We start from the raw sequence: 53,766 nt of genomic DNA, 5'->3' as shown, positions 1-53,766 counted from the left end.
AACATCACCACTGAATTTGGATCCTTGGCCCAGAGTGTTAGGCTCCCACTGAACCCGACCCTCTGAAAAGGAAGGCTCTATGTTGAAGGTCTTTGCCCTGTTGACCCTCTTGGCGTCCACGGCCGTCCACGCGCAAACCACACTGCAATCCGATCTGCCACTCAAGTACATCGAACAGGTTCACCCCGACGCCGGGCCGCGTCCGCTGGTGATTTTCCTGCACGGCTACGGCAGCAACGAAGCCGATCTGATCGGTATGAAATTTCAGCTGCCGGCGCAGTACAACTACCTTTCGGTGCAGGCACCGTTGGCGTTGGGCGAAGGACGCTACCAATGGTTTCGCAAAAAGGGCGAAGGTGCCTACAACGGCGAGACCGATGATCTGAAGGTCAGTGGCCAGAAGCTGCGCGAATTTATCGCCCAAGCCGCGCAGAAATATCACGCCAGCCCGGACAAGGTGTACCTGATCGGCTTCAGCCAGGGCGCGATGATGACCTACGAGGTGGGACTGCGACCGCCGGTGGCCGTTGGCGGCATCGCGGCGTTGAGCGGGCGTTTATTGCCGGTGTTGAAAGGTCAGCTCAAGGCTGAACAGCAACCGCTGCCGCTGAACATCTTCATTGGCCACGGCACCGCCGATGATCGCGTGCCGTATAAGGACGGCACCGAAGCCAAGGCATTGCTGGAAAAGCTCGATTACCAGCCGCGATTCCATGCCTATCCCGGCGTCGGCCACAGCATCAGTGCAGCCGAACTGCGGGATTTGAATGGCTGGTTGCAGCAGCTCAATCCTTGAGGATGGTTTTCACCAAGGCATCGTGACCCTTCTTGTCGCTGGCGCGGGAGATCACCTGAACCAGCGCCATTTTCGTTCCGGAGCCGGCCATCAACGTGGTGTTGAGCGTCTGGCCGCCGCCCTGGGTGGCGGTGCTGTCGACCTGACGCAGGCCAAGGCCGGTGCCTTTCTGGGTCAGACTTTTCTCAGTGAGCTTGTTGAAGTCCGGCAAGGCTTTGCCTTGGTCTTCGATAAAACTCGAGACGCTGCCGTCGAGGAATTCACCGTCGTTATCCTTGACGTGCTGGCCTTGAGGGATCTGGTTTTCGGCGGCGATGACCACGGTTTTCGTGGCCTCGTTGGTGTACATCGTGCCGGTGGCGCCACCCGGGCTGGCTGGCAATGGATTAGCCACAAAGCCTTTAGGCAGCGCGAATGTGAACTTGCCGCCGAGCAGCGAGACTTGCTCGTTGGTGGCTTTTTCCTTGGCCTTGGCAGCCTGAGCGTTGATGGCACCGAAACCGGCGACGGCCGCCAGCAACACGATGACGGCTTTCTTGCTCAACAATGACATTCGAATCTCCAAAAGGGTGGACGCGCTAGGCGGGCGATCATCCCATGCAGCGCGCGATCACTCCAGCGCGGTTCGTCAGGGTCAGTGGGCTTGCGGCTGTTTCGCCACCGGACGGGCCAGCAACTGGCGGGTCACCCCGAGCATGGCCACTGAAACGGCGACGCCCACTGCAAATCCGCTGAGTCCCATGGTCGGCAGGGTCAATGCCGAGACCAGGCAGAACGCCGAAAACGAATACATCCCCGTCGCGGTGGCCCGTAACAGTACGGCAGTAAATGCCGGGCCACGGGTCTGTTGAGAAAACACCGCCATCACGCTGCCGAGCACCGGGAACACCGCGAGCAGACCGCTCCAGCGTTCGCCGACGGTACTGGCGAGCATCGTTACCATCAGCGTCAGCGCGGCACCGGCGATCATTCGCCAGATCAGTTTGTCCGACTTCGGTGCCGGGCCGTTGAGCACCGGTTGCACCTTGGGAAACAGGTACGGCGAGGACAGCAGAGCAATCGCTGCAGCCGCGACCGAGAACGGCAATGACGGCGGAATCAACGACAGCACCAGCGCCAGCGCCGCCCACACCGCCATGGAGATCGTCAACGCCCACGGCCAGTTCGCTCGCTGCGCGACCTGCGCATAGGTGATGCAGAAGGCAATCATCGCGAACATCGCTGACAACGCCGCCACTGCCGACTGTGCGGCAAACGCCGGCCCCTGTTCGATCGCGAGGAAAAACAGAATCGGCCCGACCACCACCGGCAAGCCCGACAGCCACCCTGCCACGCTCGGCCCCCAGCGTTTGCCCGCGAGGGAAATCAGCAGCAGAAAACCGGGAATCAACAGCAATTTGAGGATCAGCACGCACAGGTCTCCGTCGAGTGGTGACGGCCACGTTAGCACTGTCGACCGTCGATTGCTGCGGATGCGTGCAAATATTGTATACAAAGTGCTTGCCGCGATAGCCGGCTATGCTCTGACTATCAGGGCTTGCCGGAGTCGATATCGCCATGAACAGAGCGCCAAAAGTGTTGCGAGGCTGTTGCGGCATTGGCCTGTGGGCGCTGCTGCTGACACCGACCTGGGCCAGTTGGCAGGACGCGGTGCCCGGCGCGCAGATCATCGGCGCCGGCGATTTCAGCGTGTTTGGCTTTGATGTGTACAACGCGCGGTTATGGAGCGCCGCCCGCCCGTTGGCCCAGGATCAGCCGTTCGCGCTGGAACTCATCTACCGCCGCAGCATCTCCCGCGAAGATCTGGTCGAGGCCAGCGTCGACGAAATCAAGCGCTTGCGCGGCGCCACGGTCAGCCCCGCGCAACTGGCGGGTTGGCAGACTCAGATGCAGCAATCGTTCGTCGATGTCCAGGCCGGGACGCGCATCACCGGGGTGTATCTGCCGGGGCAGGGCGCCCGGTTTTTTGTCGGGCAGCAGTTGCAGCACGAGATCGATGATCCGCAGTTTGCCCGGGCGTTTTTCGATATCTGGCTGGATCCGCGTACGCGCAGTCCCGAGTTGCGTGAGCAATTGTTGGGTGTGGGTCGATAGATTTTTTTGCTCTTCAACGCTCTGGCTGAAACCTCTAAGCTGCGTCTTTCCGACTTGTTTCTGGATGTGTGCGTGAAATTCAGTTTGCCCAAAATCGCCACCGCGCCGTTTTGTCCGCCGGAAGTGGCCGGCAGTGTCGCGGTTGATCCGAGTGCCCCGTTCTTCAAACGCGTGTTGCGATTCGCCGGCCCCGGTTTGCTGGTGTCGATCGGCTACATGGATCCGGGCAACTGGGCGACTGCCATCGAGGCCGGATCGCGTTTTGGCTACAGCCTGTTGTTCGTGGTGTTGCTGGCCAGTCTGGCCGGCATGGTCGTGCAGTGTTTGTGTTCGCGGCTGGGCATCGCCACGGGGCGCGATCTGGCGCAGTTGTCCCGCGAGCGCTACAGCACGCCGACTGCGCGCCTGCAGTGGGTGCTGGCGGAGATTTCGATCATCGCCACCGACCTTGCGGAAGTGCTCGGTTGTGCGCTGGCGTTTCACTTGCTGCTTGGTTGTTCGCTGACCTTCGGCATCGCCCTGACGGCGTTCGACACGCTGCTGGTGCTGGCGCTGCAGAATCGCGGGTTTCGCCGTCTCGAAGCGATCATGCTGGTGCTGGTCGCGACCATCGGCGTGTGCTTCTTCGTTGAGTTGGTGCTGATCAAACCTTATTGGCCGGACGTGTTCAGCGGTTTCAAACCCTCGCTGTCGGCGATCAGCGATGCCGCGCCGTTGTACCTGGCCATCGGCATACTGGGTGCGACGGTGATGCCGCATAACCTCTATCTGCACACCTCGATCGTGCAGACGCGGATGATCGGCAAGGATCTGGCGAGCAAGCAGGACGCGGTGAAACTGGCGCGCATCGACACCATCGGTTCGCTGGCGCTGGCGTTGCTGGTCAACGCGGCGATCCTGATTCTCGCGGCAGCGGCGTTTCATCAGTCCGGACACACCGACGTGGTCGACATTCAGGACGCCTATCACTTGCTCGATCCATTGGTCGGCGGCGCGTTGGCCAGTGTGTTGTTCGGCGTGGCGTTGCTCGCGTCGGGGCAGAGCTCAACGTTCACCGGGACCATTGCCGGGCAAGTCATCATGGAGGGCTATCTGAACTTGCGGATTCCATGTTGGCAGCGGCGCTTGATTACGCGCGGGCTGGCGCTGATTCCGGCGTTTATCGGCGTGTGGTTGATGGGCGATAACGCGGTGGGCAAATTGCTGGTGATGAGTCAGGTGGTGTTGAGTTTGCAGTTGCCGTTTGCGCTGTATCCGCTGATTCGCATGACCAATGACCACAAGCTGATGGGGCCGTTTGTGAATCGCTGGCCGACGCGGGTGTTGGCGTGGGGGTTGTTTGTGGTGATCAGTGGGGCGAATGCCTGGTTGATTTTGCAATTGGCTGGCTGACTGAAAAATTTGTGCTGGATGGACTGGCCCTTTCGCGAGCTTGCTCGCGAAGGGGCCTTCAAGACCAGCCTATAAAATCCAGACAAAAAAACACCCGGTGCAACGCAAGTCGCACCGGGTTTTTTGTTGCCAGCAATCAGCGGATGTCGTGGATCCGCCGCCTGCCGTGAACGCTTGTTTAGGCGCGTTCGAGCGCCAGCGCCACACCCTGACCGCCGCCGATGCACAGTGTCGCCAGACCTTTTTTCGCATCACGCTTGATCATTTCATGCAGCAGCGTGACCAGCACGCGGCAGCCCGATGCGCCGATCGGGTGGCCCAGGGCGATGGCGCCGCCGTTGACGTTGACCTTGGTCAGATCCCATTGCAGATCCTTGGCCACTGCCAGCGATTGCGCGGCGAAGGCTTCGTTGGCTTCGATCAGGTCGAGCTGGTCGATGTTCCAGCCGGCCTTGTCGAGGCAGCGACGAGTCGCCGAAACCGGGCCGATGCCCATGATCGCCGGGTCAACGCCCGCATTGGCGTAAGCGGCGATTTTTGCCAGCACCGGCAGGCCCAGGGCTTTGGCTTTTTCCGCGCTCATCAGAATCACAGCGGCGGCGCCATCGTTCAGGGACGAAGCATTGCCAGCGGTGACGCTGCCGTCCTTTTTGAACGCCGGACGCAGTTTCGCCAGCGATTCGGCGGTGGTGTCGCCGCGTGGCTGCTCGTCAACCTTGAACGCCACCGGATCGCCTTTGCGCTGCGGGATCAGGATCGGGGTGATCTCATCGACAAAGCGGCCTGCTTCAATCGCGGCGGCGGCTTTCTGCTGCGAGGCGGCGGCGAAGGCGTCTTGCTGTTCGCGGCTGATCTGGTATTTGTCGACGAGGTTCTCGGCAGTGATGCCCATGTGGTAATCGTTGAACGCATCCCACAGACCATCGCTGATCATGGTGTCGACGATTTGCGCGTGACCCATGCGCAGCCCAGTGCGGGCGCCCGGCATTACGTAGTTGGACAGGCTCATGTTTTCCTGGCCGCCGGCGATGATCACGTCAGCGTCGCCGCAACGGATCGCTTGCGCGCCGAGGTGCAGGGCTTTGAGGCCCGAACCACAGACCTTGTTCAGGGTCAGCGCTGGAACCGCGTGGGGGAGGCCGGCCTTGATTGCCGACTGCCGCGCCGGGTTCTGGCCAGCGCCGGCGGTCAACACTTGGCCCATGATCACTTCATCGACTTGCGCACCGTCCAGGCCGGTTTGTTCGAGTAACTGGCGGATCACCGCTGCGCCCAGATCGACGGCGGACACGCTGGCCAGAGAGCCCTGGAAACTGCCGATCGCGGTACGCGTGGCGGCAACAATTACGACGTCTTGCATTTTCGAATTCCTCACTGGGCAGCGAACTGCATTTCCGGTACGTGATCCGGGACGATCAGTTTACCAGCGGTTTTGGCGACGATTTCCTCAACGCTGACGCCAGGTGCGCGTTCCTTGAGGACAAAAGCGCCATTTTCGATTTCCAGATAGGCGAGGTCGGTCAGTACGCGCTTGATGCAGCCGGCGCCGGTCAGTGGCAGGCTGCATTTGGACAGCAGCTTGGACTCACCGTCCTTGGAGGCGTGGGTCATGATGACGATGATGTTGTCGGCGCCCGCCACCAAATCCATCGCGCCGCCCATGCCCTTGACCAGTTTGCCAGGGATCATCCACGACGCGATGTTGCCTTCGACGTCGACTTCGAACGCGCCAAGCACGGTCAGGTCGACGTGGCCGCCACGAATCATCGCGAAGGATTCGGCGGAGTTGAAAATCGACGCGCCGATGCGCGCGGTCACAGTCTGTTTGCCGGCGTTGATCATGTCGGCGTCTATGGTTTCTTCAGTCGGAAACGGGCCCATGCCGAGCAGGCCGTTTTCCGATTGCAGCATGACTTCCATGCCTTCGGGAATGTAGTTGGCGACCAGGGTCGGAATGCCGATGCCGAGGTTCACGTAAAAGCCGTCCTGCATTTCGCGGGCGACGCGCTGAGCCATTTGTTCGCGGGAAAGTGCCATGTTTTTATTCTCCGTCAGCCTGAATTATTTGCGGATGGTGCGCTGTTCGATGCGTTTTTCGAACGTGCCGCAAATGACCCGATCGACGTAGATGCCCGGGGTGTGGATCTGCGAGGGGTCGAGTTCGCCGGGTTCGACGATTTCTTCGACTTCAACCACGGTGATCTTGCCGGCCGTGGCGGCCAACGGGTTGAAGTTCTGTGCGGTGTGGCGGTAGATGACGTTGCCGAAGTGGTCGGCTTTCCAGCCTTTGACGATCGCGAAGTCACCGGTGATGGATTCTTCCATCAGGTACTTGCGACCCTTGAACTCACGCACTTCCTTGCCTTCGGCGACGGGAGTGCCGACTCCGGTGGCGGTGAAGAAGGCCGGAATGCCGGCGCCGCCCGCGCGCATTTTCTCGGCGAGAGTGCCTTGCGGGGTCAGGATGACTTCAATGTCGCCCTTGAGCAGTTGCTCTTCGAACAGCTTGTTTTCGCCGACGTAGGAGGCGATGACTTTGCTGATCTGACGATCGGTGAGCAGCACGCCAAGGCCAAAGCCATCGACGCCGCAGTTGTTGGAGACGACGGTGAGGTCGCGGGTGCCTTTGCGCTTGATCTCGGCGATCAGGTTTTCCGGAATGCCACACAGACCGAAGCCGCCGGCGATAACGGTCATGCCGTCCTCAAGCCCGGCCAGGGCTTCCTCGTAGGAATTCACGCGCTTGTCGAAACCTGCCATATGCACCTCTTTTATTATTTGCGGGCGGCTGGCTAGCCGAATGGTTGGAGTGTCGCGCTGAAGAATATATTTGTTAAGTTGATTTTTAAGGTTGATTGATAGATAAAACTCAATAGTTGCGTTATGGCGTGTTGATCGTTCCCACGCTCCGCGTGGTAATGCCTCTAGGGACGCTCCGCGTCCAGTGACGCGGAGCGTCACGGGCTGCATTCCCACGCAGAGCGTGGGAACGATCATCAGGCTTGCCGCTTAACGCTTGTAGCTTACAACTGGAGCGAAGCGACCATGACCATCAAACAGATTCGTGCTTTTCTCGCCGTCGCGCAAAGCTTGAGCTTCGCCGTGGCCTGCGAGCGGCTGCACCTGTCGCAGTCGGCGCTTAGCTTAACGATCAAGGCGTTGGAGGAGGGCTTGGGCGGGCGCCTGTTCAGCCGCAACACGCGCAACGTCGCACTGACCCCGGAAGGCGAATCGCTGTTGCCGCTGGCCCGACGCCTGATTGCTGACTGGGACAACGCCGAAGATGAAATGCGCCAGCGCTTCAGCCTGCAACGGGGGCGCGTGACGCTGGCGGCGATGCCGTCGTTTGCGGGTAATCTGCTGCCGCCGATCCTCAAGTCCTTTCGCGCGCGCTATCCGAACGTCAGCGTCACGGTCAACGACGTGATCAACGAACAAGTGCTGGAGATGGTCCGCGACCGTCAGGTGGAATTGGGTGTGGCGTTCGAGCCGATGCAAAGCACCTCGATGACATTTACGCCGTTGTACGTGGATCGCTTCGTCGCGGTGGTGCCCAAGGATTCACCGCTGGCAGTGCGCAACGAGATCGACTGGCTGACGTTGCTGCGCGAGCCCTTCATTACCTTGCAGCGTCCGTCGACGGTGCGGGTCATGCTTGAGGAACACTTGCAGGCGCGCGGGATGAAATTAGCCGTGGAGTTTGAAAGTCATCAACTGGCAACGGTGGGCAAGATGGTTGCCAGTGGCTTGGGGGTCAGCGCCGTGCCGGCGCTGTGTGCCGAGCAGATGCAGGAGTTGGGCGCCCATTGCCTGACCTTGAGCGATTCGGTGGAGCGGGCGATTGGCGTGCTGACTGAACCTGGCAATGAACTGTCGGCGGCGGCGCAGGCGTTGTTCGATATTCTCCAGCAGGAAAACCTTGCGGCTCGACTGTCTCCCTGACCTCAACACAATCGCCTGTGGGAGCGAGGCTGCTCGCGAAAGCGTTCTGCCAACGGGACATCTTCGTTGCAGATAAACCGCCTTCGCGAGCAGGCTCGCTCCCACGGGGTAGAGGTGTGTTCAGGATTGAAGGCGTTGTGTCAGCAAGGGCAGCAATTGCTCGCAGGACGCTTCAATCTTCAAATCCAGCAAGTCATCCGCCCGCGTCTTGCCGAGGTTGATCGCGATCAACGGCTTGCCACGATCCGCGATCACCCGGCACAAACGAAACGCCGAATACGCCATCAACGATGACCCCACTACTAGCATCCCAGCGGCGTTCGCCGCCGCGTGCATAGCCCGGGCGGCAGTCGGTGGTGCGACGTTCTCACCGAAAAACACCACATCGGGTTTCATCCGCTCGCCCGCGCAATACGGGCAGTGCGGCACCTGAAAGCGTGCCTCGAAGGCCGGGTCGAGGAGGGTATCGCCATCCGGTGCCTGCACCGCGTCGACCCCGGCCAGATACGGATTGTGCTGCTCCATCAGGCGCTGGATCGCATCGCGCTCACTGCGCTGACCGCAATCCAGACACAGCACCCGATGCAGGCTGCCGTGCAATTCGATCACGTCTTGGCTGCCGGCCTGGTCGTGGAGGGTGTCGACGTTTTGCGTGATCAAATGGCTGATCAGCCCATGGTTCTGCAAACTGGCCAGCGCCTCGTGCGCCGCGTTCGGTTGCGCCTGACGCACCCGCGGCCAGCCGAGCATGGCCCGCGCCCAGTAACGACGGCGCGACTCTGGAGCCGCGAGGAATTCCTGATACATCATCGGCTGCCGACCACGGCGGACACCGTCGCTGTCGCGGTAATCCGGGATGCCTGAGGGCGTGCTGATGCCAGCGCCGGTCAGTACCAGAAAATCGCCATTGGCCATCGCCTGATGCAGGGTGTCGAGGTGTGCGCGGGTCGGGCTGTCGAGCATGGTCGGCGCTCCGCAAGGGTCGGAGCCAGCAGGTTAGCACGCGGCCCGCGGCCGTTACTTGCGCGCCTCCAGAATCAGGTTGAACGGCGTTTGCGTGGCGCGGCGAAAGTGTTTGAAGCCCGCTTCCGTGAACACTTTGCGCAGGCGCAACTCACCGGCCTGCGCACCGAGGCCGAGGCCGACTTCCTGAGACAGCGAGTTCGGCGTGCAAATAAACGTCGATGCCGCGTAAAACAACCGTCCCACCGGGTTGATGTTGTCGTCGAGCGTGTCGTTGGCGAACGGTTCGACCAGCAACACTGTGCCGTCATCCTTCAGCGAGTCGTAGGCATGCCGCGCGGCGCCGACCGGGTCACCCATGTCGTGCAGACAGTCGAAATAGCAGATCAGATCGTAGTCATCGCCGGGATAGTTTTTCGCCGTGCCCTGAAAGAATGTCGCCCGTTTGTTAACGCCACCTTCTTCGGCGCGCTGGGTCGCCACGGTGATCGACGGCGCGTGGTAATCGAAGCCGATGAAGCTCGATCTGGGAAACGCCTGAGCCATGATCACCGTTGACGCACCATGGCCGCAGCCGACGTCGGCAACCTTGGCCCCGGCTTCCAGTTTTGCAACGACGCCGTCCAGCGCCGGCAGCCATTCGGCGATCAGGTGACCTTTGTAACCGGGGCGGAAAAACCGTTCGGTGCCAGTGAACATGCATGGATGGTGATCGCCCCAGGGCAGGGCGCCGTTGCCGCGCATGGCTTTGACCAGTTTGTCCTTGTCGTGGAAAAACGATGCCACCACCCCAAGACCACCAGCGACGTAGACCGGGGAATCTTCCACGGCCAGCGCGAGGGCCTGTTCCTCGGGCAAGCGGAACTCGCCGTCGCGGTGTTCCATGTAGCCGGACGCCGCATGGGCGCTGAGCCATTCGCGGACCAAACGGGGGTTGCAGGTGGTTTTCGCGGCGAGGGCTTCGGGGCTGATCGGTTGGCTGTCGGCCATGGCTCGATAGAGTCCGAGTTCTTCGCCGACGATGACATTGGCCAGCATCGCCGCGCCGCCCATGTCGTTGACCAGTTTGCCCATGAATTCGTTGAGTCGGGCCTCATCCATCACGTGTGCTCCTGAAACAGGATCACCGTCCGGCGGCGTTGAGGGTCGAGGCAGGCGCCACCGGCGGTGGTCACGGATATGGGCAGGGCACAGCAGGAGTCCTGCGTCCCCCTCGACTGGGTAATGACTGAGTTTAGCCCGACTCTGGCGGGCTGCAGGCTTTAACACTCTCCCCTGTGGGAGCGAGCCTGCTCGCGAAACCGGTGTGTCAGTGAAGCGAATGTTGCTGCCGGGACGCCTTCGCGACAGGCTCGCTCCCACAGGGAAATTGTTGTGATTCAGAAATGAAGGGGCAACTTGAGTTCAGCACACAACCCGCCACCTTCGCGGTTGCTGAGGGTCAGCGAGCCGCCAAGGGCCAAGGCCAGTTGCTGGGCGATTGCCAGGCCCAGTCCGGTTCCGCCGGTACTGCGGTTGCGCGAGTTTTCCACGCGGTAAAACGGTTCGATGACGCGGGCTAACTCTTCTTCGGCAATGCCCGGGCCGCGATCCATGACTTTTACGGACAGGCTGGCATCGTGGGCTTCAACCTCAAGATGCGCGGCGCCAGCGAACTTCAAGGCGTTGTCGGTCAGGTTCACCAGCACCCGACGCAAGGCCTGCGGACGGGTATGGATCACGGCGCGGCTTTTACCGCTGAGCAGCACGTTCTTGTCCATGTCCTGATAGTCAAACACCAGGCTGTCGAGAAATGCATCCATGTCGATGCGCCGACTCTCCTCGGTGGCCCCGTGGATGCTGCGCGCATAAGCCACGCCCTCGCGCACCAGATGCTCGATCTCGCCGAGGTCATTGCACAGTTTGTCCTTCTCCGCCGATTCATCCATGAATTCCGCGCGCAGTTTCATCCGCGTGATCGGCGTTTGCAGGTCGTGGGAAATCGCCGCCAGCAACTGCATGCGTTCCTTCAGGTACGCGGCAATGCGCGCCTGCATCGCATTGAACGCCCGCGCCGCGTAGGCCACTTCGCGCGGGCCTTGCTCGTCGAGATGGATCGGATGGGCGTTGGGATCGAGGGTTTCCACGGCGTTGGCGAGACGGCTCAGCGGACGCAGGGCGATGCGCACGGCCAGCCAGGTGCAGGCGATCAACAGCGCCAATTGCCCAAGCAGCACCACGGGCAACCACGGTGACAGCGGTGCCATCGCCGGGCGCACGTCGATGGTCACCGGGCTGCCGTCGCTCAAGCGCAGATGCCCCTGAAAGTGTCGCTTTGGCCCGGGAATGTCGCTGAAGGTCAGCGAGTAACGGTCGCCGAGCGCATCATTGATCGAGGTCACCGTCACCGGTGCATCGCTGAGGTTGATCGGTGTGCCGGTGTCACCCTCGTTCAGCAGATAGCCGTAATTGGTTCGGGCCAGACGCTTGAGCCAGTCGGGACGCTCGACGGCGGGCAAGCGATCGAGGATCGCGATGGACGTCGAAACATCGGTTTCGAGGGTGCCAAGCATGGTGTTTCTGGCGCTTTGGTAACGCTCGTAATACTGCGCGCCGAACGACAGCGCCTGGGCGAGGATCAGCCCGATCAGAAAAATCAGCGACAAGCGTGATGCCAGCGTTCGCGGCCACTGCAACCTGAAGCTCATGCCGACGCCTCAATGATCTCCACCGGCAGCGAAAACACGTAGCCTTCGCTGCGTACGGTCTTGATGCAGGCCGGTTCGCGGGCATCGTCGAGCAAGCGCTGGCGCAAGCGGCTGACCAGCAGATCAATCGACCGGTCGAACAGATCAGCCTCGCGGCCCTGGGTCAGATTGAGCAATTGATCGCGACTGAGCACCCGCTGCGGATGATCGAGAAATACCCGCAGCAGGCGATATTCGGCGCCGCTGAGCGCAACCAAAGTGCCGTCGCTGTCGAGCAGATGACGTGCTGAAGTGTCCAGTTGCCAGCGACCGAAGGCCAGCAACCGACCGGCCTCGGTGACCACCAGGTTGGGCGGCAACATGCGTGTACGGCGCAGCACGGCGTTGATCCGCGCGAGCAATTCACGGGCGGCAAAGGGCTTGGTCAGGTAATCGTCAGCGCCCATTTCCAGACCGATGATGCGGTCGGTTTCATCATTGCGCGCGGTGAGCATCAGCACCGGCGTGGCCTTGTGTTTGCCCACGCGCAATTCGCGACACAGCTGCAGGCCATCGTCGCCGGGCATCATGATGTCGAGCACGATCAGGTCGACGGTGTTGGCATCGAGAAAACTGCGCATCTGCCGGCCATCGGCGACCACCGTGGTGCGCAGGCCGTTTTTCTTCAGGTAATTGCCGACCAGCTCGCGGATCTCGCGGTCGTCGTCGACGATGAGAATGTGATCGACATGTTCCATCGGTTCAAGCCTCTGTCAGAAGGGGAGTGCCGTGCAGTCTATAGCGCCGTTAACCACACGCCTGCCTGCCTTTGTATTGCAGTGTATCTGGGCGAATAGCGGATACACACAGATGCAAAAACCAGCTGAATATGATCTTCGCTGACACAGGCACGATACCTCCCGAGCCTCAAATGGGCATCCGACTTCTGTCCACATTTGAAGGTGATCCCTATGTATCTCATCGCATTTCTGGGCGGTCTGCTGACCGTCCTCAGTCCCTGCATCCTGCCAGTGGTGCCGTTTCTGTTCGCTGGCGCCAACCGCACACGTTCCGCCATCCTGCTGACGCTGGGCGGCATGGCGCTGACGTTTGCGCTGATTTCCAGTCTGGCCGTGGTCAGCAGCGAGTGGGTGATTCAGGCCAGCAACACTGGCCGCCACATTGCCTTGATCGTCATGGCACTGTTTGCCTTGTCGCTGATGTCGGCACGCGTTGGCGATTGGCTGACCCGGCCTTTTGTAGCGCTGGGCAACCGCCTCGATCAGGACACCCGCCAACGCGCCGGGCCGCTGGGCTCGATCATGCTTGGCGTGGCCACCGGCCTGCTGTGGGCACCGTGCGCCGGGCCGATTCTCGGGGTGATTCTGACTGGCGCCATTGTGCAAGGTGCCAACGCGCAGACCAGTCTGTTGTTGCTGGCTTATGGCGCGGGCAGTGCGCTGTCGCTGGGGACATTGATTTTTGCCGGGCGCGGTCTGGTCAACCGGCTGAAACCCTCGATCCCCTTCACCGGTTGGTTGCGCCGGGGTATGGGTGTCGCGGTGCTCGCCACCGTCGCGGTGATTGCGACCGGCGCGGATAAAACCCTGCTGGCGAGCACGTCCTCCGAAGGCGTTGCCAGCGTCGAGAAAAACGTTCTGGAAAACGCGCCGAAAGTGGTCGACTACCTTGTCAGCAAAGTCCGCGCCGACTCATTGAAGGACGAAGCCCAAGGCGTGATGCCTTCATTGGCGGGAGCTGTGCAATGGCTCAACTCACCAGAACTGAGCGCAGAGTCGCTGCGTGGCAAAGTGGTGCTGGTGGACTTCTGGACCTACGACTGCATCAACTGCCAACACACCTTGCCCTACGTCAAGGACTGGGCGAAAAAGTACCAGAAGGACGGCCTGGTGGTGATCGGCGTACACACGCCCGAATACGGTTACGAGCGCATCATCGACAACGTCAAGGATCAGGTGAGAAAACTCGGCATCACCTACCCGGTGGCCATCGACAACGACTACGCGATCTGGCGCCACTTCGATAACCAATACTGGCCGGCGCATTACCTGATCGACGCCCAAGGTCAAGTGCGCTATAGCCACTTTGGCGAAGGACGCTATGAGGCTCAGGAGCAAATGATCCGGCAATTGCTGGACGAGGCCAAAGCTCCAGCCGCCTGAATGAACAAGCAATGGCTCAGAGGTCGCGGACCATGAGCCATTGCTCGTTGTCCCAAGCGCGAAAGCGTTCCAACACCTGCCAGCCGCGTTTGGCGTAATAGTCCTGTTTGCTCTGGGTATGCAGATACAAACGGGCAAAGCCGCGGCTTTTGGCTTCCTGACAGATTCTTTCGATCAGCTGTTCTGCTAGGCCTTGGCCACGCGCCTCGGGGCTGACGAACACGCACGCCAGCCAAGGGCCGAGGTCGGGCCGATGGGATAGATCATCGCGGGCCAGCGCTGCGCCACCGACCAGCCGTTCACCGTCCATGGCGATCAGGCACGGCCAGTCACCATTGCTTTGCCCGGCGGCAAATTCGCGTTGCCACTCGGCCAACGGCTGATGCGCGTATTCGTAGTGAAACTGTTGGTGAATCCATTCGGCATAGCGATCGCTATGGTGCAAGTGTGCGGCAAGCCAATCCAGTTGCAGTGACATCAGTCGAGCCCGTCGATACGTGAGCGAGCATCAGAAACCATTCCACCCGCGCTGGCAATCCAGCGGGTGTTGCAGCGGCTTTACAGATTCCTGCCGCTCATCGGCAAAGCCAGTTTTTTGCGGGCTTGCCGGACGATTGGCAAGGACGCCGGGTGGCCTCGGCGCGATAGTGGGCGAGCAGGGCCACAGTCGACTCTGTCACATCAAGAACGCGAGGTTGTCATAGGACAGCTTCCCCCTCTGTAGCGGAGTGCGCTTGCATGAGTACGCCGATTGACCTCACTGCCTTGAAAGAACGCCAGAAAGTCGCTTGGGCCAGCGGCGATTACGCTGTGATCGGCACCACGTTGCAAATCGTCGGTGAAACCCTCGCTGAAGCCTGCGATTTACGTTGCGATGAGGAAGTGCTGGATGTCGCCGCCGGTAATGGAAACGCGTCGCTGGCGGCCGCGCGGCGGGGCTGTCGGGTAACGTCTACCGATTACGTCGCGGCGCTGCTGGAACGCGGGCAGGACCGGGCGCGGGCCGAACATCTGGACGTGATTTTTCAGGTCGCCGACGCCGAAGCCTTGCCGTTCGCCGATGAAAGTTACGACGCGGTACTGTCGACCTTCGGCGTGATGTTCGCGCCGGATCAGGTCAAAGCCGCTGGCGAACTGGGACGGGTCTGTCGTCGTGGCGGTCGTATCGGTCTGGCCAACTGGACCCCGGAAGGGTTCGTCGGGCAGATGTTCAAGACTCTCGGCCAGCACTTGCCCCCGCCGGCGGGGGCACAGCCGCCCTCGAACTGGGGTTCGGACGCCTGGCTGCACAAGCATTTCGATGACCGCGAATTTCTCGTGCGAGTGACCCGGCGCGAGTTCAATTTTCGCTATCGCTCGGCCGCGCATTTCATCGATATTTTCCGCCACTGGTACGGCCCGGTGCACAAGGCTTTCGCAGTGTTGTCACCGGAAGTCGGGCAGGCGCTGGAGCGTGATCTGACGGATTTGCTCAATCGGATGAATCGGGCGGGGGAGGGATCGCTGGTGGTGCCGAGTGAGTATTTGGAGGTGGTGATCAGCAAACGCTGATGACGGCGCGGCTCCGTCATTGCTGGAGATCAAATGTGGGAGCGAGCTTGCTCGCGAATGCGGTGTGTCATTCGACGAAAATGTCGCCTGAGACTCCTTCCTCGCGAGCAAGCTCGCTCCCACAGTGGCTCAGCTAGCGATCAAACCACTCCAGCGCTGTGCGCCAGATGCAGATCCCCAGAAAGTAAGCCGACATCAGCAGCCACAGGCCCATCACCAGCGGATTGATCACCGGGTGATTGAGCACCAGCGACAAACTGCACAGCAGCCAGATCGCCGTCACCGCAATGTTGATCGGCATGAACCGGCGCACGCGGAACGGGTGCAGGAATTTCATCCGCGTCACCGTCAGCAGTGCCAGGCCGATCACGGTCAGGAAGGTGATCCACGGCCCTGGGCCGATGATATACAGACACAGCGCCACCACATTCCACGCCGCCGGGAAGCCGACGAAGTAGTTGTCCTTGCTCTTCATGTTGACGTTGCAGAAACAGAATAGCGACGACACCAGGATCGTCGACACGGTGAGCAGCAGGGTGTAATCCGGCAGCGGAATGTAGCGATAGATAAACAGGGCCGGAATGAATACGTACGTCAGGTAATCGATCACCAGATCAAGGATCGAGCCGTCGAAACTCGGCAGCACCGATTGCACGTTGACCTTGCGCGCCAAGGCGCCGTCGAGGCCGTCGACAATCAGCGCCACGCCCAGCCACATCAGGCAGTGGGTCGGTTGGTTTTCCAGCAGGGCGAGGGTGGCCAGGAAGGCGGTGACCACGCCGGTCGCGGTAAAACCATGGGCGCCCCATGCTTTGAGCCTGGCGATGTGTACGGTCGATATCACGGGGGCGTTCTCCAGAAAGTGAAGCAAGCCGGGTATTACCCTTGGGCACAAGGGCGCCGGCAAACCGGGTCGGGGTTGCAGCTATCGACCGGTCTGGCCGGGATAAGGTTCACCACCCTTGAATCTTAGCTGGCCCATGGAAAAAATCGCGGGCCGGTCAGCGCAAGGTTGAGGGTGTCAGCCAAACGGTGCTGGCGCTATGGCCGCAGGGGTCTAGAGTTGCCAGACGCAGTCACTGCCAGCCTTGAGGATGACGCTATGAACACCACTGATTTGCTTGAACAACTGTTAAGAGGCCAAGCCTCGGCGGGACAACAAAGCAGCGCCTCGGCCGGTGGCGGTCTGGGTGGACTCGGTGGCTTGCTCGGCGGTCTGCTCGGGGGCGGCGGTTCGAATGTCGGCCGCGCTGGCGGTGGCTCTGCTGGCGGGCTTGGCGGGTTAGGCGGGCTGCTGGGAGGTTTGCTGGGCGGTGGCGCGGGCGGCGACCTCGGCGGCGCATTGGGCGGCGGCACGCAAAGCCGTTCCGGCGGGAGCAATTACGCAGCGCTCGCGTCGCTGGGGATGATGGCGTACCAAGCCTATCAAGCCTGGCAACGCAGTCAGGCCAGCGCGGCGCCGCAGCAGATACCGCAAACCGCCAACCTGCTCGCCGGCCCCGAAGTCGAAGAGCACAGCCACGCCGTGCTGCGCGCCCTGATCGCTGCGGCCAAGGCAGACGGGCGCATCGATGAAGCCGAGAAACACCTGATCAGCAGCGAGATCGGCAAGCACACCGATGATCCGCAATTGCAGCAATGGCTCGATGCCGAGGTGGCCAAGCCGCTGGACCCCGCCGAAGTCGCCCAGTCGGCCCAAGGCGATCCGGCCGTCGCCGCCGAAATGTACCTGGCCAGCGTGATGCTGGTGGACGACCAGCAAGACGCCGAACGCCGCTACCTCGATGAACTGGCGGCCGCGTTGCAGATCGATCCGGATCTGCAGGTGCATCTGGAGCAGCAGGCCAAGGGATCGGCATGACAGTCCACGTTGGGCTTCGCTGGGTGGTATCCGAAGTAATCTCTGTAGGATTTTGAGTTCCATGGTGTAGGCCTCGTCCTGACCGATCGCGTCCTACGCAATATCCAGCAACGTCTGACTGCGGTAAATTTTCGATACATGCACAGTTCCCGGTCTCAAAAAGAGACTGGGAACTGTGCATGTTCAAAACCCATCCCGCCATCCTTGATGCCGCCGCAGCCTCCAAAAAAACCTTCGGCTCTCTCGACTTCTGCCCATTGCGGCAAACGCATGTGCAGTTGCTGCCGCTCGCCTATGGCTTGGTAGAAAGACCCCACGACCCGGCTGCCGAATTGCAATTGCCGTATGCCCTGACCGCACGGCCAATGGGCATTCGCCGGTTGCGCGACGGCTGGCTGTACATCATCGACAGCTTGAACGGCGAGTTGTACGAGTACCGCGTGCTCGACGGGATCATCACGGCATTGCTGCACCAGGGCAAAACCGTTACCGAAGATCAGCGCGCCGTTATCGAGGAACGACCGGCGCTGATTTTCTCCCGTAAAAGCACTCTGTACGTGAACTTTGCCGAGGTGCAACTGAGCGCGGCCAAATGCCGTCAGGTGCTCGACAGCACTGAGGAGCGCGAGCATTTCATGCAGGCGGTCGATCTCGGGCCAGTGAACTGCGTGGTGGGCGGCAAGGATTTGCTCACCGTCGAGCAGACTAAACGCTGGCTGGCAGAAGTGGTGGTCGGGACTGAGCTTTTAGCCGATCTCGACGCGACACGGATGCCGGCGGTGCAGGTCAGCGATGCCCCCGAGCACGAGCGCGAACCTTATCTGTGGGAAAACCCGCAACGGTTTCGTGCGGCGCACATCGGTGAATTCCTCGGTCGGGTGCGCGGGCCTTATCAGGACGACACGCTGTTTTTGCTGGTCAATGATGATTTGGGGGTGATGCGCGATCTGGCCGAGTATCAGGATGTCTTGGTCGGCTGGGTCGCTGAGTGGAGCAACACCGACAACAACGAGCGCGATTATCTGCTGGCCAGCTACATCGAGTCCCTGAGCCAACTCGGTGCCGAGGATTTTGAGAGTCTGGCCAAGGCCAGTGAAGATCCGCGAGCCAAGGCTTTTTATGCCGAGCTGGAGCAGTTGCCCGAGCCGGATCGGGAAAATACGCGCAAGGCGCTTGTTGAATATTTAAACCAGGGCGGCAAGGTTGAGCCTGCCTCCGACGCTGCATCAGCTGAACTTCAGGCGCTGCGCGAAAAAGCGCTTGATGAATCGCTGGCGCTGAACCATTTTGACGGCGTCGCCCCGGATTTCAGCGCCCACGCTCGCGTCACCGCCGAAGCCGACCGGCGTTTTTACACGCGCGCGTATTTTGTTGAAGTCGCCCCGGATGACTTCGTCGAGCGGCATCTTTCGGCGCTGGTGCAACTCGGCAAGGATCAGGACCGGCGCATGCGCGACGTGCTTGACGGCCCGATCCTCAGCGGTAAACGCGGCATCAACGACCTGATCGACCGCCCGGCGATGGACGAGGTGTTGAACCGTCATCGCGACAACCTCGGCCGCTGGAACCGTCTGCTCGAGCGCATCACCGCCGACCGCACGCAATTGCTGGTCGCCGGTCATTTTCATCGTTCCGCGTGGTATTACGACGCGCAAGTCTCAGCACAACTCCCCCAGGCCTTCAGCGCCGAATACGCCTGCCTCAAGGATCTGTGCCGCAGCGACGAAGCAAGCGAGAAAATGCTCGGTTATCTGGAGCAACACCCGGAGCTGACCCGAACCGTGTTCTACACCTTGCCACTGCGTCTGCAAACCCAGCAGGCGGGGCAGTATTCGCCGCTGTTCAACGCCGGCATGGCGATGTTCAACAACCTGCCGGACTGGCTGGCGAAACTGAAGAGCATTGAACAGCCGCACCTGCCGGCCCTGGACGATTTACCCGAACCCACCCGTGCCATCGCCGACGCGGTGCAGGACACCTACAGCCCGGCGCTGAACCTCGGTCTGAACCGCGCACTGGAAGGTTTCGACCTCTCAGGCGAAAAAATCCCCGAGCTGGAAGAACTGTTCCAGCGCCTGCCCAAAGCCTTGCGTCTACGTCTGTTCGACGCCGCAAAAACCAGCGGCGTGACCTTCACAGTCGCCAGCCCGGCGGAACAATCCGCACTGCAAGCGGCGATCAAGGAACTGCTGCGGGAACGCGAATACCTGAAGACCCTCAACCGTGAACGCAACCAGATCACCCATAACAAAAACCGGCCGGGCCACAAAACGCCGCGGGCGGTGGAGTTGCAGGAAGAAATCGTGCGGGTGCGGGCGCAATTGAACGTGTTTGAAGGACGCTTGGCTGCGGCATTGAGCCCGATTGAGGAATTACCGGATCGCTCGGCTGGACTGTACGGCGCCACGCCCGCGCGGGCCGGGGTGACGGTGGTGTTTCCGCCGGCGCAGCAGGGTGAGTTGAGGAGTTTGTTGGGGAATATTCGGATGGGGGTGAGTGGGGTGTCGGCGGGGAGTCTGGTGAAGACGGAGGGGATGGGGTTGGTGGTGGTTTTGGTGCAGGTGGTGAATTTGGTGGGGGTATTCCGTGAAGTGCGTAGGCAGGCCAGAAATGAGCGGGTGTGGAAACCATTTGCCGAAGCGGTAGCCGCGACGGGGGCCGCTGGATTTACCGCTGCGCAGAGCCTTGCGGATACCGCGTTGAAGGCGCGTAGTACGTTGCTTGTAGCAGGCTTTCAACCCCAGGCCTTGCAGAATGTACATGTGCAAATGGGCAAACTGCATATTGGATTAGGCTTCTTCACTTATAGCTTTGGTTTGGTGTCTTCAGCGGTCAGCTTAAAAAAACAGCAACAAAATTGGCAGCAGGCGATTCGCAGTGGAAATCAATCGGCGCAGGATGCCGCCGCGCTAACCACATTAGGTGCTGGCGGTATGGTAACGGTTAACGCTTACGGGCTGAGTCATACCGTTCACGCCACTTTCACTGTATTGACTGCTCCAAATCAGGCTGCACGTACAGCCGCTTGGGCCGCGGCCGGCACACGTCTTTCTAGCGTATTTTTCCGCTTTAATCTGGCGGGTGCGTTATTCACCGTTTTGGAACTCAGTGGTACTTGGCTATACAACCGCTACAACCTCAGTGCTCACGATAAATGGCTGAAAATTACACCTTGGAGTCGGGATGCCGAGATGCGCGGCGATCACTCGTTGGATGACTATCAGAGTTATCTGGCATTTTTGATCCATGCGCCTTACGCCCAACTTGGTCCAAACTCCCATGATTCCTGGCTGAAAAACGTGCTGTTCAAAGCCAAGCCCAGCGATATCCATCTGGTGCTGCCAAGACTGACGCTGAGCGATCTCCTACCTCCTCTTGGCGGCAAATCGAAATATCGGTTAGGCCTCGGTGCGCACCTTGTTTCCGTTCCTTTGCATAGTCGAGGGACGCTGCGTGAACGCAAGGATGTCATCAGCGATGAGGTCGTCAGCAGCGTGAGGATTGTTGAGTCTACGACGAAGGGATTGGTCCTCTGCCTTCAGTACCCGGTGGACCCGAGCTTTGAATTCACTCCAGCGAAAGAAACGCTGGAACTGGCAGTCTGTATTCAGAGCGTGAACGCCAAAGGCGAGTGGGCGTCGCGGACCCGCGTAATCCATTTAGATCCTAGGGGGGATGGTCATTTTTCAGTGGTTGCGCCGGAGTTGGTTAAAGAGAAACCACCGGTATTGCTCGTTGAAACCCAGTATCTGGAGCTAGCCGATCATGCCGAATAAGCCATTAGTTAGCTCGCAGATTGATCAACCTCGAAAAGCCGGAGACACGGAGACATTTCAAAGTGGAAAGGTTACTTATCTCGCGCCGCTGCCATTGCCAACACCAATGCCACCGTACGGCCCGCATATCGGTAAGCTGGATGATGTGTATATGGATTTTGGATTGGGATCACCCCAAGTCTTTTCATGGCAAGTAATTTTGGGTGGCTCATTCAGTCTTTCTTTTTCAGTGGCCTTTCTCTTTCCATTGATAGGCGGTTTTCTTGGGCTGATGTTTGGTGATGGTTGGGAAACCAGTTGGGTCTACGTAGACGAGATCTTCGAGGAAACTAACGTGCTCGCATTGCAAACTGGTTTTCTGATTCTTGTGATCTGCTTAGGAGTCTGGCACCACAACCACAAAAAACGCGCCCACATCATCCCGACCCGCTTCAACCGCCAACGCCGCGAAGTCTGTTTCATGCTCGCAGGCGCCACCGAACCCATCTTCGTCCCGTGGGAATCGCTCTCCGCCTGGATCATCGAAGCCCAAGGCGCGACCCAATACGGCATCCATCGCCAATACGGTATGGGCATCGGTTTCTACCACGGCGAAATCCTCACCAGCCTCGAATTCCCCTGCGCAGGTTTGCCGCTCGCGATCAGCCATTGGGAGGCCATTCGCGGCTATATGGAATACGAAGTCAACGACCTGAAATCCATCCAGGTCCTGCAAGACCTGCAAGGCCCCGACGACCCACCCCACGAAGGCCTGCACACCTTCCGCAACGCCCGCGCGCGCATGCACCAGCAAATCCGCGAAGGCACGCGAACGAGGCTGTCGGGCTTTTTCTGGTACCTCTATCACGTCATGACCTTGTGGACGATTCCCAACCGCCTCGTCGAATGGGAAGTGCGCCGCCTCGAAAAGATCGGCAAACAGGCGCTGCCCGAGGTCATGCGCGAGTGGTCGGAGCCGTTGCCGCCCGAGCAGTGGGCGAAGCCAAGCGAAGAACTGCTGCGCCTGAGCGATCAGGTGCGGCAACTGCAAAAGCGTCAGCCACACCGGCCAATCACGGAGATATTCGCGCAAGTGCAGCGAATCTACGAACAAGGTAGGCAGTCGCCCGCGCAGGACGATGACCGTGCCGTCCGTCCGGGCAATTTTCACGTCGATTGAATTTTTCGCAGGCGCTACGCCTCTGCTGCTGTAGAGGCGTACGAAACAGCGTCCTGCCAATTGACCGAGAACACTGCCATGACTGTCCTGACACGACTGCAAGCTGCACCCACCCAACTCAAAGCGATCGATGCCGCCGGGAATATCCGGAGCATTTATGAAAGGTTGCTGCGCGAGGATGATTCGCGGGCGCTGGCGCAATCATTCCTGGATGAGCAGTTGCAGCTCGCCGCCGCATTGCCTGAAGAACTGCCGCAAGATCCTTCCACTTGGCACGACTGGGTCGCCGCGCACAGCGCCGATGTTGCCCGTCAGTACGCCGACTATCTGCAACAGCGCAAGGCCGGGGGGCCGCGGCAATTTTTCGCCAGTAAGGCGCAGGCGTTGTATTTCCTGCAAGCCGTAGCGCCGACCAAACTGGTTGACGGCGCGTGGCTGTATGGCTTGCTGCAACACTGGCGCGATCCGCGCTTCAGCGGTTTGCTCTGCACCTATCTGGAGGAACTGGGCGAAGGCAATCCGGCGCAAAATCATGTGGTGATCTACCGCAAGCTGCTCGCCGAACATGACCTCGATCACGCTAGCCCGATCCTCGACGAACGTTATCTGCAGGGCGCGCTGCAACTGGCGCTCGGCGCTTGCGGCGATGAGATGTTGCCCGAGGCGATCGGCTACAACCTCGGCTATGAGCAACTGCCGCTGCACCTGCTGATCAGCAGTTTCGAACTCACTGAACTGGGCATCGATCCGTACTATTTCACCCTCCACGTCACCATCGATAACGCCAGCACCGGTCATGCGCAAAAAGCCGTACAAGCGGTGCTCGATCTGATGCCGCTGGAAGCGGATCGCGCCGATTTTCTACGGCGGGTATCACAGGGCTACCGACTGAATGATTTGGGGCAAGGCAGTCGCGCAATCATCGAAGGTTTCGATCTGGAGCGCGAGTTGCTGGCGATGCTTGAACGCAAATGCCCATTCGCCCAGCACATGCACTCGGACTACTGCCGTTTCGAAGGCAAAACCGTCAATCAGTGGCTCGCCGAACCGGAGCATTTGCCCGGTTTTCTCCAGGCCCTGCAGAACAAGGGCTGGATCAAGCGCCACGAAGACCCTCAGGCGAGTCGCTTCTGGCAGTTGATCGATGGCGACGGCGCAGCGATGTTCGGCGTGTTCAGCGCCTATGAGAAACAACTGGTGCATGACTGGATTGCTGGCGATTGGCAGCCAGCGAAGAAACCTGCTGCGCTACGTCGCCACGCTGCTTCGAACGCACCGATCGAAGTGCCGGAGCAGGATCCCGACGTGCAAATCCTCAACGAAGCCCTGCAAGGCCAGGACACGCACGCACAAATGGCCACGCTCATCCCGTGGCTTGCACCGGCCAGACATGCGCATCCAGCCGGGCTGCTCGCCACCCGCCGGTTCATCGAACTCAAATCTCGTTTGCCTTAAGGAAATCCTCAATGAGTCAGGAAGAACAGCTGTCCACCCATGACCTTGCGCTGTTGCAATTAGGCCGGCGCCTGCAGGCTGACGGCTATCGGTTTATCACGCCGACGCCGCTGACCCACCAGCGGGTCAACGAGCGCGACGAAGGCCAGTTTGCCGACTCCTTGCGCGATGTTTTCGGGTGGTCCCGGCCTTTCGAGCCGGGCTTGTTATCGGCCGACGAACAGCGGCAATTGGAAGACGCCCAAGTCATCGATTCGTACGAAGGCCATCTCAAGAGCCGGGTGCGCTGGTCGAGCCTGGACGATTTGCTGTTTGTGCATTCGGCGTTTCCCACTGAGGCCGCCGACTCGGTGTTTTTCGGCCCGGACACTTACCGGTTCGCACAGCTGATCCATGCCCATTTGCAGCAGAATTTCGCGCCCATCCATCGCGCCGTGGACATTGGCTGTGGCGCCGGCGTGGGCGCTATCCTGATTGGCCGTGCCCGCCGCGAAGCGCAGGTGCTGGCACTGGATATCAATCCCGCCGCGCTGCGCCTGACCACGATCAACGCGGCATTGGCGGAAGTTGCCAACGTCGAAGCCCAACACAGTGACCTGCTGCAAAACGTCGAGGGCGAGTTCGATCTGATTGTCGCCAACCCGCCGTACATGGCTGATCCCGCCGCGCGGGCCTACCGGCACGGCGGCGGCACGCTCGGCGCCGGGCTGTCGTTGCGCATCGTCGAGCAGGCGCTCAATCGGCTCGCGCCGGGCGGTTCGCTGCTGCTGTATACCGGCGTGGCGATGGTCGATGGCCGCGATCCTTTTCTCGACACCGTGCTGCCGCGTCTCGATGAACAGCGCTTTGGCTGGACCTACCGGGAAATCGATCCGGATGTGTTCGGCGAAGAGTTGGTCAACCCCGGCTATCAACGGGTCGACCGAATTGCCGTGGTCGCATTGACTGTGACCCGAATGGGCTGAAGCAAGGCAGGTGCGCAATGAGCAGAAACCTCGAAGACTACAACCGCATGCGCGATTTTTCGGCGACCTCCGAACCGGCTGCAGTCAAACGCGCCGGCAAGAAAAAAGCCGCCGATTCCGCCTTGCAGTTCTGCATTCAGAAGCACGACGCCTCGCACCTGCATTATGACTTTCGCCTCGAACTCGATGGCGCGTTGAAGAGCTGGGCGGTGCCGAAAGGGCCGTCGCTCGACCCCAAAGTCAAGCGCCTGGCTGTGCATGTTGAAGACCATCCGCTCGATTACGCGACGTTCGAGGGCAGTATTCCGGAAGGGCATTACGGCGCCGGTGATGTGATTGTCTGGGATCGCGGCGTGTGGATTCCACTGGAAGACCCGCAAAAAGCCTACGCCAAAGGCAAGCTCAAGTTCGAATTGCAGGGCGAGAAACTCGGCGGGATCTGGAATCTGGTGCGCACGCACATGCCGGGCAAAAAGGAAAACTGGTTCCTGATCAAACATCAGGACACCGCCGCTCGCCCGCAAGATGATTACGATGTTTTGCTCGCCGAGCCAGACAGCGTGCTCAGTGAACGTACGTTGGTCGATAAACCCAAGCTTGCCGCCAAGCAGGTCAAACCGCTGGACAAGCCTGCTGCCAAACCACGCAAGAAAGCCTCGGGCACGCTGACCGGCGCGCACAAGGCGAAAATTCCCGCCCAGCTCAAACCGGAATTGGCCACGCTGGTCGACAGCGCGCCCGAAGGTGAGTGGAGCTACGAGATCAAGTTCGACGGTTACCGGATCATGGCGCGCATCGATCATGATCAAGTGCAACTGTTCACCCGCAATGGCCATGACTGGACGCACAAACTGCCGCAACAGGCCGAAGCGCTCGCTGCGCTGGGGCTGGAGTCGGCTTGGCTCGACGGTGAAATGGTGGTGGCCAACGAACACGGCGTGCCGGATTTTCAGGCCCTGCAAAACGCCTTCGAGGTCGGGCGCAGTGGCAACATTCTCTATTACCTGTTCGATCTGCCGTATCTCAACGGCGTCGATCTGCGCGAAGTGCCGGTGGAAGAACGCCGCGCCGCCCTGGCGACGATCCTCGGCGCGCAGAAAAATCCGTTGTTGCGCTACTCCGAGGCGTTCGACGAAACCCCGGATGCGTTGCTCAACAGCGCTTGCCAGATGCAGATGGAAGGCTTGATCGGCAAACGTCTCGGCTCGCCGTATGTGTCACGGCGCAGCGGCGATTGGATCAAACTCAAGTGCAAGCATCGGCAGGAATTTGTGGTCGTCGGCTACACCGATCCGAAAGGTTCGCGCAGTGCGTTCGGCGCTTTGCTGTTGGGCCTGCATGATCGTGATAGCGGCGAATTGCGCTACGCCGGCAAGGTCGGCACTGGGTTCAACGAAGCCACGTTGAAAAGCATCCTCGCGCAACTGAAACCCTTGCAGGCGAAGAAAGCAGCCGTGGTCAACCCGCCCAGTGGCTTCGAGGCCAAAGGCGTGCACTGGCTGAAACCCAAGCTGCTGGCCGAAGTGGCGTTCGCAGAAATGACCAAGGACGGCTCGGTGCGCCACGCCGTGTTTCATGGTCTGCGCGATGACAAACCGGCCAAGGACATCACTGAGGAGCGAGCGAAACCCGTGAAGACTTCTGAGCCGAAAACCGCTGCAAAGAAACCGGCAAAAAAAGCCGCGGTGAGCAAAGCTGAAGCGGCACCGTCGCAACTCGGACTGGCCGACGGCAAAGTGCGCATTACCCATCCCGACCGGGTGATCGATGCCGTCAGCGGCACCACGAAAATGCAACTCGCCGAGTATTACGCCAGTGTTGCCGAATGGATTCTGCCGCAACTCAACGAGCGGCCAGTCGCGTTGGTGCGCGCGCCGGACGGCATTGCCGGTGAGTTGTTCTTTCAGAAAAACGCCGAGCGCCTGGCGATCCCCGGCATCACGACATTGGACAAAGACCTCACCGGCCAACCGGTGATGCTGATCAACAACGCCGAAGCTTTGATCGGCGCGGTGCAGATGAGCACGGTCGAACTGCACACCTGGAACGCCACCACAGTCGATCTGGACAAGCCCGACCGCTTCGTTCTCGACCTCGACCCGGATCCGGCGCTGCCCTGGAAAAGCATGGTCGAAGCCACGGCGCTGACCCTGACGGTGCTTGATGAACTGGGACTTAAAGCCTTTCTCAAAACCAGCGGCGGTAAAGGCATTCACCTGGTGGTGCCGCTGACCCGCAAGCACGGCTGGGATGAGGTGAAGGACTTCAGCCATGCAATCGTCAGTCACATGGCCAAGTTGCTGCCTGACCGGTTTTCGGCGGTGTCCGGGCCGAAAAACCGTGTCGGCAAGATCTTCATCGACTACCTGCGCAACGGTCTCGGTGCGACCACCATCTGCACTTATTCGGCGCGCACCCGCGAAGGACTGCCGGTGTCGGTGCCGGTGTTTCGTGAGGAGGTCGCCGAGATCAAGGGTGGCAATCAGTGGAATGTGCACAACGTACATGAACGCTTGGCCGAGGTCGGCGATGAGCCGTGGGCCGAGATGAAGAAAACCCGCCAGAGCATCACTGCCGAGATGCGTAAGCGGGTTGGCATGAAGAAGTGATCAGGTGTCGCGCAGCAAGTCGTGCGCGTTGAGCAGTTCGAAGGCGATCTGTTGGTTGTTTTCCAGACCCCGGCGAATTGCCGCCGGAATCGCTGCGCGTGTCTTGCGGCACAGCCCGGGTAATTCATCGATCTGAATGGCGATGCCGCGCATGGTGCGCACTTCGTTGAAACCGGGAGCGACGTCCACACGAATACCCAATTGCTCGAACATGCGTTGTTGCAGACGTTTGAGGTCGTCGAGATCCTTGAGCATTTCCAGGCGCGCGAGCAGGCGTTTTTCTTCTTCGCGCGTCAGGCGCAGGATGCGCAAATCCGCGCCGGGCGTGTCCAGCAACGGATCGCGCCCGCAAATGCAGGCGCCGGGCGGGCAGGGGGAGCGCAATGGCGCAGAAGTCGTCATGGCCTCCATCATAGAGGCCGTCGGACTGTTTTGCCTATGAGCCTTCAGCGGCCGTCCATCGGCCGCCTTTTCCGTGATTGCTACTGATTCAGGCCTTCGTAATGCACCAGAATCGCGTTGGCGAGATCTTCATCGCTGGCGTTGAGGCCAGGGTTGTCCTGACGCACCTGTTGCAGTACCGACTCAAGATAAACCCCACGAATGGCCCCGCCACTGGCGACAAATGCAGACAGGTCGTCACGGGCCGGAATCACCATTTTGTGATCCTTGAAGGTCGAGTACAGCGACGCGGAGACACCCGCCGAGGTCGCGACATCACCCGCGTCGACGCGGGCCAGCGCCGAACCGACTGGCAGGCTTAAGAGTAAAGAAGAAACGAGCACTAACTTGCGCATGACGGTATTCCTCCACAGGCGCGAAGCAAAAGGGAAGTACTACATAATGTGAGAGGTGCGCGGAGGGCGGGAGTTCCGTGTAGCGTTGCTGAGACAGACGCGGGCAACCTTGTTGCGGGTTGCCCGCTCATGCAGCGGACGGGTTCAGATCACCCCACACGCCATGCGATCACCGCCACCGCCCAACGGTTTCGGCATGTCGGCATGGTTGTCGCCGCCGGCATGAATCATCAGCGCGTGGCCCTTGATCTCGGAAATCTTTTTCAGCCGCGGCGCCAGCACCGGATAGTTGGCCACGCCGTCAGCCGTGACGTACACCGCTGGCAGGTCGCCGAGATGGCCATCGGCGTAGGGACCGAGGTGCTTGCCGGTCTTCTGCGGATCGAAGTGCCCGCCCGCGGCCAGCGCAGCGCCTTTCACGCCATCCTTCATGCCCGCTTCGCAGCTGCCGTTTTCGTGCACATGAAAACCGTGGATGCCGGCCGGCAGGGATTTCAAGTCCGGGGTAAACAACAGGCCATACGGCGTCTCACTGACGGTGACCGAACCGATCGCCTGCGGTGCGCCGTCGGCACTCACCAGATTCATCGCGACTTTCTCGGTCGCTGCCTGAGCGGAGCCGATGGCGAAGGTGCCGAGCAAACCCAACCAGAGTGCGCGTTTCATAGGGGTTTCCTTTTTGCTGCTGCAAGTGTGTTTGGAACGACGGACTCCAGCCTGACGACATTGACTGGCGATGAAGGCGTTGGCCGTGTGCGTTGAAAATTCAGACTTGCCGCGCCTTGGGAAAGTTTTATCGCCGTTGCTGCGCCCGCGGACATCTGCCGAAACGTGGTTGCGCAGCAGACTCTGGTAAATCGGCTTAACTGAAGCACTGACAGGCGTTTACGAGCGTCGCCAAGGAGAAAAACCAAGTGTCGATCAGACTGAAAGGGAGTGTTGCTGATTGTAAATCGAACCGCGCGGGAGCGAGCTGGCCCACGAATGAGCCAGCCCATTCAACGTCTGTTCAAGCGAGCTGCAATTCAATCAAAACTTGAATGCCTGCCGCCCGACCAGCAACCACTTACCGTCCTGCTTCTGCCAGATCTGGAAGTTCTCGATCTCCGTCGGCACCACCTCGGTCCCTTTTAGCGCCTGCGCGGAAAAGTGGTGACGCACCAGCGCGGTGTCGCCGGACAGAGTGATGGTCTGCTTCTGCATTTCAAGGGTCTTGAAGGCACTCTTGCCGGTTTCGATGTCGGCGATGAATTCCTGCTTGTCCTGAATCTTGCCGCTGGAGTGGCCATACGTCAGGTTTGGCGCGGTGAGTGCGTTCAGTTCGGCGATGTCTTTGTGCAGCATCGCCTGGGTGAGATGGTCGACCGCTTGGGCGACGTCTTTTTCTGCCGGGGCAGGGGCGGCCAGAGTGTAACCGCTGAAGGCGCAGAGAAAACCGATCAGAAGACGAGTGTTATTCATTGAGGGCGTTTCCTTGTTGTTATTGGGCCTATGACTGGTTGATTCAAAATGTGAGTTCATCAGTCATCGTACAACTTAGCAGGTAACCGTTTGATTGTGCAGCGCTGGCTTGCACTTCATCGCGCCACAAGATCGGGCTGTCGTGCTGAAAGGCTTCAGGCAGAGCCATCACGGGTTCATGTTCGGCGATTGACGGCCGATAAGTCCCTGAGCGGAAAAAGACTCTCAAGTCGGGAACAGACGCGCGGGTTTGCCCTGACGTGATATTCTTCGCGCCAACTTGGTTTGACCTAATTCAGTTTGCTTGCCCCCGGGCGGGCTGACGGAATCCCTGTCGCTCCAGTAGCTGAAGCCAATAACGATAAAAAGTCAGTTCAGAAGGGACATTAACTGAGGTCGATGCAACCTGTCGGCCTTGTGTGCCCACCCGTCAAAATTGAAGTGTGCCGGAATCTGCGACGCCAGCCTGAGCGTCACCAAAGCGGATCGCATGCAGATAAAAGAGGCGGGCGGAAGGCGTTTTATCATAGGTGCTACAGATGTTTAAGAAAGTGAACACAGCCCTGCTGGGTCTGGCTTTGGCGATGGGGATGACGTCCGCCAATGCTGACGAAGCAAAGAAAGTCGACGTCCTGCTGATCGGCGGCGGCATCATGAGCACCACCCTGGGTGTGTGGATCAATGAGCTGGAGCCAAGCTGGTCGATGGAAATGGTCGAGCGCCTCGATGGCGTCGCCCTCGAAAGCTCCAACGGCTGGAACAACGCCGGTACCGGTCACTCGGCTCTGGCTGAGCTGAACTACACCCCGGAAGATGACAAAGGCAACGTGACGATCCCGAAAGCCGTGGAGATCAACGAAGCGTTCCAGGTCTCCCGTCAGTTCTGGGCCTGGCAGGTTCAGCAAGGCGTTCTGAAGAACCCTCGCTCGTTCATCAACACCACGCCGCACATGAGTTTCGTGTGGGGTGATGACAACATCAAGTTCCTGAAAAAGCGCTACGAAGCCCTGCAAGCGAGCCCGTTGTTCGCCGGCATGCAGTACTCCGAAGACCCGGCTGTGATCAAGAAGTGGGTTCCGCTGATGATGGAAGGGCGTGACCCGAACCAGAAAATCGCGGCCACCTGGAGCCCGTTGGGCACCGACATGAACTTCGGCGAAATCACCCGCCAGTTCGCTGCCCACCTGCAGACCAAGCCTAACTTCGATCTGAAACTGTCGAGCGAAGTGCAGGACATCACCAAGAATGCCGATGGCACTTGGCGCGTCAGCTACAAAAACCTGAAAGACGGCACCAAAACCGAAACCGACGCCAAGTTCGTGTTCATCGGCGCGGGCGGCGGTGCACTGCACCTGCTGCAGAAGTCGGGCATTCCTGAAGCCAAGGAATACGCTGGCTTCCCGGTTGGCGGCTCGTTCCTGGTGACCGATAACCCGGCCATCGCTGAACAGCACCTGGCCAAGGCCTACGGTAAAGCGTCGGTTGGCGCACCACCGATGTCCGTTCCGCACCTGGACACCCGTGTTCTGGACGGTAAGCGCGTTATCCTGTTTGGCCCATTCGCGACCTTCAGCACCAAGTTCCTGAAAGAAGGTTCGTACCTGGACCTGCTGACCAGCACCACCACCCATAACATCTGGCCTATGACCAAGGTCGGCATCAAGGAATACCCGCTGGTCGAGTACCTTGCAGGCCAACTCATGCTGTCGGATGAAGACCGCATGAACGCGCTGAAGGAATATTTCCCGAACGCCAAAGCCGAAGACTGGCGCCTGTGGCAGGCCGGCCAACGCGTGCAAATCATCAAGCGTGATGAAGCCGCTGGCGGCGTGCTGAAACTGGGCACCGAAATCGTTGCTGCACAAGACGGCTCCATCGCCGGCCTGCTCGGCGCATCGCCAGGCGCGTCGACCGCTGCACCGATCATGCTGAGCGTGCTGCAGAAAGTCTTCAAAGACAAAGTGGCCAGCCCAGAGTGGCAAACCAAGCTGCACCAGATTGTTCCAAGCTACGGCACTCAGCTGAACAGCGATCCGGCCAAAGTGGCTGCAGAGTGGGCTTACACCGCCAAGATCCTCGAACTGCCGACGCCTCCAGTGATCGGTCAGGTGGCTGCCCCGGCCGCACCTGCAGCTGAAAAAGCTGAAGCACCGAAGGAAAACGCTGCACGTGACATGGCTCTGTAACTAGAACCCTGACACACAAAACCCACTGAACCGGCGACGGTCAGTGGGTTTTTTTGTGCCCGTTGATCAGGCTTTTGCGGACGCCAGATAGGCGCCGAGGCGCCGCCCCATTTCCTCTCCCAACGCCTGCAACCCGCTCAATGGCCGCACCATCACTTCAAACTCGACAATCTTGCCGTGCTCGTCAAAGCGAATCATGTCGATGCCCTTGAGGTCTTTCGAGTCGACTTTAGCGCTGAACTCCAGGATCACATTCAACCCGTCTGCCGTGGCCAGTTCGCGGTGGTATTTGAAGTCCTCAAACACCTCGAACACAGTGTTGAGGATCATCGACACCACCGGTGCGCCGGGGTAGGGCGTGTGAGCCATTGGCGAGCGGAACACGGCTTTCGGATCGAGCAGTTCGGGCAGGGTGCTCAGGTTGCCGCCGCGAATCATCTCGTGCCAGCGATTCAGGGACTCGGCGACGTTGGGCTGCAAGTTCAGATCGGACATGATTCACTCCTGAGTTTTTGTTGTTCTTTTGGCAACGGCAATGACTCTAGATCAATCAGGGCGAAAATGAACCCAATTGCAGCAATCTGAATAGTGGCCCATGGCCGAAGCGGATCAGTTGCACATCTGATCCGTATTTTTCTCTCTGATCTGCATCTGTAACCGTTTCAGTCACACGCTCAAAATAGCCCTGCAGTCGGGTCATCCGCGACAATCCTCATTTCGAGACGTCCGGTGCACCGCAAACTCGGCATTAAGGAGAGCAACATGAACAAGATGGCGATTTTCCTGGGTGGTTTTCTGACGTTGACCATTCTGATTGGCTTGCTGGCGACCATTTCTCCGGTTTGACGGGGCCAGCCAGGCAGCCATGAATGTCAGAAATACCGTTTCAGCGATTCAACACACCGCCCATCCACTGCAGATACTCCGGGCGGTCCGAAATCGAGTTATGCCCCGACCCCGGCACAACCTTGAGCACCGCCACGCCTTTGGGGAAGTTCTCCAGCAAGCGCTGCGTACTGTCCCGCGCAATCACCTCATCATCACTGGCCGCCAGCAGCAACGTCGGCACGCGGATATGCGCGGCGTATTTGCCTGATTCAAAACGATCCTTGAGCAACCACTGCACCGGCACCCACGGATATTGTCTCGCGGCGATTTCTTCGAGGCTGTTGTAGGGCGTCACCAGAATAAGTTGTTGCACGGGACGCTGACTGGCCAGACGCACCGCCACGCCCGAACCGAGGCTGCGTCCGATCACGGCGATCTGCGGATGGGTGACAGACACCTGATCGAACAGTGCCAGCGCATCCTCGGCAATCGCCTCTTCCGACGGCGAACCGCTGCTGCCACCAAACCCCCGGTAATGCAGCAAGTACAGCGCGTAATTGGGAAACGCCTCGGCAAAGTCCGGCAGATTGCGCGAAACATCTTCGGCATTGCCGCCGAAATAGATCAGCGCCCGCGACCCCGAGCGCTCGCGGGTGGTCACCCAGACCTCGGCGTCCGGCATCGACAGCTTCAAGCGTGCTTCCGCAGTTTCCACGGCAGCGGGCTGCGGAAAGTAGATCAGCGAACGCTGAAAAAAGAACAGCCCCGCGCACAAAACCAGGTACACGGCCACGATCAAAACGACGAGTGACATCAGGGTTCGGGACATTCGGCTACTTTTAACGGGGTGAGAAGGTGTGCTGTCGCAGTGTAGTCCAGCGATCCGGTCCGGCTGCCTGCGCACACAACATGCAACAGATTCACGCAGCAGGGGAGCCAGCATGAGCCACACTGAGGGTTACTCCCGTCGCCGATTGCTCTCGCTGGCTGCCGGGGTTTCGGCGGTCTTCACCTTGAATCGGGCGTTGGCCACTGCCACGCCCCCCGCGACCACCCGAGGCCACGCCATGCAGACCCGCGCCATTCCCTCCAGCACCGAATCGTTGCCCATGGTGGGGCTGGGCACTTATCGCGGTTTCGACGTTGCACCCGGCGACCCGGTCTACCGGCAATTGCCCGCGGTGCTCGATGAACTGTTCAACAAGGGCGGCACGGTCATCGACAGCTCGCCCATGTATGGCCGCGCTGAACAGACCACCGGCGAGCTGCTGTCGATCCACGAACCGCGTTCACCCGCGTTCCTCGCCACCAAGGTCTGGACCCGTGGCCGCAAGGAGGGCATCGCGCAGATGGAGCAGTCGTTCAGCCTTTTGCGTACCGAACGCATCGATCTGATGCAGATCCACAACCTGCTCGATTGGCAGACCCACCTGCCGACCCTGCGCGAATGGAAAGAACAGGGACGCATCCGCTACATCGGCATCACTCATTACACGGCTTCGGCCTATGACGAAGTCGAGGCGGTGTTGAAGGCTGAACAAGTGGATTTCCTGCAAATCAACTACGCCCTCGATGACCGTGGCGTGGAGAAACGCATTCTGCCGCTGTGTCGTGAACGCGGCGTGGCGGTGATCTGTAATCGCCCGTTTGGCGGTGGCGATCTGCTCGCCCGGCTCAAAGGCAAACCGCTGCCGGCGTGGGTGTCGGATGTGCAGGTCAACAGTTGGCCGCAACTGGCGCTGAAGTTTCTTTTGGCGCATCCGGCGGTGACCTGTGTGATTCCGGGGACGAGCAATCCGCGTTACATGGCCGACAACGTCAAGGCCGGGTTCGGGCCAATGCTCACCGATGCGCAGCGGCATCAGTTGATTGCTTTGCTGGGTTAACCACGCCGCCATTTTGATAAAGACCAAAGGCCCCACTCGTTGAGTCAACCGCGATAACGCAACGCCTCCAGCAACAGCGCAAACGCCGGTGCCGCCTGCCGTCGGCTCGGGTAATACAGGTGATACCCGGCAAACGTCGGGCACCAGTCTTCAAGCACTTGCAGCAAGCGGCCATCGGCGAGATACGGCGCGACGATATTTTCCGGGATGTAGCTCAGACCGAAGCCATCCAGCGCCGCGTCAAGCAACGGATAGACGCCGTTCAAGGTGATCTGTCCGGAGACCCGCACTTTCAGGCTTTCGCCATCCTTCTCGAATTCCCAGCTGTAGAGCCCGCCGTTGGTAGGCAAGCGCAGGTTATTGCAAGCGTGGTCAGTCAATTCGCGCGGGGTTTGCGGGGCGTTGCGTTTGGCGAAATACGCGGGCGAGCCGACCACCGCCATGCGCATGTCCGGGCCGATGCGGGTGGCGATCATGCCTTGCGCAACGTCCTCGCCCAAACGAATGCCGGCGTCGAAACCCTGGCCGGCGATGTCGACGAAACCGTAATCGCAGCTGACTTCGACGGCGATGTCCGGGTACTTCGGCAGAAATTCCTTGAGCACCGGGCGCAGCAGCCAGTCCAGCGAATGGTCGGTGGCATTGATACGGATTTTGCCCGCCGGGGTTTCGCGCAGGTTACTCAGCGCGGCCAATTCCACTTCGATCTCTTCGAAGCGCGGGCCGATGGTTTGCAGCAGATGTTCGCCGGCCTCGGTGGGAGAAACACTGCGCGTGGTCCGTGTTAGCAGACGCAGGCCGAGGCGCGCTTCAAGCGCCCGAATGGTGTGGCTTAGCGCCGATTGGGACACGCCGAGTTTGGCTGCGGCTTTGGTGAAGCTGCGTTCGCGGGCCACGGCGAGGAAGGCGAGCAGGTCGGTGGCGTTTTCTCGGAGCATTGATGAGTGTCCTGCATAAGTTTTTTCAAATTCTAGTCGATTATTCGAAGAGTGCGGATCAGTAAAGTGATGGCATTGATTATCTGGAGGACATTGCCATGAACCCGATTGCTGCTTCTGCGTTGACCCTCTCCCTGCTGGCGGGTGAGGTACAGGCCAATGAAAATCCCCGCGTGACCGTCACGCCCAACGGCTCGCAACCTTCGGCCCGTGGCCCGGCGGACTGGTTCACCGGCACGGTGCGCGTCGATGCACCGTTCAAGGGCTCGGATGACGCGCGTGTCAGTGGCGCCACCGTGACGTTCGAGCCCGGCGCGCGGACGGCATGGCATACCCATCCGTTGGGGCAGACATTGATCGTCACTGCCGGAGCGGGTTATGTGCAGGAATGGGGGCAACCGGTTCGCGAGATTCGCCCGGGTGATACGGTGTGGATTGCGCCGGGGGCCAAGCATTGGCACGGCGCGGCACCGACCACCGCGATGACGCATATCGCGATTGCTGAAGTGCTGGATGGCAAGGTGGTGGACTGGATGGAACAGGTGAGTGCCAAGCAGTATCCGCGATCCGAGTAAAACCTTTCCCTCACCCCAACCCTCTCCCTTGGGAGAGGGTTGGGGTGAGGGGCTGTGCTCAGGCGTTTAGATCATTTCCGGTAACGACGAGAGAATTTTGTCCAGCGTAATCGGATACTCCCGCACCCGCGCCCCGGTGGCGTTATAGATCGCATTGGCCACCGCTGCACTGACCCCGCAAATCCCCAGTTCACCGACACCCTTGGCCTTCATCGGCGAAGAAACCGGATCGGTTTCATCGAGGAAAATCACTTCCTGATGCGGGATGTCGGCATGCACTGGCACCTCGTAGCCGGCCAAGTCATGGTTGACGAAAAAGCCGAGCTTCTTGTCCACCGCCAACTCCTCCATCAGCGCCGCGCCGACACCCATGGTCATCGCCCCGATCACCTGACTGCGCGCCGCTTTCGGGTTGAGAATCCGTCCAGCCGCACACACCGCCAACATCCGCCGCACCCGCACTTCGCCGGTTGCGGCATCCACCGCGACCTCAACGAAATGCGCGCCGAAAGTCGATTGCTGGTACTGCTCGGCAAGGTCGGCGAACTCAATGCTGTCCTCGGCCGTGATCGCGCCGTTTTGCGCAGCATTACGCAGCGGTACCTGCTTGTCGCCAACCCGCACCTGACCGTCGACAAACTCGGCTTGATCCGCCGTCATACCCAACTTGCCAGCCACGGCCTCGCGCAGTTTCATGCACGCGGCGTAGACGCCGGCAGTCGAGCAGTTGGCGCCGAATTGTCCGCCCGAGCCGGCCGAGACCGGAAAATTCGAGTCGCCCAGGTGCACCGTCACATCGTGCAGCCCCACGCCCATCATCTCGGCCGCGGTCTGCGCAATGATCGTATAGCTGCCAGTGCCGATGTCGGTCATGTCGGTTTCCACCGTGACCTTGCCGTCGCGCTCCAGGCGTACGCGCGCGCCGGATTTGACCAGCAGGTTGTTGCGAATCGCCGCCGCCACGCCCATGCCTATCAGCCAGCGACCTTCGCGACGGCTGCCGGGTTTTGCGCTGCGTTTGTCCCAACCGAACTTCTCGGCGCCGGTTTGCAGGCATTCGATCAAGCGTCGTTGGGAAAACGGTCGCTCGGTTTTCACCGGATCGACTTGGGTGTCGTTGAGAATGCGGAACTGGATCGGATCAAGTTTGAGCTGCTCGGCCATTTCATCCATGGCGATTTCCAGCACCATCAACCCCGGGGTTTCGCCGGGCGCGCGCATGGCGTTGCCTTCCGGCAGATCCAGCGGGGAGAGGCGCATGCTCACCAGACGATTTTCCGCGGCGTACAACAATTGGCTCGGCTGCGCGGCGACCTCGACTTTGCCTTCCGCGAGGTTGCCCGACCAGCCTTCGTGGGCAATGGCGGTGAGTTTGCCGTCCGCCGTCGCGCCCATGCGAATGTGCTGAATGGTCGCTGGACGGTGGGTGGTGTTGTTGGCCATTTGCGGGCGGGCGAGGGCAACTTTCACCGGTCTGCCAGCCATGCGCGAGCCGAGTGCGGCCAGAATCGCGTCGGCGCGCACGAACAACTTGCCGCCGAAGCCACCGCCAATGTAGGGCGAGATCAAGCGGACCTTTTCCTTGGGCAAACCGAGGGTGGTGGCGATGTCGCCGACGCTCCAGGCGATCATCTGATTCGACGTCCACAGGGTCAGTTGATCGCCTTTCCACGCCGCCAACGTGGCATGCGGCTCCATCATCGCGTGGGACTGATCCGGCGTGGTGTAAGTCTGGTCGAACTGCACCGGCGCGGCAGCAAAAGCCTTGGCGAAGTCGCCGTGTTTGACATCAGGCAATTCGTCTTTCGGCTCGACGCCTTGGTCGCGCACGCTGGCCAGATCGAATTTGCCTTCGGCGGTGACGTAATCGACCTTGACCATTTGCGCGGCGGCGCGGGCCTGTTCGAAGGTCTCCGCGACCACCAGTGCGACGGCCTGGTGATAGTGCTGAATCTCAGGGCCGGCCAACAATGGCGCAGCGTTGTATTTGCCCTTGCCGAGTTTGCCGGCGTTGGCGGCGGTGACAATGGCCAGGACGCCGGGCGCGGCTTTGGCATCGTCCAGATCGATGTTGTTGATCCGCCCCTTGGCGATGGCCGAGCCGACCATGAAACCGTAAGCCTGATTGGCCACGGCCTCATGCTGCTCGTAGGCGTACGGCGCCTGACCGCTGGTCTTCAACGGGCCTTCGACGCGGTCAGTGGGTTTGCCGACGACCTTCAATTGGTCGATCGGGTTGGTGGTGGCGGGCGTGTCGAATTTCATGCTTCGTCCCTCGCTTGGGCCAACACCGAGCCGAGCGTGCGCTCCACCAAGGTCAGTTTGAATTGGTTGTCATGGGTTGGCGTAGCGCCGTCGAGCAGGCGTGCGCTGACGGCTTTGGCGCCCTTGGGCAACAAGGCTTCAGCGGCCTCGACGCGCCAAGGCTTCGGCGCAATCCCGCCGACGGCGATGCGGCCGCTGCCGTCCTTTTGCAGGATCAGGCCGACCGACACCAGCGCAAAGGCGTAGGACGAACGATCCCGCACCTTGTGGTAAATGTGCGTACCGCCGACTGGCGCAGGCAGGGTCACTGAGCTGATGAATTCGCCGGGGGTGAGGCTGGTTTCGATGTTCGGCGTGGTGCCTGGCAACTGATGAAAATCGGCCATGGCGATGCTGCGTGTGCTGCCGTCGGGTTTGACCGTTTCAATCTGCGCGTCGAGGGCGCGCATCGCGATGGCCATGTCGCTGGGGTGCGTGGCGATGCACGCCTCGCTGACGCCGATAATCCCTAACTGACGACTGACGCCGCCAATCGCTGAACAGCCGCTGCCGGGTTGGCGTTTGTTACAGGCCTGATTGGTGTCGTAGAAGTACGGGCAGCGCGTGCGTTGCAGCAGGTTGCCAGCGGTGGTCGCCATGTTGCGCAGCTGTCCGGAAGCACCGGCAAGCAATGCACGGGAAAGCAAACCGTAGTCCTTGCGCACGCGTTGGTCGGCGGCCAGATCGGTGTTGCGCACCAGTGCGCCGATGCGCAAACCGCCCTCGGGCGTGGCTTCGATCTGATCGAGCCCCAAGTGATTGACGTCAATCAGGTGCAACGGGGTTTCGATGTCGAGTTTCATCAAGTCGAGCAGATTGGTGCCGCCGGCAATGAAACGCGCGCCTTCGACTTGTGCGGCTTGCGCAGCGGCGGCGGGGGAGTCGGCGCGGCTGTAACTGAACGGTCTCATGCTGGCACCTCCGCGACTTCAGAGATGGCTTCGATGATGTTCGAGTAGGCGCCGCAACGGCAGATGTTGCCGCTCATGCGCTCTTGAAATTCTCGGGCGATCAACTGCGGCGCTTCGGTGAGGCTTTCACTGACGTGGCTTGGAATGCCGTCACGGATTTCCTTGATGACGGCCACTGCCGAGCAGATTTGCCCGGGCGTGCAATATCCGCACTGATAGCCGTCGTGTTTGATGAACGCGGCTTGCATCGGGTGCAGCTTGTCGGGCATGCCAAGACCTTCGATGGTGGTGACTTCGCTGCCTTCGTGCATCACCGCGAGGGTCAGGCAGGAATTGATCCGCCGACCATCGACGATCACTGTGCAAGCACCGCACTGGCCGTGGTCACAGCCTTTTTTGGTGCCGGACAGTTGCAAGTGTTCACGCAGGGCATCGAGCAGGGTGGTGCGGGTGTCGACATCAAGCGCACGCGGCTTGCCGTTGACGTTGATCGTCACTTTGCTCATGGCCGGTTGCTCCAGGTTGGCCGCGTAGGCCTTGAGGCTGATAAACGGCGGCATCGCGAACGCCGTGGCGGTCACGGCGCCGAGGATCAGAAATCTGCGTCGGGAAATCGTCATGGTTCGATTCCTTTTCTCTCTTCATCAGGGCAGCTAGGGGTGAACGGCCCAAACGGGCAGCCAGCGTGATCGCCGGTCTCGTTAAGGAATGACTGCGGAAGATAGGAAAAGGTTTTTGCGGATTTGCGCTATAGAGTTATGAGCGGAGCTCATCAATCGACTGAACAACACAAAACGACTGTGGGAGCGAGCCTGCTCGCGAAGAGGCCGGCACAGCCAGCATCTTCATTGGCAGACCGGACGCCTTCGCGAGCAGGCTCGCTCCCACATTTGAACGGTGTTTGGCCAATCTAGTGCCCGCCAACCACCATCGAAGTAAACGGCGCCACGTACGCCTGCAGCGTCACCAGCCCGCCGACCAGAATCGCCAGCACTATCGAGTGGAAGAACACGTAGCGCAGGATCTCGCCCTCATGCCCATACCAGCGCGTCGCGGTGGAGGCGACCACGATCGATTGCGCATCGACCATTTTGCCCATCACCCCACCCGAACTGTTCGCCGCCGCCATCAGCACCGGACTGATCCCCAGTTGCTCGGCGGTCACCCGCTGCAAACCGCCGAACAACACGTTTGACGCAGTGTCCGAACCGGTCAGCGCCACCCCGAGCCAACCCAGCAACGTGCCGAACATCGGATAGAAAATTCCCGTCGCCGCAAACGCCAGGCCCATGGTCGCGTCGAGCCCGGAGTAACGGGTGAGAAACCCCAGCGCCAGCATCGCCGCAATGGTGATCAACGAAAAGCGCACCACCCACAGCGTGCGCAGGTACTGCTTGATCAGTTGCGGAATCGAGTAACCCATCAGCAAACCACCGACAATTGCCGCCAGCAGAATCCCGCTGCCGGTGGCGGTGAACCAGGTGAATTTGTACACCGCTTCCTCTGCCTTTGGCGCGGCCACCACCGGCGGGACTTTTTCGATCTGCAGGTGCAGTGATGTGAAAGTCACGGCCGGGGCGAAAAACGGGTTGGCTTCGTTGACCGGTTTGCCCGTCGGGTCGAGCTTGGCCGAATTCGTCACCGGGTCAATCGCCAGGCGCACGTCGAAAATGTTCTTGAAGCCCTGAGTGCCCCAGGCAAACACGAACACGGTGAGGATGATCCACGGCATCCACGCGCGCATGATGGCCGGGCGCGCCTGATCGCTGAACGCGGCGCTGGCGGTGACTTTTTCTTCCTCGACCCTGGAGTTGTCGACCCGCCCTGACAGCGCCGCTGAAGTGTGAATGGTTGCCGGTTTCCACACCTTCAAAAATAGCGTCAGACAAGCCATGGAAATCAGCGCGGCAATCACGTCCACGAGCATCGGCCCGTGGTAGTTCGACACGAGAAATTGCGGCACGGCGAAGCTGACCCCGGCCACCAGAATCGCCGGCCAGATCTCGAGCATCTTGCGCCACCCGGCAAACGCCCAGATCAACCAGAACGGCACCAGCACCGAGAAAAACGGCAGCTGCCGACCGACCATCATCGACAGCTCCATCTCATCCAGCCCGGTGACTTTGGCCAGGGTGATGATCGGCGTGCCGAGTGCGCCAAATGCCACTGGCGCAGTGTTGGCGATCAGCGCCAGACCGGACGCTGCCAACGGCGAAAAACCCAGCCCGATCAGAATCGCCCCGGTCACTGCGACCGGTGTGCCGAACCCTGCCGCGCCTTCGAAAAACGCACCGAAGCAGAAGGCGATCAGCAGCAACTGCAGACGTCGGTCATCGGTGATCCGCGCAAGAGAATCCTGCAGCACTTTGAACGAGCCGTTCTCGGTGGTCAGGCGATGCAGAAAGATGATGTTAAGGACGATCCAGCCAATCGGCAGCAAGCCGTTCGCCGCACCGAACAACGCTGCGGAGCCGGCCATGCTCGCCGGCATGCCGAAGGCGAAGATCGAGATCAGGAGCGCCGAAGCCAGCGCCAATAACGCTGCGAGATGCGCCTTGATGTGGAAGAACGCCAGTGCCGCGAGCATCACCACCACCGGCACGGCGGCCATGAGCGTGGAGATCAACGGATTGCCGAACGGGTCGTAGATTTGCTGCCAGACCATGGTCCACCTCTGCTTGTTGTTATTGAGGGCGCAGATCCATTGCGTGGTGCTTGGTTGCAAGGAGTATAGGTGGCATTTCGATACGGTCGGATTCGGTTCCTGAGCGTTGCCCAAGATCAGAAAGGCTGCTGAATATCTGCACGAATTGTCAGTTATTTGGCTCCTAAAGGTATCAGTACTGTCATTTCTGACAGGTGTTTTGCTCGGTGAACCCGTGGTGTACTGGCCTCGAGCCCATTCATTCATTTAGGGGCGTCTTTCAAAGGAGCGTGATGATGAAGACGGTTTCGAGTATTGCTCTGCCCGGTACGCTTGATCCTGGTTTTGGCGAGGATGGCATCGTCAATCTACCTTTTCCGGACGTCCCAGGATTTCATGTCACAGATGTTCTGGCATTGCCTGACAAAAAAGTGATGGTTTGTTTGCTACGAGAAGGAAATTCCAACGAATACCTGATGTGCCGGTTGCATGAAAATGGTGATTTTGACGAGAGTTTTGCTCAGGGCTTGGGATTCGCGGAAATTACCTTCAGACCTGGGTGCGCGATTCATTATTTCCTCGCATTCAAGTCGCTGGACGAAAGTGGTTGGCTGATGTCCGCCCGGTACTATTCAGATTCGCAAGCCGGGCGGGTTTTGGTTCGACAGCGTCTGGATGGGCAACTGGATGCGAATTTCGGTGAGGGGGGGATTCGCTATATCCCGCAATCGGAGTATCTGGTCGATACAAAACGATCAGCAACTGCGCTTTCAGCTCCTTCCGTGCAGGAGGAGTCTGCACACTTCAACGCATCGTCCCCGATCATTCGGCAAATGGATGGAAAGATCATCTTGGTCGACTTTGTCTTCAGTGAGGTGGACGTAACAAAATCCGTTGTTATACGCCTGAATGCCGATGCTTCACTCGACAAGAGTTTTAACGAAAAAGGCTTTGTCTTGGTTGAGCCAACGGGAATTTCTTACGACACCATTGAAGCTATGGGCGTTGCGGTGCAGAACGATGGGAAAGTGTTGATCAGTGGCAGGTACACCAGGGGTGAGCTAGGCAATGAAAATGCGTTCATTACGCGGTATGGTGCAGACGGGAAGATCGACGAAACTTTCAATGCCGGGGAGCCAGTGAGCATAGCGGAGCGATCTTCGCTGGGTTCTATCTCGGTGTGCGAGTCAGACGGCCGAATCGTAGCGGTGGGATCGTGGGGTAACTTGGACCATGGATTGATCGTTGTTCTGAATCCCAATGGATCCAACAATCTGGATTTCAATAACGGGCAACCATTAGTGACAGATCTAGCCGTCCATGGGCATACCTGGAGCAAACAAAGCACAGGTACAGATGGGGCGATCACGGTGTACGGATTCGGTGGCGCGAATTTTGGTCAAAATCTGACGAGTGTTACAGCACGCTATCGGGCGGATGGATCTTTGGATCAGACGTTCAACGGTAAAGGATTCAACCTATACAGTGGCACTGGCGAGTCTCAATATCTAAGGGGTGTCAGCATTATGCCGGATGAGCGAATCGTCATCGGTGGGGCCGCGCCGGAGGCCGGAGGCGGGACTGGCTGGGTGTTACGTTATTTGGCATAAATCATCCATAAGTGAACCGGCCTCCCCGCGCCCTGACGGGCTGAGACCGGGCCAACTTTATTTCACAGCCGCGCTGGCCAAGTCATACATTAAAAATGAGCGCTCGCCCGGACGCTGGATCGCGCAGGCACGGAGGCCTCGATGTCCAGCAAATGGGTGGCGAGAATGTCGCTCAGAAAACGGAACTGATCGTTGAGGCCGACCACTTCATTGCTGAAATGATTGCTCGCGGCAGGCATCAGCAGATCTTCGAAATCTTCGTTGAACACCAGCGCCTGCGCCTTGTGCGACACGCCGTGCTGGTCGTAATAGTTGCTGCCGAACACCGGGAAACTCACGGAGAGTGTGACGTGGGTGTGAATCATGTTGTGAACTCCTCGTTGTGTTTCGGATGGGTTAATCGTGCCTTTGATGGGCGGTGGGCGGAAGGCAATCCTGGCGATGGTGAATATCGATGGCAGTGATGATGCTGATGGGTGGTGCTGCGGCTGGCCTCTTCGCGAGCAGGCTCGCTCCCACAGGGGGAATGCGTTTCAAAGTGGGAGCGAGCTTGCTCGCGAAGGCGCCAGTCCAGCCACAACCGGACAAACGGCCCAACACCCGCACCTATACTCAAATCTGCATCCCCTTATTTGAAGGACATTCCCACCGTGAACCCGCGCGCGCTGCTCGTCGCCGCACTGTTGTTGCTGGCCGGTTGCGCCACTTCGCCACGCGCCCCGGTGTCAGCGCCGCAAGTGGTGTTTGTCTCGCCACAGACCTGGCAGCAGATCGACCGCGAAATCGTCAGCGCTTCGCAGCAGTCCACTGAACAGGTCAAGCTGTTTGCCCGTGGCTCGATGGAACATTGGCGCACTCGCGTCTATGAGCAAACTGAAGAAAATTTCATCCCGTGGTTCAGCAGCTACTGGACCCAGGAATGGCTGTCGATGAAGGTCAGTTGGTACACGGTCAGTGCCGGCGGCGAGCAGGATGCCTCGGCCAAACGATTGGCGACGTATCTGCTTGAGCAATATCAGGAAAAAGTCTTGGCGCCGGTGGCGGTGGAGATTGATCCGGATGCGATTCTCGGCCAGGCGACGGCGTTCTACGCGCAGCTTATGGCGCAGCAAATGCCGCTCATCGCCCAGCGCCATGGCGTGCCCATCGGTCAGCTCAACGGGCATTTGCAGAAGGTCCCGGCTATCGCCCTCGGCCCACCGCCCGCGCGGGATGCTTCGTTGTTTCAAGTGATCAGTACCGAACCGTTGAACACCTTGCCGGCCTACGCGGCTCTGATCGACAAGATCCACACCGAGGGCGGCGCCAAGGGCATCGCTTCGACCGACGCCGGCATGGCGCCGGTGGCCAAACGGGCGAGCCAACGGATGGAAGCGGAGATGGCCCCGCGCGGCGCCGCCAGTGCGGTGGCAGCGGCTGCCGGGAAACTCGCCGGTGGGTTGATTTCGGTCGGTGTGGCGGGCATTCGCGCAATCATTCAGGCCAACGACCGGCCTGACAGCGAAGCGCTGATCCGCAGCAGTCTGGGCAACACCTTCGACAAGGCCTGGCTGAAGCTGGTGCAGAACCCGACCACCGGGGTCATGGCCGGCACGCTGCACATGGCCGGGCAGGTCGAGCGGAATTTGGCTGCTCGCGGGGAACCGCCGGTCGCCCTGGGCGTGAACCCTGTCGAATGGCAACCGCCGCAATCGACTAATCAGCAGATCGAACCCAACCTGCAAGGAGAGTGATCATGGCTTACATCGATATTTTCGTGGCGCCGGTGCCGACCGCCAATCGCGAGCAGTACAAGCAGCACTGTGTGATCGCCGCGAAGTTGTTCAAGGAATACGGCGCCCTGAGTGTGGTCGAGTGTTGGGGTGATGACGTGCCGGACGGCAAGCTCACCTCGTTCCCGATGGCAGTGAAACTCAAGGACGGCGAGACCGTGGCGTCAGGCTGGTTGATCTGGCCAGACAAGGCCACCCGCGATGCCGGCATGGCAAAAATGATGGAAGACCCGCGCATGCAACCGGACGTCAACCCGATGCCGTTCGATGGGCAGCGGATGATCTACGGCGGCTTCCAGGATCTCCTCGAACCCTGAACCCACCGCAATTCTGGGTATGGGGGAAAAAGGGTTCGCCACGAAACCCTGTGGGAGCAAACTGCCCGTGTTCACTCGGCTGAAGGGGTGATGCGGCAGCTTTTGCGCTGGCGGATCTGTTCGTCCGTGGGGCGTTCGCGGACGAATTCGAAGCGCGGCTCGCCCTCGCTGTAATGCACCAGCCAACCCCATTCCAGCTCGGTTTCGTCCTGCCCGGGTTGCGGTGGCCGGGCCCACCACGGTTCTTTGCTGAGGATCGCGCGCATGGCGGCCTCCGTTGATGGCAATCCTTGAACTATAGCTGCCTGTCACCAGTCGTCAGATCAGGCTGTGTAGAATCCGCCCGATCACGGTGAACAAGGGAGCAGGGCCATGACCGATGAAGCGAAGCGGCTGTTTTTTGCGCTGGATTGTCCGCCCGCTCAGCGCAAGGCGATTGCGCAGTGGCGCGCTGAGTTGGGCCTGAGAACCGGCAAACCTGTGCCGGCAGATAACTTTCACCTGACGTTGCTGTTTCTCGGCGCCGTGCCGCTGGCGCAGATCAATGAAGTCTGCGAGGCCGCGAGCAACGTGCGCACGCCCGGTGAGCCCTTGAAGATTGGCTTGGATCGCTTGCAGGTCTGGCATCGCGCCGGGGTGTTGTCGCTGGCGCCCGAGCAGGCACCGCAGGCCTTGTTACGCCTGGTCTACGCGTTGGAGCAGGCCATGTTGCCATTCGGCTTTGAAGAGACACCGCGCGAGTTTCGCCCGCATCTGACTTTGGCCCGCGACTACCGCGCGCCGGAACCGGAATCTGTCACTCCGCCGGAGTTTTTCCTGCGTGCCGAACGCTTCGCCTTGTTCGAATCGCACAAGGGCCGTTATCGGATTCTTCAGGATTGGTCGCTGAGCTGAAGGCACAAAAAAAGGCGCCCGAAGGCGCCTGAGAATTCACCTGAGCCGAGGGAGCCAGGTGAGGCCGTTCATAGCAGGGTGCAGCGGTGGTAAGGCGCTGCGTGAACGGGAAATTTTCAGCACTGCATTGCTTTACTGTGGGAGCGAGCCTGCTCGCGAAGGCGTCGGCACATCCAACATTTTCGTCGCCTGTCCTAGCGCTTTCGCGAGCAGGCTCGCTCCCACATTTTTGATCACCGGTGTTTTTTACTTACCGAGTTTCACCCGGGTCCAGCCACGGGTCATGATTCGCTGGGTGGCAATCGGTTGATCCGGCACCGCGTATAGCGTGGCCATCACCGCTTGCGACGGGTACGAGCCCGGATCGTTGCGGATTGCTTCATCCACCAATGGCGTGGCCGCTGCGTTGGCGTTGCTGTAGCCGTTGCTGTTGGTGATCTCCGCGATGATGTCCGGACGCATCAGGAAGTCCATGAACAGGTAAGCGTTCTCGACGTTCGCCGCATCGCGGGGGATGGCGACCATGTCGTAGAAGCTGCCGGCGCCTTCCTTGGGAATGCTGTAATCGATCACCACGTTGTTGCCCGATTCCACCGCGCGGGCCTTGGCCTGCAGCACGTCACCGGAGTAGCCGACCGCCACGCAGATGTTGCCGTTGGCCAGATCGGAGATGTATTTCGAGGAGTGGAAGTACGCCACGTTCGGGCGAATCTTCATGAACAGCGCCTCGGCTTCCTTGATGTGCGCGGTGTCCTTGTCGTTCACCGGGTAGCCCAGGTAGTGCAGGGCGGCCGGGATCATCTCGGTCGGCGAGTCGAGGAAACTGATGCCGCAGGCTTTCAGTTTTTCAGCGTTTTCCGGCTTGAACAGCAAGTCCCAGGAGTTGGTCGGGGCGTTGGCGCCGAGCACTTCCTTGACCTTGGCCGGGTTGAACCCGATGCCGATTGAGCCCCACATGTACGGGAACGCGTGGGCGTTGTCCGGATCACTGGCGGCGGCGTTTTTCAGCAGCACCGGGTTGAGATTCTTCCAGTTCGGCAGCTTCGATTTGTCCAGCGTCTGATAGACACCGGCCTTGATCTGCTTGGCCAGGAAACTGTTCGACGGCACGACCAGGTCGTAGCCGGATTTGCCCGCCAGCAAACGTGCCTCAAGGGTTTCGTTGCTGTCGAAGACGTCGTAGGTCACGCGGATACCGGTCTCGTCTTCGAACTTCTTGACGGTGTCCGGCGCGATGTAATCGGACCAGTTGTAAACACGCAGCACCTTGTCGTTGGCCTGGGCGCCCATGACGATTGCGCCCATTAAGGACAGTGTCAGCAGAGTCCTGCCAAACATTTTCATCGGTACAACTCCATTCTTTTTATTCACGTTACGCAAAGCCCCCTCACTAACCCTCTCCCAGAGGGAGAGGGGACTGACCGAGGGATACAGGTTAAGCGGTTGCTGCGGATTGCTGAGGCTGCCACGACTCGTTCGCCGTCTGATCCATCGCTTCCTGAATCGCACGTTTGCGGTTGGCTTCTGCCTTGCGGCCGAAGTACCAGACCAGGAAGGTCACCAGCGACACCGCCAGCAGAATCAGGCTGGCGACGGCGTTGATCTCAGGCTTCACGCCCAGACGCACCGCCGAGAACACTTCCATCGGCAGAGTCGTCGAACCCGGCCCGGAGACGAAGCTCGCCAACACCAGGTCATCCAGCGACAAGGCAAACGACATCATCCCGCCCGCTGCCAGCGACGGCGCAATCATCGGAATGGTGATCAGGAAAAACACCTTGAACGGCTTCGCACCGAGATCCATCGCCGCTTCTTCGATCGACAGATCCAGTTCGCGGAGGCGGGCGGAGACTACCACCGCCACATAGGCGGCACAAAACGTGGTGTGGGCGATCCAGATGGTGACGATGCCACGCTCCTGCGGCCAACCGATCAACTGCGCCATCGCTACGAACAGCAGCAACAGCGACAGACCGGTGATCACTTCAGGCATCACCAGCGGCGCGGTGACCAGACCACCGAATAGCGTGCGGCCCTTGAAGCGCGTGACGCGAGTCAGCACGAAAGCGGCGAGGGTGCCCAGTGCGACGGCGGCAATCGCGGTGTAGCAGGCAATTTCCAGCGAGCGCACCACCGAGCCCATCAGTTGCGTGTTATCGAGCAGGCCGACATACCACTTCACCGACCAGCCGCCCCACACCGTCACCAGTTTGGAGGCGTTGAACGAGTAGATCACCAGAATCAGCATCGGCAGATAAATGAACATCAGACCGAAGATCAACATGAACTTGGAAAAACCGAAGCGTTTCATCCCCGTGCCTCCATCTCTTTGGCCTGGCTGCGGTTGAACAGCAGAATCGGCACAATCAGGATCAACAGCATCACCACCGCCAAGGCAGACGCCACCGGCCAGTCGCGGTTATTGAAGAACTCTTGCCACAGCACGCGACCGATCATCAGCGTCTCAGGGCCACCCAACAGTTCCGGAATCACGAACTCACCGACTACTGGAATGAATACCAGCATGCAGCCGGCGATGATGCCGTTCTTGGCCAGCGGCACAGTGATTTTCCAGAAGTTGTTGAAGTTGCTCGAACCCAGATCCGACGCGGCTTCCAGCAGGCTGCCATCGTGCTTGACGAGGTTGGCGTACAGCGGCAACACCATGAACGGCAGGTAGGCGTAAACCACACCGATATACACAGCCGTGTTGGTGTTGAGGATCTCGATCGGGTGATCGGTGAGCCCCGTCCACATCAGAAATGCGTTGAGCAGACCGTTGTTGCTGAGGATGCCCATCCACGCGTAAACGCGGATCAGGATCGCAGTCCAGGTCGGCATCATGATCAACAGCAGCAGGACGTTTTGCGTTTCCTTGCCGGTCTTGGTGATCGCGTAGGCCATCGGGAAGCCGATCAGCAAACACATCATCGTGCTCAGGGCCGCGACCTTCAGCGAACCGAGGTAGGCTGACAGGTACAGCTCGTCTTCGCCGAGCATGGTGTAGTTGCCGATGTTCAGCAGCAGCTGGAATTTCTGTTCGGCGTAGGTGTAAATCTCCGAGTACGGCGGGATCGACAGCGCGGCTTCCGAGAAACTGATCTTCATCACCAGGAAAAACGGCAGCATGAAGAACAGGAACAGCCAGATGAACGGGATGCCAATGACCAGTTTTCGTCCGCTGGGCACCAGGCGCAGGAATTGCTGATTGAAGGTTCTCATGAGCGCAGTACCACGCCGCTGTCGTCTTCCCACCAGACGTAGACTTTGTCGTCCCAGGTCGGACGCGCGCCACGGCGTTCGGCGTTGGCCATGAACGACTGGACGATTTTGCCGCCGGGCAATTCGACGTAGAACACCGAGTGGCCGCCGAGGTAGGCGATGTCATGCACCTTGCCTTCGGACCAGTTGTAGCGGAACTCCGGTTGGGTGGTGCTGACGAGCATTTTTTCCGGACGGATCGCGTAGGTGACCGACTTGTCCTGCACCGAAGTGCTGACGCCGTGACCGACGTAGATCTTCTGCTGCAGGTCCGGGCTGTGGATGATCGCGTGACCTTCAAGGTCTTCCACCACGGTACCGTCGAAGGCGTTCACGTTGCCGATGAACTCGCAGACCATGCGGCTGACCGGGGCTTCATAAATGTCGATCGGGCTGCCGATCTGGGCGATCCAGCCCAGGTGCATGATTGCGATGCGCTCGGCCATGGTCATGGCCTCTTCCTGATCGTGGGTCACCATCACGCAGGTCACGCCGACGCGTTCGATGATCTGCACCAGCTCCAGTTGCATCTGCGAACGCAGCTTTTTATCCAGCGCACCCATCGGTTCATCGAGCAGCAACAGCTTCGGACGTTTGGCCAGCGAGCGGGCGAGGGCGACGCGCTGACGCTGGCCGCCGGACAGTTGATGCGGCTTGCGTTTGGCGTATTGGGTCATGTGCACCAGACGCAGCATTTCATCGACGCGGGCATCGATTTCACTGGCCGGCAAACGGTCTTGCTTGAGGCCGAAGGCGATGTTCTGCGCGACGGTCATGTGTGGGAACAAGGCATACGACTGGAACATCATGTTGATTGGCCGCTCGTAGGGCGGCATGTCGGTGATGTCCACGCCGTCGAGCAGAATCCGCCCTTCAGTCGGGCGCTCGAAACCGGCGAGCATGCGCAGCAGGGTCGATTTGCCCGAACCGGAGCCGCCGAGCAGGGCGAAGATTTCACCCTGATGGATCTCCAGGGACACGTCGTCCACTGCCACGGTTTCGTCGAACTTCTTGGTGACACGATCGACTTTCACCAGAACCTTTTTCGGTTGCTGATGACCCTCAAGAGCCTTCCTGTAAGTGCTGGAGGCGTTTGCCATGTGAAACTCCCAACATGTTTCAGTCGCCTGGCCAACGTGGCCGGGCTTAAGTGGATTGCAAGCCTGTACGGGATGCCTTTCAGCTATGGCGCAGAACCTGTGGGAGCGAGCCTGCTCGCGAATACGGAGTGTCAGTCGACAACATTGTTTGCTGATACACCGCTTTCGCGAGCAGGCTCGCTCCCACAGGGGAAATGCGTATACCTGACTGGCATTACCCGTTCCGATCCGGCTTGTTCGGCGCCGCCGTCCTGGCTGCCTGGGTCGTACTTTTTGTTATTACAGGTGTTGCTGTTCACGGATGACGGATGCGCAAAGGCGCGCCCGACATTCATGGGGGCAGTAAATCGTTACGTATTCCTGGCTGATGTCAGCGCTGGTTGCGCTGCGCCGCCCGTTGCCGGCAAGCCTCGCCGAATGCCTGGAAAATCTTCAGGTAGTTCGGGTTGTCGAGCACTTGCCACTCCGGGTGCCATTGCACGCCGAGGGCGAAGGTCGGGCTGTCAGTCACCGAGACCGCTTCGATCAAACCGTCCGGCGCCACCGCTTCGGCGCGCAGGCCGGGGGCGAGGCGATCGATGCCCTGGCTGTGAATCGAGTTGACCTGAAACTCGCGCGGCAGCTCCAGCGCTTCGAACACGCCGCCGCTCAACACCGTCACGGCGTGAGCCGGCGCGTATTGCACGGCGAGTTCCGGGCTGTCGGCCTCGCGGTGATCGAGCATGCCCGGCAGTTCGTGCACCTTCTGATGCAGGCTGCCGCCGAACGCCACGTTCATTTCCTGGAAGCCCCGGCAAATGCCGAGCACCGGAACGCCCGCCGTGATGGCTGCACGTAATAAAGGAAGGGTGGTGGCATCCCGCGCCGGATCGTGATCCGTGCCGGGAGCGCTGGCCGGGCCTTGATAGTGGAAAGGTTCCACATTCGAGGGCGAACCGGTCAGCAGCAGACCGTCGAGTTGACCGAGCAGGTCTTCGATTTCGGTCAGATTGCCAAGGGAAGGAATGACCACTGGCAGCCCGTTAGCGCCAACGCTGACAGCACGTACGTACTTGTCGCCGCTGATGTGATAGGGGTGCAGGCCAATCTGTTTGACGCACGCAGTAACGCCGATCAATGGCTTGAATGCCATTTTTATTCACCTCGAAGTTTGACACTTGAACGAGCTTTTCCGGAGCTTAGCCTCGTTGATTTTAATTAACAACTGCCATGTAAAAAATTCTAAACGCCGTTCATCAAATCTTCATGTTTCTCGGGGCTTTGACCCCTGTATTGGCACCCAAGTGTTAAAAAAAGCCCGAAAAATAAACCCTGAGCGCCCATCTGTTCGCTATTGACTTCACTTTGCCGTTCGGGTTGACTGGCTCGGCGAAACAGCAGTGAACATAATAATTAACAGCTAAATAGGTGCATCATGTCGGTCCCTCTGCGTACCGTTCAACTCAACGAAGCAAACGCATTCCTTAAGAAATATCCTGAGGTTTTGTACGTCGACCTTCTGATTGCGGATATGAACGGTGTGGTGCGCGGTAAGCGCATCGAACGCACCAGTCTTCATAAGGTTTACGAGAAAGGCATCAACCTGCCGGCCTCGCTTTTCGCCCTCGACATCAACGGCTCCACGGTGGAAAGCACCGGCCTGGGTCTGGACATCGGCGACGCTGACCGCATCTGCTACCCGATCCCCGGCACCCTGAGCATCGAGCCGTGGCAGAAGCGCCCAACCGCACAACTACTAATGACCATGCACGAGATCGAAGGGCAGCCGTTCTTCGCTGACCCGCGTGAAGTGCTGGCCAACGTCGTGCGCAAATTCGACGACCTCGGTCTGACTATCTGTGCCGCGTTCGAACTCGAGTTCTATCTGATCGACCAGGACAACGTGAACGGTCGTCCGCAGTCGCCACGTTCGCCGGTCTCGGGCAAGCGTCCGGTGTCGACTCAGGTTTACCTGATCGACGACCTCGACGAATACGTCGATTGCCTGCAAGACATCCTCGAAGGCGCGAAAGAGCAGGGCATTCCGGCTGACGCCATCGTCAAGGAAAGCGCCCCGGCGCAGTTCGAAGTCAACCTGCATCACGTCTCCGACCCGATCAAGGCGTGCGACTACGCCGTCCTGCTCAAGCGTCTGGTGAAGAACATCGCCTACGACCATGAGATGGACACCACCTTCATGGCCAAGCCGTATCCGGGCCAGGCGGGAAACGGTCTGCACGTACACATTTCGATCCTGGACAAAGAAGGCAACAACATCTTCGCCAGCGAGGATCCCGAGCAGAACGCCGCACTGCGTCACGCGATCGGCGGTGTGCTCGAGACCCTGCCTGCGCAAATGGCTTTCCTGTGCCCGAACGTCAACTCGTACCGCCGCTTCGGCGCGCAGTTCTACGTACCGAACTCGCCGAGCTGGGGCATCGACAACCGCACCGTGGCCGTGCGCGTACCGACCGGTTCGCCGGACGCCGTGCGCATCGAGCACCGTGTAGCCGGTGCCGACGCCAACCCGTACTTGCTGATGGCTTCGGTGCTGGCCGGTATTCACCACGGTCTGACCAACAAGATCGAGCCGGGCGCGCCAGTCGAAGGCAACAGCTACGAGCAGAACGAACAGAGCCTGCCGAACAACCTGCGCGACGCACTGCGCGAGCTGGACGACAGCGAAGTCATGGCCCGCTACATCGACCCGATGTACATCGACGTGTTTGTCGCGTGCAAGGAAAGCGAGCTGGCCGAGTTCGAAAACTCGATCTCTGACCTTGAGTACAACTGGTATCTGCATACGGTTTGATTGGCTGAGGCCCTCAAAAGCTGAAGAGCCCCTCACCCTAACCCTCTCCCCGAGGGAGAGGGGACTGATCCGGGGATGC

The 53,766-nt window shown here is 59.9% G+C and carries 50 protein-coding genes; 20 read left to right on the top strand and 30 right to left on the bottom strand.

Translation table 11 applies throughout. The annotated features are described in order from the left end of the window. Positions 1 to 79 precede the first annotated feature (79 nt). Positions 80 to 796, top strand: coding sequence for an alpha/beta hydrolase (locus tag ACQ4OE_RS21820; protein WP_430947884.1), 717 nt, complete (start codon positions 80 to 82; stop codon positions 794 to 796). Here ACQ4OE_RS21820 and ACQ4OE_RS21815 read toward each other — a convergent pair. Both ACQ4OE_RS21815 and ACQ4OE_RS21810 read right to left on the bottom strand, forming a co-directional pair. Then, complete coding sequence (locus ACQ4OE_RS21815; protein ID WP_430947883.1) at positions 786 to 1,349, bottom strand: hypothetical protein; 564 nt, start codon at positions 1,347 to 1,349, stop codon at positions 786 to 788. The two genes, ACQ4OE_RS21820 and ACQ4OE_RS21815, sit on opposite strands and share 11 nt — an antisense overlap. 81 nt (positions 1,350 to 1,430) lie before the next feature. Continuing rightward, positions 1,431 to 2,207, bottom strand: a complete 777-nt coding sequence (locus ACQ4OE_RS21810) for a hypothetical protein (protein WP_430947882.1) — start codon at positions 2,205 to 2,207, stop codon at positions 1,431 to 1,433. Positions 2,208 to 2,353: 146 nt separating this feature from the next. On the opposite strand from ACQ4OE_RS21810, the gene ACQ4OE_RS21805 reads away from it, so the two are divergent. Then, positions 2,354 to 2,890 carry a chalcone isomerase family protein gene (locus tag ACQ4OE_RS21805; RefSeq protein WP_430947881.1) on the top strand — a complete coding sequence of 179 codons (537 nt, stop codon included), beginning with the start codon at positions 2,354 to 2,356 and terminating at the stop codon, positions 2,888 to 2,890. Positions 2,891 to 2,962: 72 nt separating this feature from the next. Continuing rightward, positions 2,963 to 4,282, top strand: a complete 1,320-nt coding sequence (locus ACQ4OE_RS21800; RefSeq protein ID WP_122594455.1) for an Nramp family divalent metal transporter — start codon at positions 2,963 to 2,965, stop codon at positions 4,280 to 4,282. A gap of 178 nt (positions 4,283 to 4,460) precedes the next feature. Here the strand turns inward: ACQ4OE_RS21800 and ACQ4OE_RS21795 are convergent, their stop codons facing one another. Genes ACQ4OE_RS21795 through ACQ4OE_RS21785 form a run of 3 tightly spaced genes read right to left on the bottom strand, consistent with a single transcriptional unit; the run spans position 4,461 to position 7,042 of the window. Beyond that, complete coding sequence (locus ACQ4OE_RS21795; RefSeq protein WP_430947880.1) at positions 4,461 to 5,642, bottom strand: acetyl-CoA C-acetyltransferase; 1,182 nt, start codon at positions 5,640 to 5,642, stop codon at positions 4,461 to 4,463. 11 nt (positions 5,643 to 5,653) lie between these two features. Continuing rightward, on the bottom strand, positions 5,654 to 6,319 hold the full coding sequence (locus ACQ4OE_RS21790; RefSeq protein ID WP_122594424.1) for a CoA transferase subunit B: 666 nt from the start codon (positions 6,317 to 6,319) through the stop codon (positions 5,654 to 5,656). Between the two features lie 24 nt (positions 6,320 to 6,343). Then, positions 6,344 to 7,042, bottom strand: a complete 699-nt coding sequence (locus ACQ4OE_RS21785; RefSeq protein WP_122594423.1) for a CoA transferase subunit A — start codon at positions 7,040 to 7,042, stop codon at positions 6,344 to 6,346. 285 nt (positions 7,043 to 7,327) lie between these two features. Here ACQ4OE_RS21785 and ACQ4OE_RS21780 point away from each other — a divergent pair, with 285 nt between their 5' ends. After that, a complete protein-coding gene (locus ACQ4OE_RS21780) occupies positions 7,328 to 8,224 on the top strand; it encodes a LysR family transcriptional regulator (RefSeq protein ID WP_430947879.1) in 897 nt (298 codons plus the stop codon). Between the two features lie 120 nt (positions 8,225 to 8,344). Here ACQ4OE_RS21780 and ACQ4OE_RS21775 read toward each other — a convergent pair whose 3' ends face one another. The 4 genes from ACQ4OE_RS21775 to ACQ4OE_RS21760 all read right to left on the bottom strand — a co-directional run bounded on the left by ACQ4OE_RS21775 (position 8,345) and on the right by ACQ4OE_RS21760 (position 12,611). After that, a complete protein-coding gene (locus ACQ4OE_RS21775; protein WP_430947878.1) occupies positions 8,345 to 9,187 on the bottom strand; it encodes an NAD-dependent protein deacetylase in 843 nt (280 codons plus the stop codon). 54 nt (positions 9,188 to 9,241) lie between these two features. Further along, a complete protein-coding gene (locus ACQ4OE_RS21770; protein WP_430947877.1) occupies positions 9,242 to 10,288 on the bottom strand; it encodes a class I SAM-dependent methyltransferase in 1,047 nt (348 codons plus the stop codon). Between the two features lie 278 nt (positions 10,289 to 10,566). After that, a complete protein-coding gene (locus ACQ4OE_RS21765) occupies positions 10,567 to 11,874 on the bottom strand; it encodes an ATP-binding protein (RefSeq protein WP_430947876.1) in 1,308 nt (435 codons plus the stop codon). After that, positions 11,871 to 12,611 (bottom strand): response regulator, encoded by a 741-nt coding sequence (locus tag ACQ4OE_RS21760; RefSeq protein ID WP_430947875.1) that lies wholly within the window; start codon positions 12,609 to 12,611, stop codon positions 11,871 to 11,873. The genes ACQ4OE_RS21765 and ACQ4OE_RS21760 overlap by 4 nt, the downstream gene beginning before the upstream one ends. Before the next feature lie 213 nt (positions 12,612 to 12,824). On the opposite strand from ACQ4OE_RS21760, the gene ACQ4OE_RS21755 reads away from it, so the two are divergent. Next, a complete protein-coding gene (locus ACQ4OE_RS21755) occupies positions 12,825 to 14,036 on the top strand; it encodes a cytochrome c biogenesis protein DipZ (protein ID WP_430947874.1) in 1,212 nt (403 codons plus the stop codon). Between the two features lie 16 nt (positions 14,037 to 14,052). Here ACQ4OE_RS21755 and ACQ4OE_RS21750 read toward each other — a convergent pair whose 3' ends face one another. Then, positions 14,053 to 14,514 carry a GNAT family N-acetyltransferase gene (locus tag ACQ4OE_RS21750; RefSeq protein WP_430947873.1) on the bottom strand — a complete coding sequence of 154 codons (462 nt, stop codon included), beginning with the start codon at positions 14,512 to 14,514 and terminating at the stop codon, positions 14,053 to 14,055. Between the two features lie 260 nt (positions 14,515 to 14,774). Between ACQ4OE_RS21750 and ACQ4OE_RS21745 the strand changes: the two genes are divergently transcribed. Then, positions 14,775 to 15,587, top strand: a complete 813-nt coding sequence (locus ACQ4OE_RS21745) for a class I SAM-dependent methyltransferase (RefSeq protein ID WP_430947872.1) — start codon at positions 14,775 to 14,777, stop codon at positions 15,585 to 15,587. 133 nt (positions 15,588 to 15,720) lie between these two features. Here the strand turns inward: ACQ4OE_RS21745 and pcsA are convergent, their stop codons facing one another. Beyond that, complete coding sequence (pcsA, locus tag ACQ4OE_RS21740; RefSeq protein ID WP_430947871.1) at positions 15,721 to 16,431, bottom strand: phosphatidylcholine synthase; 711 nt, start codon at positions 16,429 to 16,431, stop codon at positions 15,721 to 15,723. 258 nt (positions 16,432 to 16,689) lie between these two features. Between pcsA and ACQ4OE_RS21735 the strand changes: the two genes are divergently transcribed. The 6 genes from ACQ4OE_RS21735 (at position 16,690) to ligD (ending at position 27,412) form a co-directional block, all read left to right on the top strand. Next, complete coding sequence (locus ACQ4OE_RS21735) at positions 16,690 to 17,448, top strand: tellurite resistance TerB family protein (protein ID WP_430947870.1); 759 nt, start codon at positions 16,690 to 16,692, stop codon at positions 17,446 to 17,448. 179 nt (positions 17,449 to 17,627) lie between these two features. Further along, positions 17,628 to 21,224 carry a toxin VasX gene (locus ACQ4OE_RS21730; protein WP_430947869.1) on the top strand — a complete coding sequence of 1,199 codons (3,597 nt, stop codon included), beginning with the start codon at positions 17,628 to 17,630 and terminating at the stop codon, positions 21,222 to 21,224. Continuing rightward, positions 21,214 to 22,383: a hypothetical protein gene (locus ACQ4OE_RS21725; RefSeq protein WP_430947868.1), complete on the top strand. Its 1,170-nt coding sequence runs from the start codon at positions 21,214 to 21,216 to the stop codon at positions 22,381 to 22,383. The genes ACQ4OE_RS21730 and ACQ4OE_RS21725 overlap by 11 nt, the downstream gene beginning before the upstream one ends. A gap of 78 nt (positions 22,384 to 22,461) precedes the next feature. Next, on the top strand, positions 22,462 to 23,838 hold the full coding sequence (locus ACQ4OE_RS21720; RefSeq protein ID WP_430947867.1) for an iron-containing redox enzyme family protein: 1,377 nt from the start codon (positions 22,462 to 22,464) through the stop codon (positions 23,836 to 23,838). Positions 23,839 to 23,849: 11 nt separating this feature from the next. Further along, positions 23,850 to 24,803, top strand: coding sequence for a methyltransferase (locus ACQ4OE_RS21715; RefSeq protein ID WP_430947866.1), 954 nt, complete (start codon positions 23,850 to 23,852; stop codon positions 24,801 to 24,803). A 17-nt stretch (positions 24,804 to 24,820) separates the two neighbouring features. Continuing rightward, a complete protein-coding gene (gene ligD / locus ACQ4OE_RS21710; RefSeq protein ID WP_430947865.1) occupies positions 24,821 to 27,412 on the top strand; it encodes a DNA ligase D in 2,592 nt (863 codons plus the stop codon). On the opposite strand, the gene ACQ4OE_RS21705 is transcribed toward ligD, so the two are convergent. The 4 genes from ACQ4OE_RS21705 to ACQ4OE_RS21690 all read right to left on the bottom strand — a co-directional run bounded on the left by ACQ4OE_RS21705 (position 27,413) and on the right by ACQ4OE_RS21690 (position 29,670). After that, positions 27,413 to 27,814, bottom strand: a complete 402-nt coding sequence (locus tag ACQ4OE_RS21705) for a hypothetical protein (RefSeq protein WP_430947864.1) — start codon at positions 27,812 to 27,814, stop codon at positions 27,413 to 27,415. It abuts the gene before it with no gap. An 80-nt stretch (positions 27,815 to 27,894) separates the two neighbouring features. Continuing rightward, complete coding sequence (locus ACQ4OE_RS21700) at positions 27,895 to 28,209, bottom strand: DUF2388 domain-containing protein (RefSeq protein ID WP_430947863.1); 315 nt, start codon at positions 28,207 to 28,209, stop codon at positions 27,895 to 27,897. A gap of 144 nt (positions 28,210 to 28,353) precedes the next feature. Further along, entirely contained in the window at positions 28,354 to 28,875 is a 522-nt protein-coding gene (gene sodC / locus ACQ4OE_RS21695; protein WP_430947862.1) for a superoxide dismutase [Cu-Zn] SodC, read from the bottom strand. A 363-nt stretch (positions 28,876 to 29,238) separates the two neighbouring features. Next, positions 29,239 to 29,670 (bottom strand): nuclear transport factor 2 family protein, encoded by a 432-nt coding sequence (locus tag ACQ4OE_RS21690; RefSeq protein ID WP_430947861.1) that lies wholly within the window; start codon positions 29,668 to 29,670, stop codon positions 29,239 to 29,241. Between the two features lie 539 nt (positions 29,671 to 30,209). Here ACQ4OE_RS21690 and mqo point away from each other — a divergent pair. Then, complete coding sequence (gene mqo / locus ACQ4OE_RS21685) at positions 30,210 to 31,856, top strand: malate dehydrogenase (quinone) (RefSeq protein ID WP_430947860.1); 1,647 nt, start codon at positions 30,210 to 30,212, stop codon at positions 31,854 to 31,856. Between the two features lie 66 nt (positions 31,857 to 31,922). On the opposite strand, the gene ACQ4OE_RS21680 is transcribed toward mqo, so the two are convergent. The 3 genes from ACQ4OE_RS21680 to ACQ4OE_RS21670 all read right to left on the bottom strand — a co-directional run bounded on the left by ACQ4OE_RS21680 (position 31,923) and on the right by ACQ4OE_RS21670 (position 33,513). Continuing rightward, positions 31,923 to 32,351 carry a nuclear transport factor 2 family protein gene (locus ACQ4OE_RS21680; protein ID WP_430947859.1) on the bottom strand — a complete coding sequence of 143 codons (429 nt, stop codon included), beginning with the start codon at positions 32,349 to 32,351 and terminating at the stop codon, positions 31,923 to 31,925. Between the two features lie 55 nt (positions 32,352 to 32,406). Further along, positions 32,407 to 32,556, bottom strand: coding sequence for a hypothetical protein (locus tag ACQ4OE_RS21675; protein ID WP_430947858.1), 150 nt, complete (start codon positions 32,554 to 32,556; stop codon positions 32,407 to 32,409). A 186-nt stretch (positions 32,557 to 32,742) separates the two neighbouring features. Beyond that, positions 32,743 to 33,513 carry an alpha/beta hydrolase gene (locus tag ACQ4OE_RS21670; RefSeq protein WP_430947857.1) on the bottom strand — a complete coding sequence of 257 codons (771 nt, stop codon included), beginning with the start codon at positions 33,511 to 33,513 and terminating at the stop codon, positions 32,743 to 32,745. A 112-nt stretch (positions 33,514 to 33,625) separates the two neighbouring features. On the opposite strand from ACQ4OE_RS21670, the gene ACQ4OE_RS21665 reads away from it, so the two are divergent. Beyond that, positions 33,626 to 34,570 (top strand): aldo/keto reductase, encoded by a 945-nt coding sequence (locus ACQ4OE_RS21665; protein WP_430947856.1) that lies wholly within the window; start codon positions 33,626 to 33,628, stop codon positions 34,568 to 34,570. A gap of 44 nt (positions 34,571 to 34,614) precedes the next feature. On the opposite strand, the gene ACQ4OE_RS21660 is transcribed toward ACQ4OE_RS21665, so the two are convergent. Further along, on the bottom strand, positions 34,615 to 35,508 hold the full coding sequence (locus ACQ4OE_RS21660; protein WP_122594399.1) for a LysR family transcriptional regulator: 894 nt from the start codon (positions 35,506 to 35,508) through the stop codon (positions 34,615 to 34,617). A 98-nt stretch (positions 35,509 to 35,606) separates the two neighbouring features. On the opposite strand from ACQ4OE_RS21660, the gene ACQ4OE_RS21655 reads away from it, so the two are divergent. Continuing rightward, the gene (locus ACQ4OE_RS21655; protein ID WP_430947855.1) at positions 35,607 to 36,083 is read left to right on the top strand and encodes a (R)-mandelonitrile lyase; all 477 of its coding nucleotides are present in this window, start codon (positions 35,607 to 35,609) and stop codon (positions 36,081 to 36,083) included. 66 nt (positions 36,084 to 36,149) lie between these two features. Here the strand turns inward: ACQ4OE_RS21655 and paoC are convergent, their stop codons facing one another. From paoC to ACQ4OE_RS21635, 4 genes are all read right to left on the bottom strand, one after another. After that, positions 36,150 to 38,348: an aldehyde oxidoreductase molybdenum-binding subunit PaoC gene (paoC, locus tag ACQ4OE_RS21650; protein WP_430947854.1), complete on the bottom strand. Its 2,199-nt coding sequence runs from the start codon at positions 38,346 to 38,348 to the stop codon at positions 36,150 to 36,152. Next, positions 38,345 to 39,298 carry an FAD binding domain-containing protein gene (locus tag ACQ4OE_RS21645; protein WP_430947853.1) on the bottom strand — a complete coding sequence of 318 codons (954 nt, stop codon included), beginning with the start codon at positions 39,296 to 39,298 and terminating at the stop codon, positions 38,345 to 38,347. The genes paoC and ACQ4OE_RS21645 overlap by 4 nt, the downstream gene beginning before the upstream one ends. Beyond that, positions 39,295 to 39,918, bottom strand: coding sequence for an aldehyde dehydrogenase iron-sulfur subunit PaoA (gene paoA, locus ACQ4OE_RS21640; RefSeq protein WP_430947852.1), 624 nt, complete (start codon positions 39,916 to 39,918; stop codon positions 39,295 to 39,297). The genes ACQ4OE_RS21645 and paoA overlap by 4 nt, the downstream gene beginning before the upstream one ends. A 290-nt stretch (positions 39,919 to 40,208) precedes the next feature. Then, the gene (locus tag ACQ4OE_RS21635) at positions 40,209 to 41,963 is read right to left on the bottom strand and encodes an L-lactate permease (RefSeq protein WP_430947851.1); all 1,755 of its coding nucleotides are present in this window, start codon (positions 41,961 to 41,963) and stop codon (positions 40,209 to 40,211) included. 275 nt (positions 41,964 to 42,238) lie between these two features. Here ACQ4OE_RS21635 and ACQ4OE_RS21630 point away from each other — a divergent pair, with 275 nt between their 5' ends. Continuing rightward, positions 42,239 to 43,552 (top strand): hypothetical protein, encoded by a 1,314-nt coding sequence (locus ACQ4OE_RS21630; RefSeq protein WP_430947850.1) that lies wholly within the window; start codon positions 42,239 to 42,241, stop codon positions 43,550 to 43,552. 89 nt (positions 43,553 to 43,641) lie between these two features. Here ACQ4OE_RS21630 and ACQ4OE_RS21625 read toward each other — a convergent pair whose 3' ends face one another. Next, positions 43,642 to 43,917, bottom strand: coding sequence for a hypothetical protein (locus ACQ4OE_RS21625; RefSeq protein ID WP_122594392.1), 276 nt, complete (start codon positions 43,915 to 43,917; stop codon positions 43,642 to 43,644). A gap of 285 nt (positions 43,918 to 44,202) precedes the next feature. On the opposite strand from ACQ4OE_RS21625, the gene ACQ4OE_RS21620 reads away from it, so the two are divergent. Both ACQ4OE_RS21620 and ACQ4OE_RS21615 read left to right on the top strand, forming a co-directional pair. Continuing rightward, complete coding sequence (locus ACQ4OE_RS21620; protein WP_430947849.1) at positions 44,203 to 45,285, top strand: hypothetical protein; 1,083 nt, start codon at positions 44,203 to 44,205, stop codon at positions 45,283 to 45,285. Positions 45,286 to 45,287: 2 nt separating this feature from the next. Next, positions 45,288 to 45,641, top strand: a complete 354-nt coding sequence (locus ACQ4OE_RS21615; RefSeq protein WP_430947848.1) for a DUF1428 domain-containing protein — start codon at positions 45,288 to 45,290, stop codon at positions 45,639 to 45,641. Between the two features lie 71 nt (positions 45,642 to 45,712). On the opposite strand, the gene ACQ4OE_RS21610 is transcribed toward ACQ4OE_RS21615, so the two are convergent. Next, positions 45,713 to 45,907, bottom strand: coding sequence for a hypothetical protein (locus ACQ4OE_RS21610; RefSeq protein WP_122594388.1), 195 nt, complete (start codon positions 45,905 to 45,907; stop codon positions 45,713 to 45,715). 106 nt (positions 45,908 to 46,013) lie between these two features. On the opposite strand from ACQ4OE_RS21610, the gene thpR reads away from it, so the two are divergent. Beyond that, positions 46,014 to 46,535, top strand: coding sequence for an RNA 2',3'-cyclic phosphodiesterase (gene thpR, locus ACQ4OE_RS21605; RefSeq protein WP_122594387.1), 522 nt, complete (start codon positions 46,014 to 46,016; stop codon positions 46,533 to 46,535). Positions 46,536 to 46,781: 246 nt separating this feature from the next. Here the strand turns inward: thpR and ACQ4OE_RS21600 are convergent, their stop codons facing one another. The 5 genes from ACQ4OE_RS21600 to ACQ4OE_RS21580 form a co-directional block, all read right to left on the bottom strand. Further along, the gene (locus ACQ4OE_RS21600) at positions 46,782 to 47,879 is read right to left on the bottom strand and encodes a polyamine ABC transporter substrate-binding protein (protein ID WP_122594386.1); all 1,098 of its coding nucleotides are present in this window, start codon (positions 47,877 to 47,879) and stop codon (positions 46,782 to 46,784) included. A 91-nt stretch (positions 47,880 to 47,970) separates the two neighbouring features. Continuing rightward, on the bottom strand, positions 47,971 to 48,846 hold the full coding sequence (locus ACQ4OE_RS21595; RefSeq protein ID WP_038365610.1) for an ABC transporter permease subunit: 876 nt from the start codon (positions 48,844 to 48,846) through the stop codon (positions 47,971 to 47,973). Beyond that, entirely contained in the window at positions 48,843 to 49,724 is an 882-nt protein-coding gene (locus tag ACQ4OE_RS21590) for an ABC transporter permease subunit (RefSeq protein ID WP_163005261.1), read from the bottom strand. Before ACQ4OE_RS21590 ends, ACQ4OE_RS21595 begins: the two co-directional genes overlap by 4 nt. A gap of 29 nt (positions 49,725 to 49,753) precedes the next feature. Continuing rightward, positions 49,754 to 50,896: a polyamine ABC transporter ATP-binding protein gene (locus ACQ4OE_RS21585; protein WP_122594385.1), complete on the bottom strand. Its 1,143-nt coding sequence runs from the start codon at positions 50,894 to 50,896 to the stop codon at positions 49,754 to 49,756. Between the two features lie 370 nt (positions 50,897 to 51,266). Next, positions 51,267 to 52,028 carry a gamma-glutamyl-gamma-aminobutyrate hydrolase family protein gene (locus ACQ4OE_RS21580; protein WP_430947847.1) on the bottom strand — a complete coding sequence of 254 codons (762 nt, stop codon included), beginning with the start codon at positions 52,026 to 52,028 and terminating at the stop codon, positions 51,267 to 51,269. A gap of 282 nt (positions 52,029 to 52,310) precedes the next feature. On the opposite strand from ACQ4OE_RS21580, the gene ACQ4OE_RS21575 reads away from it, so the two are divergent. Next, the gene (locus ACQ4OE_RS21575; RefSeq protein ID WP_008086904.1) at positions 52,311 to 53,687 is read left to right on the top strand and encodes a glutamine synthetase family protein; all 1,377 of its coding nucleotides are present in this window, start codon (positions 52,311 to 52,313) and stop codon (positions 53,685 to 53,687) included. Positions 53,688 to 53,766: the final 79 nt, after the last annotated feature.

Origin of the sequence: Pseudomonas sp. WC2 (genome assembly GCF_050586545.1) — a bacterium.
Lineage (GTDB): Bacteria > Pseudomonadota > Gammaproteobacteria > Pseudomonadales > Pseudomonadaceae > Aquipseudomonas.
Note: the sequence above shows the minus strand (reverse complement) of the source record. Positions and strands in the feature narration are given on the sequence as shown.

What these genes read in the sequence shown, in the direction of transcription:
- ACQ4OE_RS21820 (WP_430947884.1), top strand. Translation starts at nt 80, where the DNA reads ATGTTGAAGGTCTTTGCCCTGTTGACCCTCTTGGCGTCCACGGCCGTC.
- ACQ4OE_RS21815 (WP_430947883.1), bottom strand. Translation starts at nt 1,349, where the DNA reads ATGTCATTGTTGAGCAAGAAAGCCGTCATCGTGTTGCTGGCGGCCGTC.
- ACQ4OE_RS21805 (WP_430947881.1), top strand. Translation starts at nt 2,354, where the DNA reads ATGAACAGAGCGCCAAAAGTGTTGCGAGGCTGTTGCGGCATTGGCCTG.
- ACQ4OE_RS21795 (WP_430947880.1), bottom strand. Translation starts at nt 5,642, where the DNA reads ATGCAAGACGTCGTAATTGTTGCCGCCACGCGTACCGCGATCGGCAGT.
- ACQ4OE_RS21790 (WP_122594424.1), bottom strand. Translation starts at nt 6,319, where the DNA reads ATGGCACTTTCCCGCGAACAAATGGCTCAGCGCGTCGCCCGCGAAATG.
- ACQ4OE_RS21785 (WP_122594423.1), bottom strand. Translation starts at nt 7,042, where the DNA reads ATGGCAGGTTTCGACAAGCGCGTGAATTCCTACGAGGAAGCCCTGGCC.
- ACQ4OE_RS21780 (WP_430947879.1), top strand. Translation starts at nt 7,328, where the DNA reads ATGACCATCAAACAGATTCGTGCTTTTCTCGCCGTCGCGCAAAGCTTG.
- ACQ4OE_RS21775 (WP_430947878.1), bottom strand. Translation starts at nt 9,187, where the DNA reads ATGCTCGACAGCCCGACCCGCGCACACCTCGACACCCTGCATCAGGCG.
- ACQ4OE_RS21770 (WP_430947877.1), bottom strand. Translation starts at nt 10,288, where the DNA reads ATGGATGAGGCCCGACTCAACGAATTCATGGGCAAACTGGTCAACGAC.
- ACQ4OE_RS21765 (WP_430947876.1), bottom strand. Translation starts at nt 11,874, where the DNA reads ATGAGCTTCAGGTTGCAGTGGCCGCGAACGCTGGCATCACGCTTGTCG.
- ACQ4OE_RS21760 (WP_430947875.1), bottom strand. Translation starts at nt 12,611, where the DNA reads ATGGAACATGTCGATCACATTCTCATCGTCGACGACGACCGCGAGATC.
- ACQ4OE_RS21755 (WP_430947874.1), top strand. Translation starts at nt 12,825, where the DNA reads ATGTATCTCATCGCATTTCTGGGCGGTCTGCTGACCGTCCTCAGTCCC.
- ACQ4OE_RS21750 (WP_430947873.1), bottom strand. Translation starts at nt 14,514, where the DNA reads ATGTCACTGCAACTGGATTGGCTTGCCGCACACTTGCACCATAGCGAT.
- ACQ4OE_RS21745 (WP_430947872.1), top strand. Translation starts at nt 14,775, where the DNA reads ATGAGTACGCCGATTGACCTCACTGCCTTGAAAGAACGCCAGAAAGTC.
- ACQ4OE_RS21735 (WP_430947870.1), top strand. Translation starts at nt 16,690, where the DNA reads ATGAACACCACTGATTTGCTTGAACAACTGTTAAGAGGCCAAGCCTCG.
- ACQ4OE_RS21730 (WP_430947869.1), top strand. Translation starts at nt 17,628, where the DNA reads ATGTTCAAAACCCATCCCGCCATCCTTGATGCCGCCGCAGCCTCCAAA.
- ACQ4OE_RS21725 (WP_430947868.1), top strand. Translation starts at nt 21,214, where the DNA reads ATGCCGAATAAGCCATTAGTTAGCTCGCAGATTGATCAACCTCGAAAA.
- ACQ4OE_RS21720 (WP_430947867.1), top strand. Translation starts at nt 22,462, where the DNA reads ATGACTGTCCTGACACGACTGCAAGCTGCACCCACCCAACTCAAAGCG.
- ACQ4OE_RS21715 (WP_430947866.1), top strand. Translation starts at nt 23,850, where the DNA reads ATGAGTCAGGAAGAACAGCTGTCCACCCATGACCTTGCGCTGTTGCAA.
- ligD (WP_430947865.1), top strand. Translation starts at nt 24,821, where the DNA reads ATGAGCAGAAACCTCGAAGACTACAACCGCATGCGCGATTTTTCGGCG.
- ACQ4OE_RS21705 (WP_430947864.1), bottom strand. Translation starts at nt 27,814, where the DNA reads ATGACGACTTCTGCGCCATTGCGCTCCCCCTGCCCGCCCGGCGCCTGC.
- ACQ4OE_RS21700 (WP_430947863.1), bottom strand. Translation starts at nt 28,209, where the DNA reads ATGCGCAAGTTAGTGCTCGTTTCTTCTTTACTCTTAAGCCTGCCAGTC.
- sodC (WP_430947862.1), bottom strand. Translation starts at nt 28,875, where the DNA reads ATGAAACGCGCACTCTGGTTGGGTTTGCTCGGCACCTTCGCCATCGGC.
- ACQ4OE_RS21690 (WP_430947861.1), bottom strand. Translation starts at nt 29,670, where the DNA reads ATGAATAACACTCGTCTTCTGATCGGTTTTCTCTGCGCCTTCAGCGGT.
- mqo (WP_430947860.1), top strand. Translation starts at nt 30,210, where the DNA reads ATGTTTAAGAAAGTGAACACAGCCCTGCTGGGTCTGGCTTTGGCGATG.
- ACQ4OE_RS21680 (WP_430947859.1), bottom strand. Translation starts at nt 32,351, where the DNA reads ATGTCCGATCTGAACTTGCAGCCCAACGTCGCCGAGTCCCTGAATCGC.
- ACQ4OE_RS21675 (WP_430947858.1), bottom strand. Translation starts at nt 32,556, where the DNA reads ATGACCCGACTGCAGGGCTATTTTGAGCGTGTGACTGAAACGGTTACA.
- ACQ4OE_RS21670 (WP_430947857.1), bottom strand. Translation starts at nt 33,513, where the DNA reads ATGTCCCGAACCCTGATGTCACTCGTCGTTTTGATCGTGGCCGTGTAC.
- ACQ4OE_RS21665 (WP_430947856.1), top strand. Translation starts at nt 33,626, where the DNA reads ATGAGCCACACTGAGGGTTACTCCCGTCGCCGATTGCTCTCGCTGGCT.
- ACQ4OE_RS21660 (WP_122594399.1), bottom strand. Translation starts at nt 35,508, where the DNA reads ATGCTCCGAGAAAACGCCACCGACCTGCTCGCCTTCCTCGCCGTGGCC.
- ACQ4OE_RS21655 (WP_430947855.1), top strand. Translation starts at nt 35,607, where the DNA reads ATGAACCCGATTGCTGCTTCTGCGTTGACCCTCTCCCTGCTGGCGGGT.
- paoC (WP_430947854.1), bottom strand. Translation starts at nt 38,348, where the DNA reads ATGAAATTCGACACGCCCGCCACCACCAACCCGATCGACCAATTGAAG.
- ACQ4OE_RS21645 (WP_430947853.1), bottom strand. Translation starts at nt 39,298, where the DNA reads ATGAGACCGTTCAGTTACAGCCGCGCCGACTCCCCCGCCGCCGCTGCG.
- paoA (WP_430947852.1), bottom strand. Translation starts at nt 39,918, where the DNA reads ATGACGATTTCCCGACGCAGATTTCTGATCCTCGGCGCCGTGACCGCC.
- ACQ4OE_RS21635 (WP_430947851.1), bottom strand. Translation starts at nt 41,963, where the DNA reads ATGGTCTGGCAGCAAATCTACGACCCGTTCGGCAATCCGTTGATCTCC.
- ACQ4OE_RS21630 (WP_430947850.1), top strand. Translation starts at nt 42,239, where the DNA reads ATGAAGACGGTTTCGAGTATTGCTCTGCCCGGTACGCTTGATCCTGGT.
- ACQ4OE_RS21625 (WP_122594392.1), bottom strand. Translation starts at nt 43,917, where the DNA reads ATGATTCACACCCACGTCACACTCTCCGTGAGTTTCCCGGTGTTCGGC.
- ACQ4OE_RS21615 (WP_430947848.1), top strand. Translation starts at nt 45,288, where the DNA reads ATGGCTTACATCGATATTTTCGTGGCGCCGGTGCCGACCGCCAATCGC.
- ACQ4OE_RS21610 (WP_122594388.1), bottom strand. Translation starts at nt 45,907, where the DNA reads ATGCGCGCGATCCTCAGCAAAGAACCGTGGTGGGCCCGGCCACCGCAA.
- thpR (WP_122594387.1), top strand. Translation starts at nt 46,014, where the DNA reads ATGACCGATGAAGCGAAGCGGCTGTTTTTTGCGCTGGATTGTCCGCCC.
- ACQ4OE_RS21600 (WP_122594386.1), bottom strand. Translation starts at nt 47,879, where the DNA reads ATGAAAATGTTTGGCAGGACTCTGCTGACACTGTCCTTAATGGGCGCA.
- ACQ4OE_RS21595 (WP_038365610.1), bottom strand. Translation starts at nt 48,846, where the DNA reads ATGAAACGCTTCGGTTTTTCCAAGTTCATGTTGATCTTCGGTCTGATG.
- ACQ4OE_RS21585 (WP_122594385.1), bottom strand. Translation starts at nt 50,896, where the DNA reads ATGGCAAACGCCTCCAGCACTTACAGGAAGGCTCTTGAGGGTCATCAG.
- ACQ4OE_RS21580 (WP_430947847.1), bottom strand. Translation starts at nt 52,028, where the DNA reads ATGGCATTCAAGCCATTGATCGGCGTTACTGCGTGCGTCAAACAGATT.
- ACQ4OE_RS21575 (WP_008086904.1), top strand. Translation starts at nt 52,311, where the DNA reads ATGTCGGTCCCTCTGCGTACCGTTCAACTCAACGAAGCAAACGCATTC.